62 protein-coding genes and 1 tRNA gene (1 of these 63 cut by a window edge) are annotated in these 56,137 nt (G+C 34.2%); 36 read left to right on the forward strand and 27 right to left on the reverse strand.

Annotated elements, in window-relative coordinates:
* Window positions 1–92: 92 nt before the first annotated feature.
* The 8 genes from dnaA (at window position 93) to queF (ending at window position 9,410) form a co-directional block, all read left to right on the forward strand.
* Entirely contained in the window at window positions 93–1,385 is a 1,293-nt protein-coding gene (gene dnaA, locus MKD52_RS00005) for a chromosomal replication initiator protein DnaA (RefSeq protein WP_112057629.1), read from the forward strand.
* A gap of 166 nt (window positions 1,386–1,551) precedes the next feature.
* Window positions 1,552–2,619 carry a DNA polymerase III subunit beta gene (gene dnaN / locus MKD52_RS00010; protein ID WP_112057628.1) on the forward strand — a complete coding sequence of 356 codons (1,068 nt, stop codon included), beginning with the start codon at window positions 1,552–1,554 and terminating at the stop codon, window positions 2,617–2,619.
* A 25-nt stretch (window positions 2,620–2,644) separates the two neighbouring features.
* A complete protein-coding gene (gyrB, locus tag MKD52_RS00015; protein ID WP_242098739.1) occupies window positions 2,645–4,963 on the forward strand; it encodes a DNA topoisomerase (ATP-hydrolyzing) subunit B in 2,319 nt (772 codons plus the stop codon).
* A gap of 8 nt (window positions 4,964–4,971) precedes the next feature.
* Window positions 4,972–5,619, forward strand: a complete 648-nt coding sequence (gene plsY, locus MKD52_RS00020) for a glycerol-3-phosphate 1-O-acyltransferase PlsY (RefSeq protein ID WP_242098741.1) — start codon at window positions 4,972–4,974, stop codon at window positions 5,617–5,619.
* A gap of 165 nt (window positions 5,620–5,784) precedes the next feature.
* Entirely contained in the window at window positions 5,785–6,186 is a 402-nt protein-coding gene (locus MKD52_RS00025; RefSeq protein ID WP_242098743.1) for a DUF5666 domain-containing protein, read from the forward strand.
* Between the two features lie 72 nt (window positions 6,187–6,258).
* Window positions 6,259–7,551: an adenosylmethionine--8-amino-7-oxononanoate transaminase gene (locus MKD52_RS00030; protein WP_242098745.1), complete on the forward strand. Its 1,293-nt coding sequence runs from the start codon at window positions 6,259–6,261 to the stop codon at window positions 7,549–7,551.
* Window positions 7,552–7,639: 88 nt separating this feature from the next.
* Window positions 7,640–8,848, forward strand: coding sequence for a sodium/glutamate symporter (gene gltS / locus MKD52_RS00035; RefSeq protein ID WP_242098747.1), 1,209 nt, complete (start codon window positions 7,640–7,642; stop codon window positions 8,846–8,848).
* 94 nt (window positions 8,849–8,942) lie between these two features.
* On the forward strand, window positions 8,943–9,410 hold the full coding sequence (gene queF, locus MKD52_RS00040) for a preQ(1) synthase (RefSeq protein WP_242098749.1): 468 nt from the start codon (window positions 8,943–8,945) through the stop codon (window positions 9,408–9,410).
* Here the strand turns inward: queF and MKD52_RS00045 are convergent.
* From MKD52_RS00045 to MKD52_RS00055, 3 genes are all read right to left on the reverse strand, one after another.
* Window positions 9,407–9,763, reverse strand: coding sequence for a YraN family protein (locus tag MKD52_RS00045; protein WP_242098751.1), 357 nt, complete (start codon window positions 9,761–9,763; stop codon window positions 9,407–9,409). The two genes, queF and MKD52_RS00045, sit on opposite strands and share 4 nt — an antisense overlap.
* Window positions 9,763–11,040 (reverse strand): homoserine dehydrogenase, encoded by a 1,278-nt coding sequence (locus MKD52_RS00050; RefSeq protein ID WP_242098752.1) that lies wholly within the window; start codon window positions 11,038–11,040, stop codon window positions 9,763–9,765. Before MKD52_RS00050 ends, MKD52_RS00045 begins: the two co-directional genes overlap by 1 nt.
* 95 nt (window positions 11,041–11,135) lie before the next feature.
* Window positions 11,136–11,453 (reverse strand): hypothetical protein, encoded by a 318-nt coding sequence (locus tag MKD52_RS00055; protein WP_112057616.1) that lies wholly within the window; start codon window positions 11,451–11,453, stop codon window positions 11,136–11,138.
* A 124-nt stretch (window positions 11,454–11,577) separates the two neighbouring features.
* Here MKD52_RS00055 and MKD52_RS00060 point away from each other — a divergent pair, with 124 nt between their 5' ends.
* Genes MKD52_RS00060 through MKD52_RS00075 form a run of 4 tightly spaced genes read left to right on the forward strand, consistent with a single transcriptional unit; the run spans window position 11,578 to window position 14,649 of the window.
* On the forward strand, window positions 11,578–12,429 hold the full coding sequence (locus MKD52_RS00060; RefSeq protein ID WP_242098754.1) for an ATP phosphoribosyltransferase regulatory subunit: 852 nt from the start codon (window positions 11,578–11,580) through the stop codon (window positions 12,427–12,429).
* Window positions 12,426–13,673, forward strand: coding sequence for an adenylosuccinate synthase (locus MKD52_RS00065; RefSeq protein ID WP_242098755.1), 1,248 nt, complete (start codon window positions 12,426–12,428; stop codon window positions 13,671–13,673). The genes MKD52_RS00060 and MKD52_RS00065 overlap by 4 nt, the downstream gene beginning before the upstream one ends.
* Window positions 13,670–14,095, forward strand: a complete 426-nt coding sequence (locus MKD52_RS00070) for a flagellar export protein FliJ (protein ID WP_112057613.1) — start codon at window positions 13,670–13,672, stop codon at window positions 14,093–14,095. The genes MKD52_RS00065 and MKD52_RS00070 overlap by 4 nt, the downstream gene beginning before the upstream one ends.
* Entirely contained in the window at window positions 14,092–14,649 is a 558-nt protein-coding gene (locus MKD52_RS00075) for a MotE family protein (RefSeq protein WP_242098757.1), read from the forward strand. The genes MKD52_RS00070 and MKD52_RS00075 overlap by 4 nt, the downstream gene beginning before the upstream one ends.
* Window positions 14,650–14,653: 4 nt before the next feature.
* Here MKD52_RS00075 and MKD52_RS00080 read toward each other — a convergent pair whose 3' ends face one another.
* From MKD52_RS00080 to MKD52_RS00095, 4 genes are all read right to left on the reverse strand, one after another.
* Window positions 14,654–14,968 (reverse strand): multidrug efflux SMR transporter, encoded by a 315-nt coding sequence (locus MKD52_RS00080; RefSeq protein WP_112057611.1) that lies wholly within the window; start codon window positions 14,966–14,968, stop codon window positions 14,654–14,656.
* The gene (locus MKD52_RS00085) at window positions 14,965–15,384 is read right to left on the reverse strand and encodes an SMR family transporter (protein ID WP_242098760.1); all 420 of its coding nucleotides are present in this window, start codon (window positions 15,382–15,384) and stop codon (window positions 14,965–14,967) included. Before MKD52_RS00085 ends, MKD52_RS00080 begins: the two co-directional genes overlap by 4 nt.
* 525 nt (window positions 15,385–15,909) lie before the next feature.
* On the reverse strand, window positions 15,910–17,865 hold the full coding sequence (locus MKD52_RS00090) for a heavy metal translocating P-type ATPase (RefSeq protein ID WP_242098762.1): 1,956 nt from the start codon (window positions 17,863–17,865) through the stop codon (window positions 15,910–15,912).
* A gap of 15 nt (window positions 17,866–17,880) precedes the next feature.
* Window positions 17,881–18,213, reverse strand: a complete 333-nt coding sequence (locus MKD52_RS00095) for a metalloregulator ArsR/SmtB family transcription factor (protein ID WP_242098763.1) — start codon at window positions 18,211–18,213, stop codon at window positions 17,881–17,883.
* A gap of 207 nt (window positions 18,214–18,420) precedes the next feature.
* Here MKD52_RS00095 and MKD52_RS00100 point away from each other — a divergent pair, with 207 nt between their 5' ends.
* Entirely contained in the window at window positions 18,421–19,203 is a 783-nt protein-coding gene (locus MKD52_RS00100; protein WP_242098765.1) for a HesA/MoeB/ThiF family protein, read from the forward strand.
* Between the two features lie 3 nt (window positions 19,204–19,206).
* Here MKD52_RS00100 and MKD52_RS00105 read toward each other — a convergent pair whose 3' ends face one another.
* Genes MKD52_RS00105 through rfaD form a run of 4 tightly spaced genes read right to left on the reverse strand, consistent with a single transcriptional unit; the run spans window position 19,207 to window position 22,745 of the window.
* The gene (locus tag MKD52_RS00105; protein ID WP_112057606.1) at window positions 19,207–19,647 is read right to left on the reverse strand and encodes a hypothetical protein; all 441 of its coding nucleotides are present in this window, start codon (window positions 19,645–19,647) and stop codon (window positions 19,207–19,209) included.
* Between the two features lie 3 nt (window positions 19,648–19,650).
* Window positions 19,651–20,220 (reverse strand): D-sedoheptulose 7-phosphate isomerase, encoded by a 570-nt coding sequence (gmhA, locus tag MKD52_RS00110; RefSeq protein WP_112057605.1) that lies wholly within the window; start codon window positions 20,218–20,220, stop codon window positions 19,651–19,653.
* Window positions 20,221–20,222: 2 nt separating this feature from the next.
* Complete coding sequence (gene rfaE1, locus MKD52_RS00115) at window positions 20,223–21,746, reverse strand: D-glycero-beta-D-manno-heptose-7-phosphate kinase (RefSeq protein ID WP_242098769.1); 1,524 nt, start codon at window positions 21,744–21,746, stop codon at window positions 20,223–20,225.
* Window positions 21,747–22,745: an ADP-glyceromanno-heptose 6-epimerase gene (gene rfaD / locus MKD52_RS00120; protein WP_242098771.1), complete on the reverse strand. Its 999-nt coding sequence runs from the start codon at window positions 22,743–22,745 to the stop codon at window positions 21,747–21,749.
* Between the two features lie 122 nt (window positions 22,746–22,867).
* Between rfaD and MKD52_RS00125 the strand changes: the two genes are divergently transcribed.
* From MKD52_RS00125 to MKD52_RS00165, 9 genes are all read left to right on the forward strand, one after another.
* The gene (locus MKD52_RS00125; protein WP_242098774.1) at window positions 22,868–23,686 is read left to right on the forward strand and encodes an HDOD domain-containing protein; all 819 of its coding nucleotides are present in this window, start codon (window positions 22,868–22,870) and stop codon (window positions 23,684–23,686) included.
* On the forward strand, window positions 23,683–25,833 hold the full coding sequence (locus tag MKD52_RS00130; protein WP_242098776.1) for a ribonuclease R family protein: 2,151 nt from the start codon (window positions 23,683–23,685) through the stop codon (window positions 25,831–25,833). The genes MKD52_RS00125 and MKD52_RS00130 overlap by 4 nt, the downstream gene beginning before the upstream one ends.
* Window positions 25,833–26,834: a DNA polymerase III subunit delta gene (locus tag MKD52_RS00135; protein ID WP_242098778.1), complete on the forward strand. Its 1,002-nt coding sequence runs from the start codon at window positions 25,833–25,835 to the stop codon at window positions 26,832–26,834. The genes MKD52_RS00130 and MKD52_RS00135 overlap by 1 nt, the downstream gene beginning before the upstream one ends.
* A gap of 78 nt (window positions 26,835–26,912) precedes the next feature.
* A complete protein-coding gene (rpsF, locus tag MKD52_RS00140) occupies window positions 26,913–27,341 on the forward strand; it encodes a 30S ribosomal protein S6 (RefSeq protein ID WP_112057599.1) in 429 nt (142 codons plus the stop codon).
* 9 nt (window positions 27,342–27,350) lie between these two features.
* A complete protein-coding gene (gene ssb / locus MKD52_RS00145; RefSeq protein ID WP_242098786.1) occupies window positions 27,351–27,833 on the forward strand; it encodes a single-stranded DNA-binding protein in 483 nt (160 codons plus the stop codon).
* An 11-nt stretch (window positions 27,834–27,844) separates the two neighbouring features.
* Window positions 27,845–28,102, forward strand: a complete 258-nt coding sequence (gene rpsR, locus MKD52_RS00150) for a 30S ribosomal protein S18 (protein ID WP_006656143.1) — start codon at window positions 27,845–27,847, stop codon at window positions 28,100–28,102.
* 287 nt (window positions 28,103–28,389) lie between these two features.
* Window positions 28,390–28,950: a queuosine precursor transporter gene (locus MKD52_RS00155; protein WP_242098788.1), complete on the forward strand. Its 561-nt coding sequence runs from the start codon at window positions 28,390–28,392 to the stop codon at window positions 28,948–28,950.
* Complete coding sequence (locus tag MKD52_RS00160) at window positions 28,947–29,522, forward strand: HAD-IIIA family hydrolase (RefSeq protein WP_242098790.1); 576 nt, start codon at window positions 28,947–28,949, stop codon at window positions 29,520–29,522. Before MKD52_RS00155 ends, MKD52_RS00160 begins: the two co-directional genes overlap by 4 nt.
* Window positions 29,523–29,647: 125 nt before the next feature.
* Window positions 29,648–29,932 (forward strand): 4Fe-4S binding protein, encoded by a 285-nt coding sequence (locus MKD52_RS00165; protein ID WP_242098792.1) that lies wholly within the window; start codon window positions 29,648–29,650, stop codon window positions 29,930–29,932.
* An 87-nt stretch (window positions 29,933–30,019) separates the two neighbouring features.
* Here MKD52_RS00165 and MKD52_RS00170 read toward each other — a convergent pair whose 3' ends face one another.
* The gene (locus tag MKD52_RS00170) at window positions 30,020–31,195 is read right to left on the reverse strand and encodes a replication-associated recombination protein A (protein ID WP_242098795.1); all 1,176 of its coding nucleotides are present in this window, start codon (window positions 31,193–31,195) and stop codon (window positions 30,020–30,022) included.
* Between the two features lie 145 nt (window positions 31,196–31,340).
* Complete coding sequence (locus tag MKD52_RS00175; protein WP_242098797.1) at window positions 31,341–32,093, reverse strand: MnmC family methyltransferase; 753 nt, start codon at window positions 32,091–32,093, stop codon at window positions 31,341–31,343.
* Between the two features lie 83 nt (window positions 32,094–32,176).
* Here MKD52_RS00175 and accD point away from each other — a divergent pair, with 83 nt between their 5' ends.
* Genes accD through MKD52_RS00195 form a run of 4 tightly spaced genes read left to right on the forward strand, consistent with a single transcriptional unit; the run spans window position 32,177 to window position 34,892 of the window.
* Window positions 32,177–33,031 (forward strand): acetyl-CoA carboxylase, carboxyltransferase subunit beta, encoded by an 855-nt coding sequence (gene accD / locus MKD52_RS00180; RefSeq protein WP_242099882.1) that lies wholly within the window; start codon window positions 32,177–32,179, stop codon window positions 33,029–33,031.
* Entirely contained in the window at window positions 33,024–33,488 is a 465-nt protein-coding gene (locus MKD52_RS00185; protein WP_242098799.1) for a 23S rRNA (pseudouridine(1915)-N(3))-methyltransferase RlmH, read from the forward strand. The genes accD and MKD52_RS00185 overlap by 8 nt, the downstream gene beginning before the upstream one ends.
* Window positions 33,489–33,522: 34 nt before the next feature.
* Window positions 33,523–33,873, forward strand: coding sequence for an RNA polymerase-binding protein DksA (gene dksA / locus MKD52_RS00190; protein WP_112057591.1), 351 nt, complete (start codon window positions 33,523–33,525; stop codon window positions 33,871–33,873).
* The gene (locus MKD52_RS00195; RefSeq protein WP_242098800.1) at window positions 33,870–34,892 is read left to right on the forward strand and encodes a hypothetical protein; all 1,023 of its coding nucleotides are present in this window, start codon (window positions 33,870–33,872) and stop codon (window positions 34,890–34,892) included. Before dksA ends, MKD52_RS00195 begins: the two co-directional genes overlap by 4 nt.
* Before the next feature lie 28 nt (window positions 34,893–34,920).
* Here MKD52_RS00195 and MKD52_RS00200 read toward each other — a convergent pair.
* A tRNA-Arg gene (locus tag MKD52_RS00200) sits at window positions 34,921–34,997 on the reverse strand.
* 58 nt (window positions 34,998–35,055) lie between these two features.
* On the opposite strand from MKD52_RS00200, the gene MKD52_RS00205 reads away from it, so the two are divergent.
* Window positions 35,056–35,916: a zinc ABC transporter substrate-binding protein gene (locus MKD52_RS00205; RefSeq protein WP_242098802.1), complete on the forward strand. Its 861-nt coding sequence runs from the start codon at window positions 35,056–35,058 to the stop codon at window positions 35,914–35,916.
* Between the two features lie 14 nt (window positions 35,917–35,930).
* On the opposite strand, the gene MKD52_RS00210 is transcribed toward MKD52_RS00205, so the two are convergent.
* From MKD52_RS00210 to folD, 6 genes are read right to left on the reverse strand one after another with little or no spacing between them, the layout of a single operon-like run.
* Window positions 35,931–36,485 carry an adenine phosphoribosyltransferase gene (locus MKD52_RS00210; RefSeq protein WP_242098804.1) on the reverse strand — a complete coding sequence of 185 codons (555 nt, stop codon included), beginning with the start codon at window positions 36,483–36,485 and terminating at the stop codon, window positions 35,931–35,933.
* A gap of 16 nt (window positions 36,486–36,501) precedes the next feature.
* The gene (locus tag MKD52_RS00215; RefSeq protein ID WP_112057587.1) at window positions 36,502–36,840 is read right to left on the reverse strand and encodes a hypothetical protein; all 339 of its coding nucleotides are present in this window, start codon (window positions 36,838–36,840) and stop codon (window positions 36,502–36,504) included.
* An 8-nt stretch (window positions 36,841–36,848) separates the two neighbouring features.
* A complete protein-coding gene (gene rpiB, locus MKD52_RS00220; RefSeq protein ID WP_242098807.1) occupies window positions 36,849–37,274 on the reverse strand; it encodes a ribose 5-phosphate isomerase B in 426 nt (141 codons plus the stop codon).
* Window positions 37,275–37,283: 9 nt separating this feature from the next.
* Window positions 37,284–37,967 carry a site-2 protease family protein gene (locus MKD52_RS00225; protein WP_242098809.1) on the reverse strand — a complete coding sequence of 228 codons (684 nt, stop codon included), beginning with the start codon at window positions 37,965–37,967 and terminating at the stop codon, window positions 37,284–37,286.
* A 2-nt stretch (window positions 37,968–37,969) separates the two neighbouring features.
* Window positions 37,970–38,761, reverse strand: a complete 792-nt coding sequence (gene lepB, locus MKD52_RS00230) for a signal peptidase I (RefSeq protein ID WP_242098811.1) — start codon at window positions 38,759–38,761, stop codon at window positions 37,970–37,972.
* Window positions 38,758–39,615, reverse strand: a complete 858-nt coding sequence (gene folD / locus MKD52_RS00235) for a bifunctional methylenetetrahydrofolate dehydrogenase/methenyltetrahydrofolate cyclohydrolase FolD (RefSeq protein ID WP_112057583.1) — start codon at window positions 39,613–39,615, stop codon at window positions 38,758–38,760. The genes lepB and folD overlap by 4 nt, the downstream gene beginning before the upstream one ends.
* A gap of 122 nt (window positions 39,616–39,737) precedes the next feature.
* On the opposite strand from folD, the gene MKD52_RS00240 reads away from it, so the two are divergent.
* From MKD52_RS00240 to nrfD, 7 genes are all read left to right on the forward strand, one after another.
* The gene (locus MKD52_RS00240) at window positions 39,738–40,064 is read left to right on the forward strand and encodes a c-type cytochrome (RefSeq protein ID WP_112057687.1); all 327 of its coding nucleotides are present in this window, start codon (window positions 39,738–39,740) and stop codon (window positions 40,062–40,064) included.
* A complete protein-coding gene (locus MKD52_RS00245) occupies window positions 40,064–40,708 on the forward strand; it encodes a TIGR00730 family Rossman fold protein (RefSeq protein ID WP_242098813.1) in 645 nt (214 codons plus the stop codon). Before MKD52_RS00240 ends, MKD52_RS00245 begins: the two co-directional genes overlap by 1 nt.
* A gap of 47 nt (window positions 40,709–40,755) precedes the next feature.
* Entirely contained in the window at window positions 40,756–42,027 is a 1,272-nt protein-coding gene (locus tag MKD52_RS00250; protein ID WP_242098822.1) for an MFS transporter, read from the forward strand.
* Between the two features lie 8 nt (window positions 42,028–42,035).
* The gene (locus MKD52_RS00255) at window positions 42,036–42,596 is read left to right on the forward strand and encodes a methylated-DNA--[protein]-cysteine S-methyltransferase (protein ID WP_242098823.1); all 561 of its coding nucleotides are present in this window, start codon (window positions 42,036–42,038) and stop codon (window positions 42,594–42,596) included.
* Window positions 42,597–42,792: 196 nt separating this feature from the next.
* Window positions 42,793–45,066: a thiosulfate reductase PhsA gene (gene phsA / locus MKD52_RS00260; RefSeq protein ID WP_242098825.1), complete on the forward strand. Its 2,274-nt coding sequence runs from the start codon at window positions 42,793–42,795 to the stop codon at window positions 45,064–45,066.
* A gap of 9 nt (window positions 45,067–45,075) precedes the next feature.
* The gene (locus MKD52_RS00265; RefSeq protein ID WP_242098827.1) at window positions 45,076–45,645 is read left to right on the forward strand and encodes a 4Fe-4S dicluster domain-containing protein; all 570 of its coding nucleotides are present in this window, start codon (window positions 45,076–45,078) and stop codon (window positions 45,643–45,645) included.
* Window positions 45,642–46,604, forward strand: coding sequence for an NrfD/PsrC family molybdoenzyme membrane anchor subunit (gene nrfD, locus MKD52_RS00270; RefSeq protein WP_242098829.1), 963 nt, complete (start codon window positions 45,642–45,644; stop codon window positions 46,602–46,604). The genes MKD52_RS00265 and nrfD overlap by 4 nt, the downstream gene beginning before the upstream one ends.
* 15 nt (window positions 46,605–46,619) lie before the next feature.
* Here nrfD and MKD52_RS00275 read toward each other — a convergent pair whose 3' ends face one another.
* The 7 genes from MKD52_RS00275 to glnA form a co-directional block, all read right to left on the reverse strand.
* A complete protein-coding gene (locus MKD52_RS00275) occupies window positions 46,620–47,849 on the reverse strand; it encodes an aminoacetone oxidase family FAD-binding enzyme (RefSeq protein WP_347340923.1) in 1,230 nt (409 codons plus the stop codon).
* A complete protein-coding gene (gene accA, locus MKD52_RS00280; RefSeq protein WP_242098831.1) occupies window positions 47,822–48,748 on the reverse strand; it encodes an acetyl-CoA carboxylase carboxyl transferase subunit alpha in 927 nt (308 codons plus the stop codon). The genes MKD52_RS00275 and accA overlap by 28 nt, the downstream gene beginning before the upstream one ends.
* Before the next feature lie 6 nt (window positions 48,749–48,754).
* Window positions 48,755–49,984: a beta-ketoacyl-ACP synthase II gene (locus MKD52_RS00285; protein WP_112057578.1), complete on the reverse strand. Its 1,230-nt coding sequence runs from the start codon at window positions 49,982–49,984 to the stop codon at window positions 48,755–48,757.
* Window positions 49,985–50,033: 49 nt separating this feature from the next.
* Window positions 50,034–50,267 carry an acyl carrier protein gene (gene acpP / locus MKD52_RS00290; protein WP_006656108.1) on the reverse strand — a complete coding sequence of 78 codons (234 nt, stop codon included), beginning with the start codon at window positions 50,265–50,267 and terminating at the stop codon, window positions 50,034–50,036.
* A 65-nt stretch (window positions 50,268–50,332) separates the two neighbouring features.
* Window positions 50,333–51,076, reverse strand: a complete 744-nt coding sequence (gene fabG, locus MKD52_RS00295; RefSeq protein WP_242098833.1) for a 3-oxoacyl-ACP reductase FabG — start codon at window positions 51,074–51,076, stop codon at window positions 50,333–50,335.
* 52 nt (window positions 51,077–51,128) lie between these two features.
* Window positions 51,129–51,893, reverse strand: a complete 765-nt coding sequence (locus MKD52_RS00300; protein ID WP_242098835.1) for a YaaA family protein — start codon at window positions 51,891–51,893, stop codon at window positions 51,129–51,131.
* A gap of 36 nt (window positions 51,894–51,929) precedes the next feature.
* Window positions 51,930–53,366, reverse strand: coding sequence for a type I glutamate--ammonia ligase (gene glnA / locus MKD52_RS00305; RefSeq protein ID WP_112057575.1), 1,437 nt, complete (start codon window positions 53,364–53,366; stop codon window positions 51,930–51,932).
* A 121-nt stretch (window positions 53,367–53,487) separates the two neighbouring features.
* Here glnA and MKD52_RS00310 point away from each other — a divergent pair, with 121 nt between their 5' ends.
* Together MKD52_RS00310 and MKD52_RS00315 are read left to right on the forward strand one after the other, a co-directional pair.
* Window positions 53,488–54,918, forward strand: a complete 1,431-nt coding sequence (locus tag MKD52_RS00310; protein WP_242098837.1) for a TolC family protein — start codon at window positions 53,488–53,490, stop codon at window positions 54,916–54,918.
* Window positions 54,915–56,137 carry the 5' portion of an efflux RND transporter periplasmic adaptor subunit gene (locus MKD52_RS00315; protein ID WP_112057573.1) on the forward strand. It continues 73 nt past the right edge of the window, so the window shows 1,223 of its 1,296 coding nt (coding positions 1–1,223); its start codon is at window positions 54,915–54,917; its stop codon lies beyond the right edge, outside the window. The genes MKD52_RS00310 and MKD52_RS00315 overlap by 4 nt, the downstream gene beginning before the upstream one ends.

Here is a 56,137-nt window from a genome sequence, read left to right on the forward strand (position 1 = left end):
TTTAGTAATTCTTGGATAAAATTAATCAAAATTTATTATTCACATACTATTCACATAATGTGAATAATTAAAAAATAAAAAGTGAGGTTAGTTTGCATCCTGTTTTATTACAACTAAAAAAAGAAATTACACCTTTTGAATTTGATAATTATATTACTCAACTTAATTTCAATGAAAAATATTCTCGCGATGATAGAATCATCTTTAATGCTCCAAATAATATCATTGCAAGCTGGATTAAGACAAAATATTCTAGTAAAATTGCCCAACTTTTTGAAAAACAAAGTGGTTATAAACCCGAAATTATTATTGAAGTTTTTAATCCTAATAAAAGAAAAGAAAGTAAAAATAATATAAAAAAAATCCAAAATGCCACTAATCTCAATCCTTCTTTAACTTTTAATTCTTTTATTGTTGGAAATTCTAATAGTTTTGCTTTTAATGTCGCAAAAGCTGTGGCACAAAATCAAAGCACAATTTATAATCCCTTAGTGATCTATGGTAACACTGGACTAGGTAAAACGCATTTACTCAATGCCATTGGAAATGCAAATGCTAATGTTGGAAAATCTGTAATTTATACTACTAGTGAACAATTTTTAAATGATTATTTACTTCACATACGCAACAATACTATGGATAGATTCCGAGAAAAATATCGCGCCTGTGATTATTTACTTATTGATGATATACAATTTTTAAGTGGTAAAAACCAAATCCAAGAAGAATTTTTTCACACCTTTAATGAACTCAAAAAAAATGACAAACAAATTGTGCTAACTTCTGATAGACCACCAAAAGATATGAATGGATTAGAAGAGAGATTAAAAACGCGATTCACTTCAGGGCTTTTAGCAGACATTCAACCTCCAGAGTTAGAAACAAAAATCAATATTATTAATGCCAAATGTGAATTAGATGGGATTCACCTAAGCCCAAAAATCATTGACTTTATTGCTGCAAATATTAATGATAATATCCGTGAAATTGAAGGGGTTTTGGTTAAACTTAACTTTTCAATTAATGTAACAAATATTCAAGAAATAACCATTGATTTTGTAAGAGATATTCTCAAAGAATATATTAAAGAATCAAAAGAAAATATTAATATGGATAGAATCATAGAAAATGTCGCAAAATACTACAATATCAAACCTTCAGAAATTCGTAGTAAAAGTCGCTCCAAAAATATCGTAACAGCTAGAAAAATCGTTATTTATTTAGCACGCACACTTACTCCAAATTCTATGCTTTCTTTAGCAGATTATTTTGATATGAAAGATCACAGCACTGTTAGTAAAGCAATGAAAAGTATCCAAGAAGAAATCAACAAGAATCCAAACTTCAAAACTATCATTGAAGAGCTAAAAAACAAAATCAAATAATCTATTTTAAAACAAAGTTTTGATAAAATTGTGAAATTATGTGAAAATAAATGCACTCAATATTCACATCAAAAACAACGATAATTTAGGAATTTTTAGTAGTTATTCAACTTTTCAATCTCTCTACTAATACTTCTAAATTTTATTTATATTAAAAGGAGATTTTATGAACATCATCATTCAAAATAGTGTCTTAGATAATATCTTTACTGCTCTACAACCTTTCTTAGATAAAAAAGATTCTAGTCAAATCACTTCTCATATCTATTTAGAAACAAAAGAAAATCAATTAATCTGCAAAGCAACTGATTTTGAAATGGGATTATGTTCAACTACAAATTCTCTAACAATTAATGAACAAGGAATCGCCACAGTCAATGGAAAACAAATTTTAGACATTATTAAAAGATTAAAAGAAGGCGAGATTAATCTTTACACAAATAATGAAAATCTCCATATTAAACAAAATAAGAGCTCTTTTAAACTTCCAATGTTTAATGCACAAGAATTTCCTAGTTTTCCAGAATATGAAACTCTGCCTAAACTAGAAATTAATTCCTTAGAACTCATTAATTCAATGAAAAAAATATTTCCTGTTATTGATACAAATAATCAAAAACGAGAACTTAATGGTGCATTATTAGATATTAAAGAATATTCTTATAACTTTGTTGCAACAGATACTAAACGCCTTGCAATGGTTAAATTTGAGAATCCATCAGGAAATAATCTTGCCCTAATTTTTCCCAAAAAAGCAATTACGGAAATTCAAAGATTGTTTTTTGATCATATTGAACTTTTCTATAATGAAAAAAATGTTGTCATTAAATCTCAAAATTATGTCTTTTTCTCTCATCTTATTAATGGAAAATTTCCAGATTATGAGAAAATTTTACCAAAAGAGATTCAAACTAAACTAACTATTCCAAAAACAAAAATCATTGAGGGAATCAAAGTTATCAATTCTGTTACTAATGATGTTAAAATTACTTTTAGACCTAGTGAGATTCTATTTGAATCTTTAAGTCAAGATAATTCTGAAGCACAAACACAAATTGAAATAGACTTACCTATCACAGAGGAAATTGAAATAGGAATCAATTCACGACATGTTTTAGACTTTTTAAGTCAAATTGAAACAACAGATTTTATCTGGGGATTAAATGGAAAAAATGCACCTTTTATTTTAAAAAGTGAAAATTTCTCCACAGTCGTGATGCCAATTATTCTTTAAATTTTTATAAATATCAAGGAAAAGAATGGAAAACAAACAATATTCAGGTAGCAGTATTAAAGTTTTAAAAGGCTTAGAAGCCGTTAGAAAACGCCCAGGAATGTATATTGGCGACACTAATACAAATGGTTTGCATCATTTAATTTATGAAGTAGTTGATAACTCTATTGATGAGGCTATGGCTGGGTATTGTAATGAAATTTCTATTATTTTAACAAAACAAGGCAGTGCGATTATTAAAGATAATGGTCGTGGAATCCCAGTAGATATTCACCCTACAGAAAATATTCCTGCTGCAACTGTTGTTTTAACTGTGCTTCACGCTGGTGGAAAGTTTGATCAAGATTCTTATAAAGTTTCAGGTGGTTTGCATGGAGTTGGTATTTCTGTTGTTAATGCTCTCTCTAAATCCCTTCAAATGACAATTCATAAAAATGGAAAAATTTATCGCCAAAACTTCGCTCAAGGAATTCCTCAAGATGAATTAAATATCATTGGAGAATGCAAAGATAATGGAACAATTATTGAATTTATTCCAGATGATAGCATTTTTGAAATCACAGAATTTCAAAGAGAAATCTTATCAAAACGCTTTAAAGAACTTGCCTATTTAAACAAACAAGTTACGATTCACTTTAAAGATGAGCGCGATGGGTTTAATGAAATTTATCATTTTGAAGGTGGTTTAAATCAATTTGTGAGTGATTTAAATAAAAAACCATTAATCTCAACAATTATTAATTTTGAAGGCACTGAAAACGATGTAGAAATACAAATTGCCCTAGCCTATAATGAAGGTTTTGAAGAAAAGGTTTTAAGCTTTGTTAATAATATTCGGACTATTGATGGGGGAACTCACGAATCAGGCTTTAGAATGGGATTAACTAGGGTAATTACTAATTATATTGAAGCTAATGCTAATGCAAGAGAAAAAGATTCTAAAATCACAGGAGAAGATATTAGGGAAGGCTTAGTAGCCATTGTTTCTGTTAAAGTTATTGATCCACAATTTGAAGGACAAACAAAAGGTAAATTAGGAAGTGCTTTTGTTCGTCCAGTTGTCCAAAAACTCACTTATGAAAAACTTGCTAAATTTTTTGAAGAAAATCCTAATGAAGCTAAAGCAATTATGCAAAAAGCTCTATTAGCAGCAAGAGGAAGAGAAGCAGCTAAAAAGGCACGAGAATTAACACGCAAGAAAGAAACCTTTAGCGTTGGAACATTACCTGGTAAGCTTGCTGATTGTCAAAGCAAAGATCCAAGCATTTCAGAAATTTACCTTGTGGAGGGTGATTCAGCTGGAGGTAGTGCTAAACAAGGGCGTGATAGGGTTTATCAAGCGATTTTACCTTTAAGGGGTAAAATTTTAAATGTTGAAAAAAGCCGTTTGGATAAGATTTTAAAAAGTGAAGAAATTAAGAATCTTATCACTGCTCTTGGCTGTGGAATTGGAGAAGATTTTGATATTACTAAAATTCGTTATAACAAAATTATTATTATGACAGATGCGGATGTAGATGGTAGTCATATTCAAACTCTCTTAATGACTTTTTTCTTTCGTTATTTGCGTGGCATTATTGAATCAGGTTATTTATATATTGCACAACCTCCACTTTATCGCTTTAAAAAAGGAAAAAAAGAAATTTATCTTAAAGATGAAAAGGCTTTAAGTGAATATTTAATTGAAAATGGGATTGAAAATTTTGAATTTCAAGGCATTGGAACAAAAGATTTAATGGAATTTTTTAAAATTGTGGCTCATTATCGTTCTACTTTAAATGAATTAGAAAAGCGATTCCAACTTATTGAAATTGTGCGTTATTTGATTGAAAATCCTGATTTAATTGGTATGCAAAATCAAGATTTATATGCAAAAATTAAGGAGAAAATTCAAAGCTTAAATTTTAATATTTTAAATGAAGTGATTGAAGAGCAAAGGATTCACCTTTATGTGCAAACGGATTCTGGATTAGTGGATATTAAGATTGATGAAGATTTATTTACTCATCCACTCTTTGAAGAAGCTCATTTTGTATTCAGTAAATTAAAAGAAAGAGATTTAGGATTTTTAAATGGTAGCGATCCTTTAGAAATACTAGAAAAAATAGAAGAAAGTAGCAAAAAAGGTGCGGATATCCAAAGATATAAAGGTTTAGGAGAAATGAATCCAGAACAACTTTGGGAAACAACAATGACACCAGAAAATCGTCGTTTGATTCGTGTAGAAATTAAAGATATTGAAGAAGCAAGTGAAGTTTTTTCTCTCTTTATGGGTGATGAGGTAGAACCAAGGCGTGAATATATCCAAGCACACGCAAAAGATGTTAAGCATTTAGATGTTTAAGGTTTAAAATGGTGATAATAGCAGGAATAATTGATTTTTTTACAAGTCTTAATGGATTTTTTTATTTGTTAGCTTATTTAGTCGGTGGAATCCCCTTTGGATTGATTTATGGTAAAATTTTTGGTGGTGTTAATATCCGAGAAACTGGAAGTGGCAGTATTGGTGCGACAAATGTCTTAAGAACTTTAAAAGAAATAAATCCAAAAATTGCAAAAAAAGTAGCGATTTTAACAATGATAAGTGATGCTCTAAAAGGAGCTTTAGTTATTTTAATAGCAAAGTTTTTTAACCTTACTTATGAAGCTCAATGGATGATAGCCTTTTTGGCAGTAGTTGGGCATTGTTTTAGTCCTTTTTTAAAGTTTGAAGGAGGTAAGGGAGTAGCTACAGGAGTGGGCGTTGTTGCAGTATTTTTACCCATTGAAGCGATTTTAGGTTTAATTATTTGGGGATTAGTTGGAAAGATTCTAAAAATCTCTTCTTTAGCCTCTTTAATTGGTGTTTTATTTGTTGGAATAATGTCTTTTGTTTTGCATCCAGAAATTCCACATATTCATACACATGCACCTCTTCTTTTGATTATGTTTATTATTTTTTATAAACATATACCTAATATTATTCGTTTATTTCAAAGAAAAGAGCAAAAAATTCTTTAATTTTTTGTTTTTCTTTGATAATTAGATTTATTTTTTAATTTTAACTCTTCATATAAATTTGGCAATATCTTCACATTTTCTTGATAAATGAATTTTATAATTTCACTTACAGATGAAAGGAAACTTGAATCTAAAATTTAAAACTTATTTTTAAAAGGAGCAAAAATGAAAACTTTAAAATTATTTGGAACTTTAGCTTTAGCAGCGTTATTTTCAACTTCAGCAATGGCAGATTTTGACTTTGATGTGCAAGGACAAATTTCAGCTGTAGATGATAAAAATAAAACTATTACTTTAGTAGGACCAGGTGGACAATTAGTGATTAAAGTTTTACCTTACACAGAAATTAAGGGTGATGATTGCGGTCCATTTGGACAAGATATCTATGGAAGTTTTAAGGATTTAACTCCAGGTAAATATGTTAAAGTAGAAGCAGTGCCTTATGGTGGATATAATGCTTATAGTGCTAATAATGCTCAAGCAATCAATCCTGCAACAGGGTTACCAAAAGATGGGCAACTCACTGCAAAAGAGATTGAATGGAATTGTATGCCTAGGGCGTATTAATTTTTAATAACTTCAAATTTTTTATACCTTTAAAATTTGCGGTAAAATACCAAAAATTTTTAAAGGTATTTTATGGATTCTCAAACACTCATACAACAAGATTTAAAACACATTTGGCATCCTTGCACACAAATGCAAGATCATGAAAAAAACATTCCCCTAATCCCTATTCAATCTGCAAAAGGCGTATATTTATATGATTTTGATGGTAATCAATATTTAGATTGCATTTCAAGTTGGTGGGTTAATCTTTTTGGACATTGCAATCCTTATATTAATCAAAAATTAAAAGAACAATTAGAAAAATTAGAACATATTATTTTTGCTGGATTTACGCATAAGCCTATTATAGATTTATCAAATCGTTTGGTTAAACTTTTAGATTCTAAATTAAATAAATGCTTTTATGCAGATAATGGTTCTAGTGCGATTGAAGTAGCCTTAAAAATGGCATTTCACGCTCAAGCGATTAAAGGTAAAACAAAAAATAAATTTTTATGTTTGCAAAATGCCTATCACGGCGAAACTATTGGTGCTTTAAGCATAGGAGATGTTGGGATTTATACAGAAGTTTATCAGCCAATTTTACTTCAAACTCTAAAGATTAAAGCTCCTGTTGGAGAAGATTATGAAGAATCTTTAAAAGAATTAAAAGAAGTTTTAACAGATAAAAAAGATGAAATTGTAGCTTTTGTGTTAGAACCTTTGATTCAATGTGCAGGGAATATGAATATGTATTCTAGTAAATTTATCAAAGAAGCAGTTGCATTATGTCAAGAAAATGGTATTTATGTGATTTTTGATGAGATTGCAGTTGGTTTTGGACGAAGTGGAAGTATGTTTGCTTATGAACAATGTGATGTGGTACCAGATTTTTTATGTTTAAGTAAAGGCATTACTGGAGGATATTTACCATTATCAGTGGTAGTAACAACAAATGAAATTTATGAGCTTTTTTATGCTCCTTATGAAGAAAATAAGTCTTTTTTGCATTCCCATTCTTATACGGGTAATCCCCTTGCTTGTGCTTGCGCGAATGCTGTATTGGATCTTTTTGAAAAAGAAAATGTCATCGCAGAAAATAAGATTCTCTCACAATTTATTTGGGAAAAAATGCAAATTTTAGAATCCTTTGCTTTTGTAAAAAAATTAAGGCATTGTGGTATGGTTTTTGCCTTTGATTTAGTAGGCTTTGAGGGACAAAGAAAGGGTTTGGAAATTTTTAATTTGGCATTGAAAAAAGGCTTATTATTACGACCTTTAGGGAATACAATTTATTTTATGCCTCCTTATATTATTACAAAAGAACAAGTTTGTTATGTTATAGATTGTTTGGAAAATATTTTTAAAAATCTAAAAAATTAATTTTAAAAATATTATTTTTTAAATTTATAAAAGCATAATATTATTTTAATTAAAATGTTTAACTAATTTTATACAAATAAGGTTTATCATGGAAATTTCATTGAATTTTTATGCGACTTTGGTGGCATTAGTAGCAGTATTGTTACTTGGAAGATGGATTATTTCGCGGAGTAAATTTTTGCAAGATTATAATATTCCTGAACCTGTTGTAGGGGGAATTATCGTTGCAATTGCTATTTTCTTTCTTTTAAAATATGGTGGAATTAAATTTCAATTTGATAATTCTCTAAAAGATCCTTTAATGTTAGCTTTTTATGCAAGTATTGGATTAAGTGCAGATTTTGCTTCTTTTAAAAAGGGTGGAAAGATTCTTTTTGGATTTTTATTTATCGTAGCAGGACTTTTGATTTTACAAAACATTACTGGAATTGTAGTGGCTAAAATTATGGGTGTTAATCCACTTATAGGACTTTTAGGCGGTTCTATTACAATGAGTGGTGGGCATGGGACAGGTGCTGCTTGGGCAGAGGTATTTAAAAATTCACCTTATAATTTCACAGCTGCTTTAGAAGTAGCGATGGCTTGTGCGACTTTTGGATTAATTGCAGGTGGAATTATCGGTGGTCCTGTGGCACATTATTTGGTAAAAAGATACAATTTAAAACTTCCTAATGAACATTCACAAGATGAAATAGAAATTGCTTTTGAAAAGCCTGGAAAAGAACGCTTAATCACAGCGACTTCCTTTGTTGAATCACTAGCATTGATTGCAATTTCATTGTTTATAGGAACAATGGTGGCAAAATTCTTTCAAGGAAGTTCTTTTACTTTACCAACTTTTGTTTGGTGTTTGCTTGTAGGGGCAGTTTTGCGAAATGTTTTACAAGCTACTAAGATTCATCAAGTTTTTGATAGAGAAGTAGCAGTGCTTGGAAATGTTTCACTTTCTTTATTCCTTGCATTTGCTTTAATGACAATTAATCTTATGGAACTTGTTTCTTTGGCATTGCCAATGTTAGTAATTTTACTTATTCAAGTAGTCATTATGGTATTTTATGCGGTTTTTATTACTTTTAGATATTGTGGTAAAGATTATGATGCAGCTGTTTTAGCAGCTGGACATTGTGGCTTTGGATTAGGTGCAACTCCAACAGCAATGGTAAATATGCAAACAGTTACTCAACACTATGGACCAAGCCATATGGCATTTATCATCGTTCCTTTAGTAGGAGCATTTTTTATTGATTTGATTAATGCATTTGTAATTAGTGGAACACTAAAATTTCCATTTTTTTAATTTTTAGAAGTTATCCATTTTTTGGGTAGCTTTGTAAAGTTAAATTAAAATGTATGAAATAAATAAAGATTGTGTAAAATTTGGAAGGTTGCATATGGAATTAAAACAATTAGGAAAACAAACAGATTATGTTTTTCAATACAATAAAGAAGTGTTAGAGACTTTTGAAAATAAACATTCTAAACGCGATTATTTTGTAAAATTTAATTGCCCTGAATTTACAAGTCTTTGCCCTATTACAGGACAGCCAGATTTTGCTACGATTTATATTTCTTATATTCCTAATCTTAAAATGGTGGAATCAAAATCATTAAAACTTTATCTTTTTAGTTTTAGGAATCACGGAGGTTTTCACGAGGATTGTGTGAATCTGATTTTAGATGATTTAGTAGAGCTTATGGAGCCAAAATATATTGAGGTTTGGGGAAAATTCACACCAAGAGGAGGGATTAGCATAGATCCTTATGTAAATTATGGAATCCCTAATACCAAATATGCAGAAATGGCAGAATTTAGGCTTTTAAACCACGATTTATATCCAGAAAAAATTGATAATCGCTAGAGAAAAAGTGTTAAATTTTCAATCCATTGGATTTTAAAAGCAGAATCTTTTGCAGTTTCCTTAGAGAGAATAATTGCACTAAGGCAATAAGAATCTTTATTTTTTTCTGCTTTTAAATACACTTCAATACTTTTAATTAAACGCGTTAGTTTAGTTTTGGTGATATTAAATACAGGTTCAAAACCAATTCCACTTTTAACTTCAATAAAGTATAAAACCCCCTCTTTTTTAGCAATAATGTCAATTTCTCCAAAGGGTGTGAAAAAGTTTTGTTTTAGAATTTCAAAGTTCTGATTTTTGAGATACTCACAGGCAAAAGATTCGGCTTCTTTTCCCTTTTGAGTGGTATTCATTAGTTTTTCTCAATCCGTATCATTACAGGTTTTTCCTGTGTGATTTCTAGGTTATTGATTTTTTCTATGGCAATTTGAATCTTTGATTCAAGACAAGTGTGAGTAGAAAGCAATAAGGTAGAATGATTCTTATTTTTAGCCTTGCGTTGTAAGAAAGTATCAATAGAGATTTCTTGTTGCCCTAGAATCGTTGTAATTTGAGCCAAAACTCCAGGTTTATCAAGGACAATAATTCGTAAATAATAGGCACTTTGAATCTCTGCTATGGGCTTGAGTGTGAGATTTTTTTCAATGGAGGATTTAAAACCAAGCATTGGAGAGCTTTTGGTGCGAGCAATTTCAATAATATCTGAAATAACAGCGCTTGCAGTCGCATTTCCCCCTGCACCTGCGCCATAAAAGAGTGTTTCGCCTACATTATCACCTACCACACTAATAGCATTCATCACTCCATCAACTTTACCAATCATCGCATTTTGTGGCAATAAAGTAGGGTGGATTCTAAGTTCCACACTTTCTTTGTCCTTTTTAGCGATTCCTAAAAGCTTAAGGTTGTATCCAAATTCTTTTGCAAAATCTATGTCTTCTTGTGTGATTTGTGTGATTCCTTCAATTAAAATATCTTCAGGCTTAGCATCAATTCCATAAGCAATACTTGCTAGAATCAAAAGTTTGTGTGCGGCATCATAACCACCAATATCAAAACTAGGATCACTCTCTGCATAGCCAAGCTCTTGGGCTTCTTTTAAAGCTTCTTCAAAACTAAGATTCTGTTCTTTCATCTGTGTTAAAATATAATTACAAGTCCCATTGATGATTCCACAAATACTTAAGATATGATTAGCACCAAGTCCATCGCGCAAGGCTTTGATAATAGGAATCCCACCTGCTACGCTTGCTTCAAAACCAATTGGTAAGTCTCCGGCAATTTTTTGTAAATCATAGCGGTGATAGGCAAGCATTGCTTTATTGGCAGTGATAAAGGCTTTGGAGTGGTAAAGCGCTTTTTTAGCAATTTCAAAAGGCTCTTGAACACCTCCTGCTAACTCCACAATAATATCAATTTCAGGATCTTCTAAAATGCTTTCTACTTCATTTGTGATGGGAAAATCAAAGATTTCTCGACTTTTTGAGAGATTTTTCACCACACCCTTTTTAATGATAATTTGGCAACCTGCTCTTGCTGCAATGAGATCTTGATTTTCTTTTAAAATTTTTGCAACACTGCTTCCAACGACGCCTAGCCCAATGATTCCGATATTTAATTGTTTTTTCATAAAAGTGCCTTTTTTAGATAAAGTTGAATTATAGCATTTTAAAAATAAGATTTTTTTAAGTTTCAAGGAAATTTTGTAGAGTTTGGTGTGTTATTTTAGAGTTTTTGAAATTTCCACAAAAAATCAGAAATATAGTCTTGCTCTTGGCTTTCTTTTAGTAAATCTTTGATTGTTTCATCGGTGATTCCAAATTCTTTTTGTAGCCAATCTTTTTGGGAGAGAAAAAGTGAGCTAAAAGCACTATTAGAGCTTTGTGGAAGAGTAGAATCTAAATTTCCAAGAGGTTTTTTAATAGGATTAGAATTTTGTGTTGAGGTTTGTTGATTCTCCTGTGGTTTTTGGGGCTTTGTGGTTTGTGGTTTGTGTGGTTCTTTTGGAGTTAGAGAAACTAGAGTATTGATTTTAAAAGCCATTTTTCACCTCCATTTATGGTAATGTGAATTTTATCATAAGTGTTTGGTTTTTGCCCTTTAATCAAATAAATATAAAAAACTATGTTATAATGCAACTTTTAGAGAGAATTTTTAAGGATAATGTTTGATTTTAAGCCACGAAATACCGCAAGATTCGAAGCTTTATTTTGGCAAAAGTGCAAAAGTTAAAAGGGATTTTGAAAATCTTGTCAGCGAGATACTTTATCAAAATGATTATGAAGAGATTCTAACCCCGACTTTTTCTTATTTACAATATCAAAGAGATATGCAAAGCAGGGAGTTTGTAAGAATCAGCAATCCCTTTAACCATCAAATCACACTAAGAAGCGATTCTACTATTGATACTATTAGACTTTTAGCGCCCCATTTAAAAGAAAATAACACAAAAAAGAAGTGGTTTTATATCCAGCCTATTTTTACTTACCCTACAAAAGAAATTCACCAAATAGGTGTAGAAAATTTAGAAGAATGCGATATTTTACCCTTTATACAAATGTCACTTAAGATTCTAAAAAATATAAATATTAAGCCTTTTTTACAATTATCAAATGTGAAGATTCCAGAGATTTGTGCAAAGGAATTTGGGCTATCTTTAGAAGTTTTTGAAAAAAATGATGTGGGCGCTATCCAAGGCACTAATGAATTTTTAGCAGAACTTTTGGAAGTGCAGGATAAAGATTCACTTAAAACTCTTTTGATAAAAGCTCCAGAATCTTTAAAAAAAGAATTAGAAAGTTTATTAAATTTAACACAAAACATTGATTATGAAAATATGATTCTTGCACCACTTTTTTATTCACCTATGTCTTATTATAAAGGAATGCTTTTTCGTTTTTTCTTGGAGAATCAAACAATGATTTTAGGCGGAGATTATGAGATTTTAGAACAAAGGGCTTGTGGTTTTGGTATTTATACAGATTGTGTAATTTTGCATTTAATTAAGGAGAAGAAATGAGGACAAAGGCAGATTTGATTGTAGGGATTCAATGGGGTGATGAGGGTAAAGGTAAAATGGTGGATTTACTTGCCCAAAATTATGATTATGTTGTGCGCTATCAAGGAGGACATAATGCGGGGCATACCATTGTTGTAAATGGTAAAAAATACGCCTTACACCTAATTCCATCAGGAATTCTCTATTCTCAATGTAAAAATATTATTGGTAATGGAGTTGTGATTAGCCCAAGTGCATTGCTAGAAGAGATGCAACAATTCCAAAATTTAGAGGATAGATTATTTATTAGCAACAAAGCTCATTTGATTCTATCTTATCACGAGTTTTTAGATAAATTAAATGAAAAAAAAGCCAAAAAGGCTATCGGCACTACAGGCAAGGGAATAGGACCTGCTTATACCGATAAAGTCGCGCGTAAAGGCTTTAGAATCGGAGAGTTAAGAGACACACAAGCTTTGTGTGAAAAAATCTTAGAATTAATGGAAGAAAAGGATATTATTAATTTAGGTGGAGAGATTCCTAGCAAAGAATTTCTTAAAGCAAAACTTGATTCTTATGCAGAAGCGCTACTCCCTTTTGTAGTAGATACAACTAGTTTATTATGGGCGGCTATGGATAGGGGAGAAAAAATTCTCTGTGAGGGTGCGCAAGGAAGTATGCTTGATATTGATCATGGAACTTATCCTTTTGTTACAAGCTCTACAACAACAGCTTCAGGTGCGTGTAGTGGGAGTGGAATCTCTCCTAGAGAATTAGGCAATGTCATTGGAATCACTAAGGCTTATTGCACAAGAGTGGGAAATGGACCTTTTGTAACAGAAGAAAAAGGAGAGATTGGAGAGCTTTTGCGCCAAAAAGGAGGAGAATTTGGCGTTACCACAGGACGAGCTAGAAGATGCGGTTGGCTTGATGCAGTGGCTGTAAAATATGCTTGTCGTTTAAATGGTGTAAGTGAGTTAGCTATGATGAAGCTTGATGTATTAGATGGTTTTGATGAAGTGAAAGTCTGCACTCAATACCAAGATAAAAATGGCACGATTCTAGAAACTTTTCCTTTTGATTTTGAAGGTATAAAACCTATTTATAAAAGTTTCAAAGGTTGGGATAAAACTGCTGGAATTAGAGAGTTTGATAAGTTACCACAAGCAGCGCAGGAATATATTTTGGAATTAGAGAAATTAATTGGAGTGAAATTTAGTATGATTTCTACTAGCCCTGATAGGAATGATACAATTTTTAGATGAAAACAAAATTCACTCAGCTTGTGATTTTGCGCAAAAAAAAAGTAGATGAAGCTGAATTAATGCTACAAAAAAATACGCAACAAATCCAAGCCAAACAAGCTGAAATTGATGCTTTAGTGAGAGAATTTGCGACATTAGAAGAACCAAAAAGTGGGGTTTATCAAGCTTTTTTAACTTTTGTGCATCACAAAAATGAATATCGCCAAACTATTGATTTTAAAATGGGAGAATTAGCCTTACTTAAAAGGCAAAAGCAAGAATTGCAAGATTATTTTAAAGTCCAAAATATAGAATACGAAAAAGCAAAATATTTAGATGGATTAGAAATTAAGAAAAATTTAGAAAGATTAAAAAAGCAAGAAAGCAAGGATTTAGATGAAATTTCTGTAATGCTTTATGCTAATCATAAGGAGCAAAAATGAAAAAAGCAGTGTTTTTTGGCTTTTGTCTGACAAGTTTTTTGTGGAGTGTGGAAGGGAGTGGGATTGTTGATTGCAATATTATTTTTGAACAGAGAAAAGCAGAAATTTTGCGAGAGATTGAAAAGATTGATGAACAACAACAAGCCTTGCAAGCTTTGCAAAGTGCCACTCAAAATGTTTTAGACCAAAAAGATGCGGATTTAAAAAAACGAGAAGCGGCTTTGGCGGCTGAAAAAAAGGAATTAGAACAAAGAGAAGAGGCAATTAAAAGGCTTTTAGAAAAAAATGAAAAGATTCTAGCAGAAATAAAAAATACCACACAGAGCAAAATTGGCACAACTTATGCAGGTATGAAAGATTCTAAATCTGCTGCAATTTTGGAAAATCTCCCAGAATCTGAAGCAGCGATGATATTGTTTGCACTAGATACAAAAGTGGTGGGCAAGATTCTAGCTAAAATGGACCCACAAAAAGCAGCGAATCTAACGCAAATAATCCAAAAAGGACCCCCTTTTGAAACCCAAGAAACAAAAGTAAATTCACAAAATAATTAAAATTTTATGAAAAAGCCTTAAGTCCAACGCTACAAACCACAATACTAGTAACAAAGAAAAGCTTGGAGAAGCTTTTTGATTCATTATATAAAAAAATCCCCACAAGCACTCCACCAGCTGTCCCGATGCCTGTCCAAATAGCATAAGCAATACTCATTGGAATCTCTCTTAATCCCAAAGATAAAAGACTTAAGCTAAGGACAAACAAAAGAAAAATGCCTAATAGATAGATTTTCTTGTTATCAAGCGCAAATTTTTTTATGCAAATCACTCCAAAAATCTCTGTAATCCCAGCTAAAATCAAAAATACCCAACTCATCTTAAATCCTTTGAATTAAGCGTTTCAAGCCGATTATCTAATTCATTAATCCCTAAATCTTTAGAAATTTCTTCAATGGCTTTTATATCTTGTTTATCACTCTCTTTGCTTACAAGCTTTAAGCCTATAATACTTAAAATCAAAAGGACAATTAAAGTAAGTTGCAAAGGATTGGTTGGAGCATTAAAAACAAGAATCTCACTAAGCGCTACTCCAGCAGCACCAATTCCCACAAACACAGCATAAGCAATACTTACCTCAATTTTTTTTGTCGCTAGAATCATTAGCACAAATGAACAGCAAATTCCAAAAGCAGTAAAAAAATATTCTAAAAAACTTGTTGAATACTTTAATCCACTCACCCAAAAAATTTCGATGATTCCACCAAGAATAACACAAAACCAGCCCAATTTCATAAGCTTCCCCCAAATAATAATTATAAATATTTTTAAGATTGTAAAAATAAAACAAAAAGATGAAGTTGATTAATAAAGAGTTTGTAGTGCCATAATGTTAAAAATAGTTTTTAAGGCTTTTAGTGTTGGTTTGACAGAAAACTTACAATACATTTTCCCTCCTTTTATAAACAAGCCTTGGTGTGAAATTCTAGCAAAAAATTTTGATACAAAACTTAATTAAAACTCTTGTAATTAGTAAGGATTAAATCATGATGATGATTAAAATTTTTGGATTCAAGAGAGATTTTTTGTTTAATTTCTGTTTTACTCATACCTTATTGATATAAAACCTTAATGTAGCCTTTTATGCTAAGAATAAATATATTTTTTAAATTGACATTTTTATCATTTTTTTCAAAGATTATTTTCATAGCAATTCCTTTAAAATGTTTTATGGAATTCTTACAAAAAAGTATGAAGAAATTTTACTAAAAAATGTTAAGTTTTAATGAATTTTTTTAAGCTTGTAAGGCAGAACCTTACTTAGCGAATGGCTCTAATGGCATTTAGTAAAGCTAAAAGCGCAACTCCCACATCGCCAAAAAGGGCTATCCATAGGTTTGTTGCTCCAAAGGCACCAAGAATCATAATTCCTATTTTAACACCCAAAGCCAAGAAAATATTTTGCCACAAGATTTGCCTTGTTTTTTTGGCAATTTGCAAGACTTTTGGAATTTTTCTTAAGTCATCATTCATAATAACAATATCTGCTCCCTCTAGCGCGACATCACTCCCTGTTTTTCCCATTGCAATACCAATATCACAAAGTGCAAGAGAAGGTGCATCGTTGATTCCATCTCCTACAAAAATCACTTTTTTATTTTTTTGATTTTGGGTTTGGAGGATCGTTTTTAGATGATTGACTTTGTCATTTGGCAAAAGTGAGGCAAAAAAGTGCTTGATTCCTAGACTTTGAGCGACTTCTTGAACGACACTTTCCTTATCACCACTTAGGATATAAATTTCTTCTAAATGCTCTCTTTTTAGCTTCTCTATAGCTTCTTTAGCTTCATTTTTTATGGCATCTTCTAAGATAATATCTCCAATGGTTTCTCCATCATAGGCAATGAAAATTTGGCATTTTAAACTAGAATCTTTTGGGAGATTTTGTTTTGTTAGGGATTGAATAAAACGAGCATTCCCCAAAGCAATGGCTTTATTTTCAAACATCGCACTCACTCCGCCTCCAGAGCTTTCTTTGAGGTTACTAAGTTTTTTTAAATCTTCTTGTAAGTTTATTTCATTGTTGCAGTTCATAATGGCTTTTGCAATGGGGTGGTTAGAGTGAGATTCGAGCAATTGAGCAATTTTTAATATAAATTTTTCATCATAATTTTTATAAGAATTAATTTTTTTAATGATTAATTTGCCCTTTGTTAGAGTTCCTGTTTTGTCAAAAATAATGGCATTAGCATCTTTTAGGGCTTCAATATAGCTAGAGCCTTTGATTAAAATTCCTTCTTTTGAAGCTTTTCCAAGTGAAGCAAAAAAGGTTAGTGGAATAGAGATTACCAAAGCGCAAGGACAAGAGACGACTAAAAAGATAATTCCACGATAAAGCCAAATTTTAAGTGCTTCTATTAATTCCATTTGACCAAAAGCCCAAAAATAAAGCGTAGGGAAAAGAATAATGCCAAAGGCTAAAAGCGTTACAATGGGGGTGTAGTAACGCGCAAATTTTGTGATAAACTCTTCACTTCTGCTTTTTTGCGCACTACCCTCTTCAATTAGCTTGATAATTTTGCTAAAGGTTGAATTTTCATAGCTTTTAGTGGCTTTTAAATGTAAAATAGAATCAAGATTAATGCTACCAGAAAAAAGAGAATCTCCCACTTTTACATTTTGTGGCAAGGATTCTCCATTGAGAGCAGAGTTATCAATACTGCCCTCGCCTTTTATAATGATTCCATCAGCAGGGATTCTTTCCCCAGCAAAAATTACTAAAATATCGCCTTCTTGAATATTTTTTGGATCAATATTTTCAATTTTTTCATTTTTAAATAAATGGGCTTGTTCTATTTTTATAGAGGCAAGGGTGCGAATAGATTTTTTAGATTTTTCGACAACTAAATCTTCTAGGGCTTCTCCAATGCGATAAAAAAGCAAGATTGCTACGGCTTCGGCTCCTTGAGCGATTGCCCAAGCACCAATGCTTGCAAGTGCCATAAGGCTATTTTCGTTAAAAAATTCGCGTTTATAAAACCCAATCAATGCCTTTTTTAAAATTTCATAGCCTAAAGTAAAATAGCAGAAAAGATAAAAACCATAAAGTATGGGGGCATTAAGATGAAAATTAAAGATTCCAAAATCTCCACTAAGTGCAATAAGATAAAGGATAATGCTAAAATAAAAAAGACTTTGGGCTAGTTTATTTTTAAAATCACTCTTTATATGAATTGTATTTTGGGTATTTGTGCAAGTGTTGCAGCAATTTGCCATTGTTTTCTCCTTATATTACATTTCTTGAATATGTTCTAAACCTTGTTCAAAGATTTTTTCAATATGGTCATCATCGAGTTCATAAAACACTTCTTTGCCGATTTTTTTATACCGCACAAGTCTTGCTTGGCGTAGGATTCTAAGTTGGTGAGAAACAGCGGAGGGAGAGAGGTTTAAAAGTTCTGAAATTTCTCCCACACAAAGTTTTTCTTGCTGAAGTAAAGAAAGGATGCGAATGCGCGAAGAATCACCAAAAATTTTAAAAAATTCTGCTAACTCATAAAGCAATTCTTCTTTGGGGAGTTTTTTTAAAATATTTAAAAGTCGTTCTGAATCAGGCTCTTGCATCTATTTCCCTTAATATTGTTTAAAATATAAAATTAATAAAAGTATGAATATATGAATATTTATTCATATATAGAAATATAACTTTTTATTCTTTATAAAAAAATTAAAACATAAGGATATTAAGCTTAAAACGATACAATTTCGTGCGTAAATTTTAGGCAACAAAGATGATTTGATAAAATTGGGTTTTTAGAGAAAAGGATTATTATGTCATTTACTCAAGAAGAATTAGAAAGATACAATCGTAATATTTTATTAAGTGGAGTTGGGGAAGAAGGGCAACAAAAGCTAAAAAACGCTAAAGTGCTTGTAGTAGGTGCTGGTGGGCTTGGTTCTCCAGTTTTATTTTATTTAGCTGCTGCTGGGATTGGCGAGATTGGAATCTGCGATGGCGATAATGTGGATTTGAGCAATCTTCAAAGACAAATTTTGCACACAACAAAGGATTTAGAAAAAAACAAAGCACTCTCAGCTAAAGAAAAGCTAGAATCACTCAATCCCAAAATTAAAATTAACATTTACAAAGAGCGGTTAAATGTGAGTAATATTTTAGGGATTATTAAGGATTATGATCTTGTCATAGAGGCTACAGATGCCTTTGCTTCAAAGTTTTTGCTTAATGATGCTTGTGTGCTTGGGGGCAAGATTCTAGTTAGAGCGAGTGCCTTGCATTTTTGCGGACAGGCAATGAGTATAAAGCCAAAGGAAAGTGCTTGTTATGCGTGTTTATTTGATTCTCCACCACAAGGAGAAGTTCCAACAGGCGCAAGTGTAGGAATCTTGGGTGCAGTTGCTGGGCTTTTTGGCTGTATTGAAGCCAATGAAGCGATAAAAATCATTACAGGAGTTGGTAAGCCACTTTTTGATCAATTTTTAACTTGTGATGTACGGGATATGGAATTTCGTAAAATTAACATTAAGCGCAACTTAAAATGTCGCGTATGTGGTGAAAATGGTATAAAAAGTTTAGATTTAGATAGGTATCAATGAAGTCTATTTTTCAAAGAAAAGTTGTAAATTGCCTTGATAGGAGCGATGAAGTAGATTGTGGCAGTGTGGGCAGAGATTAAGAGGCTTTTGATTGAAGATTTTAGTTTGAATTTTGTGAGAGTAAATACCTAAAAAAAACTGCATATCAGTGCGGATAATAGCTAGAAAATCGGCATTTTTGTAGTTTTTTAGGCTTTCACCACAGGCGCTTAGATGCACGAGTGGTTCTCCTTGAGTGCGAAAAAGTGATTCTTGAATCTTGGCTTGGTAGAGCATCACTTTTGTGGTGGTTTGATTGGGAAGTGGTAAATAGATTCCATTTTCATCTAATGTCAAATCAGCAAGATTTGCAGCAATCCCACTTGTTTGGAGAATTTTTAGTATTTCACTAGTAAGATTAATCTGCTTTGTATGGCAGGATTCTATGGTTTTTTGAAAAAACAAAACCTAAGCCTTCATTGTCGCTTTTTCAATCAAATCACAAATAATATGAGCCATTAAAAGATGCATTTCTTGAATCCTTGGTGTATCATCACTAGGAGAAAGAAGTAGGAGATCGCACCATTTTTTCATTTCTCCGCCATCTTTGCCACTAAATCCTAGAATCTTACATTCCATTTCTTTGGCGCATCGCATAGCGTTTAAAACATTGGTGCTATTACCGCTTGTAGAGATTCCCCATAGCAAGTCACCTTTTTTAGCAAGTGCTTCAAATTGCCTAGAAAAAACAAAATCATAACCATAGTCATTTCCAATAGCAGTTAAAGCACTTGTGTCTGTTGTTAGGGCTATGGCGCTTAAGCCTTTTCGCTCTCTTTTGTAGCGTCCTGTAAGTTCAGCTGCAATATGTTGAGAATCAGCTGCACTTCCACCATTACCACAAATGAGAATCTTGCCTCCATTTTGAAGTGTTGTAATAGCAAGATTAGCAGCTTCTTGAATAGAATCAACAAGACTTGACATTTTTTGAGTGGTTTGCAAGTGAGATTGGATTTCATTTAAAATATGTGCTTGCATTTTTATTCCTTTTTGATTTTTTTTATTGTTGCACTAGTGCTTTTGCCTTCTATAAATTCAATTAAACGCACTTCTTTAACAAGGTCGCTTCCAACTATTTTTTTATTGGCATAATCTGCGCCTTTAACTAAAATATCAGGTTTAATTTGGCTAATGAGATTAAGCGGTGTATCTTCATCAAAGATAATAACAAAATCTACACATTCTAATGCACACAGCAGTGCGGCTCTATCCTCTTGAGAGTTGATTGGGCGCTCATCACCTTTAAGCCGCTTGATAGAAGAATCGCTATTTAATCCAATAATAAGCAAATCTCCTAATTCACGAGCTTTATTGAGATAGCTAATGTGTCCAAAATGCAAAATATCAAAACAGCCATTGGTAAAAATAGTTTTAAAATCTTGCGACTTTAAGGTTTGTAAAAACTCTAAAAATAAGGCAAAATCATTAGATTTTATAAATTTAGAGTCAAGAGCCATTGGCTTTTGTTTTTGTGAGATTCTCTGCAAATGTGGCAAAAATTTGGAATCAGCAAGATTAGTATTAAGAATCTTTGGAATTTCTTTGGAGAGAGAATCTAAGAGATGATTGTCTCTAAGGTAATTTAAAATTTCTTGCTTATTAGCCGTTGCTGATCCGACTTTGCCTACCACCACAGCTGCTGCGGCATTAGCAAAGTGAAGACTAGAGAGAATATCTTCTTCTTTTGCAAGCATAAAAGCTAAAGCTGCAATAACGGTGTCTCCAGCGCCCGTTACATCAAAAACTTCTTTGGCGATAGTTGGGATTTTGTGTAATCCGTCTTTTAAGATTCCAATTCCATCTTCACTTAAGGTGATGAGTGAATATTCAAGATGGCAAATCTCTTTTAGTTTTTGGAGAGCTAGGAGCAGTGAAGAATCATCTTTTATTTGGATTCCTGTAGCCTCAGTGGCTTCTTTTTTGTTTGGGGTTAGAAGAGTAGCACCTTGATATTTGGAATAATCTTTGCCCTTTGGATCAATGAGAATCTTAAGTTTAGAATCACAAGCAAGTTGAATGAGGCTTTGAGTGAGATTTTGACTTAAAACACCTTTTTGATAATCAGATAAAACGATACAATGAATTTTGGAATGCTTGATTAATTTTTTGGCAGATTCTAAAATAAATTGTTCTGCTTCTTTGTCAATTAGGCTTTTATCTTCTCTATCTACACGCACAACTTGTTGATGTGAAGCGATGATGCGGGATTTTTGCGTGGTGGGTCGATTCTTGCTAAAGTGGATTCCTTGAGTGTTGATGTGAAGTGATTCTAGCTTGTTTTTGAGATCCTCACCTGCCTTATCAGCACCTGCCATTCCACAAATAAACACATTGCAATCTAGGGCGATGAGGTTGCTTGCGACATTACAAGCGCCTCCTAGGTTGAGTGTTTCTTTGGTAACTTCAATCACCTGCACGGGAGCTTCTGGGGAGATTCTTTCGCATTTGCCCCAAATATAATGATCTAAAATCAAATCCCCAATGACTAAAATATTGGGTTTCAATTAATAGCCTTTAGCGTGAATAGCTTTGATTTGATCAAGATAGTTTTTGATACCAATTTCTAAAGAGAATCTAGGCTCATAACCTAAAAATTCTTTTGTTAGCACGATATTAGCCTCAGTGTGTGTTTGAAAAAAAGAATAAGGATTGTCAAAATATTCTACTTCAAATTCCCCTAGCTCTTTTTTCAAACAAGCCACAATATCATTATAGCTTCTTGATTTTCCACTGCCTACATTATAAACGCCACTTTTTTTAGCATTGATAGCTTTTACATTGGCTTGAATAACATCTTGAATATAAACAAAATCGCGTTTTTGCTCTCCCATCTTGAAGAGTCTTACTTTTTTGTTTTGGAGTGCTTGTAAGCCAAGTTGCAGAATCATTGAAGCTGTTTTGCCTTTGTAAAATTCATTTTCGCCATAGACATTAAAATATCGCAATCCAACGATATGCAAACTAGGATTTTCTTGTAAATATTTGGAAGCTAGATGATCCATCATTAATTTAGAAAATCCATAAGCATTCTCTGGAATCTCGCCACTACCAATGCTATTTGGTGCAGGAGTGTTGCCATAAACTCCTGCGCTTGAAGCATAAATCATTTTTGCTTCGCTTCTTATGCTCAAATCTAGTAAATCTTTAAAGGCATTAAGGTTGCTGCGCAAAATAAGCTCTTGATTAAGCACGGTAGTATCTGAAATGGCTGCTTGATGAAAGATATAATCAAAATTCATATTTTCTAATCTTTGCAAATCGGCTTTGTTGTTTATATCTCCTGCGATGACCTCACCCTTAAATTCTAAAAGATTCTTAAAATGTCCTAGTGATTTTGGATTTCCATTTTCAAAAGCTTCCCCATTTCTAAAACAATCAAAAACTACCACTTGAGACTTGGGGTGATATTTTTGAAAATAAAGCGCGAGATTAGATCCAATAAATCCAGCGCCACCTGTGATTAAAATACGTTTTCCTGCAAGGGTGTCATCAATGTATTGCATTTAGATTCCTTGTGATAATTTATAAATGCTACATTATAACAAAATACCTTTAAAAGATTTGTTTGGTTTAGGGAGTTTATGCTATTATTTTGCAAAGATTATTTTAATGCAAGATAACGATAATGAAAGACTTGATAATTTCTGAAATTGATTCTTTGCCACCCTTGCCTCAGACAATATCGGAGTTACAAAAAGCTTGTTTGCGAGAAGATGTTAGCATAAGAGAGATAGCAAATATTATTGAAAGCGATCCTCTTTTGACTGCTAATATTATTAAAACTGCAAATTCTCCGTTATTTGGTTATTCAAGAACCATTAATTCAGTCTCACAAGCGGTGATGCTTTTTGGTGTTTATACGGCTAAGGGACTAGCAATTGCAAGTGCAATAAAGTCGCAATTAGAGATGGATTTAAGTCCTTATGGATTGAGTGTAGCTGATTTTATAAAAGCTTCTAACTTAAAGGGAATATTTTTGGCAAAATGGCATCAATCTAAAAATCCCATATTGCATTCCTTAATTTCTTGTGCGCTGATTATCCATGTTGGAATGGTTATTTTAGCTAATGTTTTAAGAAGCACAAATAAAGAAAAAGACTTTGAAAAAAAGCTTAAGAGTATGTCCCTTATTGAAGCAGAAAGATCGGTTTTGCAGATGGATCAAATTGAAATTTTAGAAATGCTTTTTGAGCATTGGCATTTTGAAGAAACAATGGTGCAAATTGTGCATTATTTGGGCAAACCAGAGTTGCCAAAAGAATTAGAATGTTATATTTATCCCTTGCGTGTGGTAAATTTTTTAATTAATCCTTATAGCATTGCAAGCAAGGAACAGATTCAAGAGGCACTTAAGTATGTTTCTCTTTATGGTTTAGATGAAGAGGGTTTTAAAAGGGCTTTGTTGGAAATGGGGTTTGTAGAAAATTTGAGTGAGATTGAATGACTGAATTTGTCCGACTTATAGAAGTAGGAATCCCACTAAATTTGGAGATAGCACCTGAATTTAAAAAAATAATAAGCCTATTGCAACAATATGGAGCAATAGAGAAAAAACAAGCACGTTATTTTTTAGGTAAAAAATTCCAAATTGGTAGATTTGAACCCACTAAAAAAGGATATGGCTTTGTGTGTAGCCTTTTTAATTCTCACCAAAAAGATTGGCTTATAGAGAAGAATCACACACAAAGAGCACAAAAAGGTGATATTGTCCTTGCAAAAAATATTACTAAGGCTAGATTGGGCAAGACTAAAGCCAAAATTTTACAAGTTTTGCAACATAGAACACAAAATGTAGTGTGCTATTTGGAAAAATACAAACTTGATTGTATTGCGATTTCTATCCCTAATGAAGTAGCATATAAAATCAAAGCTTCTCAAAAATCCCTAAAGGCACTCCCCAGTCAAACTATTTTGAAATTAAATCCACAAAATGGAGAGGTTTTGGAGATTTTAGGCACTTTGGATGATCCCAAAATTGATGAGATTATTGCCCTTAATCTCTACAACAAACGAGAAGCCTTTAGTCTCCAAGCCGAACTCCAAGCGCAAAGCTTTAAAGAAGTGCAAATTAGCCACTTTAAAGAGCGTGAGAATCTTACACATTTGCCTTTTTGTGCGATCGATCCAGTTGGCGCTAAGGATCACGACGATGCAATTTTTTATGATCAAGATAATGCGATGCTTTATGTCGGGATTGCGGATGTTAGCCATTATGTAACGCCTAATTCCCCTTTAGATGGGGAAGCAAAAAGTCGTGGATTTAGTATTTATTTTCCACATAAATCTATCCCAATGTTACCGCGCACTTTGAGTGAAAATCTTTGTTCTCTAAAAGAGGGCAAAAATCGCTTAGCAATGGTATGGAAGATTCGGCTTCATAAACGCACTAAGGTGGTATTAAATAGTGAGCTTTTTGCAGCAATTATCAAAGTCAAGCAAAAATTAAATTATGAAGAAGTGGATGCCTTTTTTGAAACTCAAAAAAGCGCTACTATTAAAAAGCCTTTGCAAACAATGCTTTTATCCTTGAAAGAATTAACTCAAAAATTGCGCAAGAATCGTTTGAAATATGGGTTTGATTTCACAGGAGATGGGGTGGAGCTAGAGCTAGATAAAAATTTAGAACTTAGGGCGCTGTCTTTTGAATCTCAAACACTTTCTCATCAATTAATTGAAGAGTGTATGTTGCTTGCTAATGTGGAGAGCGCTAAGCTATTAGAGCAAAAAAATGCTCAAAATGACAATCATTTAAAGCTAGGAATCTATCGAATCCATCCTCAACCTAAAATGGAAAAATTAAATGAGTTATTTGGAGAATTGCGGCTTTTAGGAATTTGGAGAGACAAGGCAATCCCTAAAACAAAAATGGCTTTGCATAAGGCGATTTTGGAGATTCAAAGCATTGCTAAAAGAGCAAAAATACAAAGGGAAGTGGATAAGCTTATTGTTAAATCTATGCAACAAGCTAGTTATGCTAGTCATAATGTAGGGCATTTTGGGTTAGGATTTGAGGCTTATAGCCATTTTACTTCTCCGATTCGAAGATATAGCGATTTGATTTTGCACCGAATCTTAAAAGACAAAGTTGCACTCAATGAAAATAAGCAATACAAAGATTCTTTGCCTATTTTATGCGATCAATTAAGTTTGCAAGAGCGTGAAGTGGCACAAATAGAGCTGGATTTTCAAGATAGAAAATTTGCGCGTTATCTCTCCAAGCATTTGGGACAAATCTATGATGGAATCATTGTGAGTGAAAAATCACCTTTGATTGTAGCTTTGAGCGATTTTCCTTTAATGGGTGCTAGGGTGATAACTCTAAATGGTCAAGGCGTGAAATACCAAAAAGCACGGATTCAGATTTTGGAAGTGAATCTTGCCACGGCAAAGGTTTATGGTAGAATGGTAAAAATTTTTGCAGAGGGATTTGGGGGTGAAAATTTAAGGATTTCAGAATACATTTCCCAAAAGCGACAAAAACAAGCCATAAAAAATAAAGAATTAGCTAGAAGAGAAGCTTTGAGAATTGCCAAGAAAAATAAGCAAAGAAAACAAAATAAAATCCCAAGAAAAAGAAAGAAAAACAGATAATGTATAAAAGAGAACTTGATTCTAAGCTTGCAAGTAATACCGAGATTCGTGCGATTTTACTCTATGGTGAAGATTCATTTTTGGTTGGGTATTATGGAGAGAAAATAGCCCAAGAGATTCTCAAAAAAGATTGTGAAAAAAACAGCTTTTATTTTAGTGAATTTGATTTTAATAGTGCTATGGTTTGTTTTTCTCAAGGCTCTCTTTTTGGAGGGGAATCGCTTGTTTGGATTAAAGCAGACAAAAAGATTCCCAAAAAACAGCTTGATTTGCTTATTGCAGCTTTGGAAAAAAATGGCAGTGGTTATTTAATTTTAGAGTTTTATCAAGCAGAAAATAAAAGTGCTGCGGAATATTCGCTAGATTGCAAGGCATTAGCGGGAAGTTTTAAGGGTAAAAATATCTATGAAGCACGATTTTTTAGTCTTAATGCAGGCGAATCTTTTGGGATTTTGCGTGAATACGCCAATGGTTTTGGGCTAAAAATTTCGGATTTTTCTTTGAGAAAGATTTTGGAGCAGCAAAATTATGATTTGGGGCTTAGCGTTGCAGAATTGAGAAAATACACCATTTTTGATTCAGAGATTAATGCAGAAAATATTGAGAATCTAGGTTATAGCTTGGGCAGTGTTGATTATGAAGAAATTTTGGAATTGATTTTTGATAGGAAACCTTATAATAATCTATTAGAAAAGTTTTTGGAGCAGGGATTTGAAGAGATTCCGCTCATTGCAGAAATACAGAAATATTTCTTTCAACTTTTTTTATTTTCAAGTCATATTAAGCTTTATGGAAATGCAACTTCTGAAGAGGTTTTGGGCTATAAACTTCCTGTAAATCTACTAGAAAAGAAAAAAAGAAGAGCCATACAAATAGGACAAGAAAGGTTTTTAAAAATATTTTGTGTGTTAAATCGGTGGCATGAAGATTCAATAGGGGGAATTACAAAGGGAAATGGATTTTTACGCACTTTAATTAAAATTCAAGCTATTTTAGAATAAAATTTTAGGCTTTACATTTTACTTGTAAAAAATCCTTGCTCTTTTTAGCAAAAAGGGCAGAATCCATAAGGAGAAAAAATGCGTTTTTATGAAACTATGTTTGTGGTAAAACCCACTTTGACACAAGAAGAAATCACACAAAAAATTGATTTTTATAAAGCAGCGATTCTTAACAATGGCGGAGAAATTAGCGCTACATTGGATATGGGAATGCGAAATCTTGCTTATGAAATCAAGAAAAATAAACGAGGGTATTACTTTGTAATTTATTTCAAAGCTGAACCAAAACTCGTTTTAGAATTAGAGCGTTTGTATCGCATTAATGAAGACATTTTGCGTTTTATCGTGATTAAATACGATAGCAAAAAAGAACAAAAAGCATGGGAAGTCTTGGTAGATAGAGCTATTCACAATAAAAAAGCGACACCATTAAAAGAAGCACGCGAAGCTAAGGAAACAGCCCCAAAAGAAGAGGCAAAGAGCGAGGAAGCTTCTCAAGAATCTTAAGGAATTGCAATGTTTAACAAAGTCATTTTAGTAGGAAATCTTACGCGTGATGTAGAGTTGCGTTATCTGCCAAGTGGTGCAGCATTAGCAAGGTTGGGTTTGGCAACAAACCGCCGATACAAAAAGCAAGATGGCACTCAAGCAGAGGAGGTTTGTTATATTGATGCAAATCTCTTTGGTAGGACAGCTGAAGTGGCTAATCAATACCTTAAGAAAGGATCTCAAGTTCTAATTGAAGGTCGTTTGGTGCTTGAGAGTTGGACTGATAATACAGGCACAAAGCGTAGTAAGCATTCTATTGCCGCAGAAAGTATGCAAATGCTAGGGCAAAGACAAAATGCTAATGAGAATGTTGGCTATGGAGAGGGTGGGTATGCTAGTGGTTATGAACAGCAAGAGGCTTATCAAAAACCATCGCCACAAGTTCAAAGACCACAAAAAGAGCCCGATCTCCCAGTGATTGATATTAATGACGATGAAATACCATTTTAAAAGGATAAATTATGGCAGAGAAAAAGAGATACTCTAAAAGATACTGCAGATACACTGAATCAAAAATTGAATTTATTGACTACAAAGATATTGATATGCTTAAGCATTCTTTATCAGAGCGCTACAAAATTATGCCACGCCGTTTAACTGGAAACTCTAAAAAATGGCAAGAGCGCGTAGAAGTTGCTATCAAAAGAGCAAGACAAATGGCGCTTATTCCTTACATTGTAGATAGAAAAAGAGTGGTTGAAAACCCTTTTAAAATTTGAAGCAATCTTTTGGATTCCACCTTGGAATCCTTGCTTAATCTTAGCAAATTTTATAGGTTTTTGGGTGTTTGCGAGTGTTTGTCTAAATGCTTTGAATACTGATTAATTGCGTTGCAAAAATAGATTTTTAAGAATTATTTTTAGGATTGTTATTTTAATTTAGCTAGAATCTTGATTCTTAAAAATATGAGTTTGCAATAAAATGATGTAAGTCTTTTACTATCAATTTAATAATATTAAATGCCTAGACTTTGTGTGTTTGGGAAATTAAGTTTGGAGTTTGGCAGATGTTTAAAAAAACAATGTCTTTTTCAGTTATATTGGTATCAGTGGTGATTTTTACTGCATTGATTGTGGCTTCAAATTATCTTGTGCAATTCCCTGTCAATAACTTTTTTACTTATGGCGCTATAACTTATCCTTTTACTTTTTTGTTGGCAGATATTTTAGCAGAAAGATACCATAGAGATGAGGTTTTAAAGGTGGTTAGAATCGGTATTTTTTGTGCCTTTATCCCTTCAATGTTTTTGGCTGAATTCCGGATTGCCCTTGCAAGTGTGAGTGCTTTTTTCTTTTCGCAACAAGCAGATGTTTATGTCTTTTATTGGTTAAAATCAAAGTTTCCTCGTTTGTGGTGGCTAAGAAGTGTCGGAAGCACTGCATTCTCGCAGTTTGTTGATACGATGATTTTTTTTCACATTGCCTTTTTATTTGTTATGCCTTGGCAAAATGTCCTTATGCTAGTCTTTGGAGATTATTTGATTAAATTCTGTCTTGGGCTTTTAAATACGCCATTTTTCTATCTCTTTGCCATTAGATTGCAAAAGTTCCTAGGGGTATTTAGATGAAACAAAAGGTTGTGTTTTTTGATCGAGATGATGTCGTAAATCTTGAAGATGCTCCTTATGGCTATGAGATTGAAAAGTTTTATTTCGCTCCCTTTTTTATGGAGCTTTTTTTGGAGCTAAAAAAACAAGATTCCTTGTGTTTTTTGGTAACTAATCAATCAGGTATTCATCGTGGAATATTCACACAAAAAGACTTTGAAACTTTAAGCGCTTTTATGCAAAACTGCATTGTTTCTTGCCTTATGATTCCACTGCGTCAAAGCGGTTTTGTGCCTAAAAATATTGGTTTTGATGGCATTTATTTTTGTCCGCATACCAAGGAAGAAAATTGTATTTGTCGCAAGCCTAAGCCTCAAATGTTGCTTCAAGCTTGTGCGGATTTTGGATTGGATTTATCACAATATGATAGCTATATTTTGGGCGACAAAGATACAGATATGATAGCAGGGCTTGAAGCTGGAGTGCAAACGCGAATTTTGGTTGGGGAAAACCAAGCTTTACATGCGACACATAGGGTTTCAAATCTTAAAGAAGCTTTGAAACTATTTCAAGCAATCAATAAACATAATTAAATAACTATGCTCTACAATTTAAGCATTTTTAAAACAAAAATTGCCAAGAAGAGTTGATTAAAGATTCCTTTTAGTAGCTTTTTTATATACTTTAAAGTTTAATTTTAAACATTAAAGGAGATAATATGGCTGTTAAGATTACTGATATTTGTATCGCCTGTGGTGCTTGTATTGATGAATGTCCAGTAGAAGCAATTGTAGATGATGATGATAGCCCAAATAACGATGGTTGCTATTTTGTTTATAATAATAAATGTGTAGAGTGTGTAGGACACAATGATGAGCCTGCCTGTGCTTCTGCCTGTCCAACAGAAGGCTGTATCGTTTGGGATGCGGTGGTAGATTCTCAACCACACAGAGATGATATTGGTGAGGATAAAAGAACTGCCCATATCCCAGTAGTGGAATAACTAGCCCTTGGCTAGTGCCACTCTCTTTTTATTTGATTCTTTTTGGTTTTTGAACTCTTTTTTGATGAGTGTTTTTTAAGCTTATTTTTATTCTTTGGTTTTGATAGTGCGTATTTTATCAAGCCATTCTTTTAGTGTTTTCTCAAAGCCTTTGGGTTGCCATTTAACAAACTCTAAATTTTTAAGTAGGTATTTTTGTTTCACCCAGCCCCCAAAATTATGCGGATATAAATAATTTTTGTGTAATTGTTGTATATGTTCTGGAATAGGCTCATTGGGGTTTTTGCGGACATATTCTAAGGCAGCATTAATGGCTTCATAAGAAGTGTTGGATTTGGGTGAAGCACAGAGATAAATTGCGCATTGACTTAAAATGATTCTTGCTTCTGGATAACCAATCTTGGCAACGCTTTGTAGGGTTGAATTGGCAAGATTTAAGGCATTTGGGTTAGCATTGCCAATATCTTCACTGGCTAAAATTACAAGTCGTCTTGCGATAAATTCAGGATTTTCGCCCCCTTCAATTAGTCTTGCTAGGTAATAAATAGCAGCATTTTCATCACTTCCACGAATGCTTTTTATCATAGCTGAAATAAGATTGTAATGTGTATCAGAATCGCTAGCGCTACTATTTAGTGAATGAGGACGAATGGATTTTAAAAGCTCAAGAGTGAGTGGCATTTTAGTGCTTAAGGCACAATCAAGTAGATTTAGCATTGCCCTTGCATCGCCACCGCTAGTGCCAATTAAAAAGTCTTTAATAGAATCTTCTAGGGAGTATTCTTCTAGAATCTGCGCTAATTCCTCTTTACTTAGGCGATAAAATTCAAATACAAAAGATCGCGATCGAATCGCATTAATCAGCGAAAAAAAGGGATTTTCCATAGAAGCCCCTAAGATTAAAGCTTGGTGATTTTCCATAATGGGCAAAAGCAGTTCTTGTTGGGCTTTGTTTAATCTATGGACTTCGTCAATAAAAATAAGAGGTTTTTGCAGAGTATTTTGGTGCTGTTTTAGAATATTACGCAAATCTTCACTTTTAAAACTTGTGGCATTAAGACTATAAAAGGGATAATCAAGTTCATTGGCAATCAGTCTTGCAGCAGTTGTTTTGCCACTTCCTGGGGGACCAAAAAAGAAGCTGTGTGGAATCTCGCCACTTTTTAATAATCGCATAAAAGGAGAGTTTTCTCCAAAAATATGCTTTTGTCCAATAAATTGTTGGAAGTTTTTAGGTCTTTTATTGTATGCTAACTCTTTCATTATCTTCTCTTTAAGGCTTTATGATGGCAAGATTTGCACCTATTATTTTAGCATTATTTGCAGCTTTTATGGTTTTGTTTATGATGTATGGAGTAGGAAATCCAGTTTTTTGAGTTTTTGGCACCTTTATAAGGTGTTGAATGAATTAAAAAGAATCATATAAGCCCTTGAGATTGTGATTGGTGGTGATTTTGTGGGTAAGATTAATGGGCTTGATTGTGAGCACATTTTCAAGTTTTAAGGGTGGAGTGGATTCTAGTTTGGTAAAGATTATGGAATCCCGTGTGTGTTTTTGGGTAAGTTTGAAAGGTTTGAATCCTGCTAAAAAGGCACTATAAAGCATAGCCGAGTTTTGACTATAAGTTGTTAGAATACAATCTTTTTGGGTGAGCAAAAAAAGAGTTTTAAAATATTCATAAGTCCATAAAAGAGGATTTTTAACGGGACTAAAAGCATCTTGGAAGACTATATCAAAAAAAGATTTTTGAAAGCTTTTTAAAATCTCTCTTGCATCGCCTAAATGCAAAAAAACTTCCAAATTTTTACTTTTATAAAAATGGTTTTGTGTGAGGCTATTAAGAATCTCTAAGTCAAGCTCTTGTGGATAAGTAAGGCTTGAGAGTGATTTTAATAGGCAAGAATCCATTTCGGGGGAGTGGATTTCTAGGGATTGGATACCATAGCTACTAGCATATTTTATTGCACAAAGCGTGTTGTAACCAAGCCCAAAGCAAATATCAAGGATTCTTAGTTTTTGTTTGTTTTTAAAATAGGCAAAACTAGGAAAAATATGCTTGTGTAAGGTTTCTTTTAAAGCACCATCTTTGGTAGAATGATAGTGTTCTTGGAAGGTTTGATTAAAAAGCGTAAAGCTTTTATCGTTAGTTTGAATATTCATTTTGAAATCTTTAGTATAAATTAACACAGAATTTTATACAATTTTGTTATTTTTTGAAACTTTTCAAGCTTAAGGAATAAATGGTGGGATTTGTAGATTTTTTTAAAACTTTTAAAAAGGAAAATCAAGAAAGAGCAACACCTAAAGAAGCTCCAAGTCATTGGATAAAATGTCCTAGTTGTAATGCTTTGATGTATTATAAAGAAGTAATCGCACAATATTATACTTGTCCTAAATGTAATTTTCATATGCGTATTGGATTACAAGATAGAATTGCTTTGATGTGCGATGATGGAAGTTTTGTTGAATATGATAAAGATTTAGCCCCTACAGATCCTTTAGATTTTGTTGATAAAAAAAGCTATAAAAAGCGCATAGAAGAATACCAAAAAAAATGTGGTCGCCCTAGTTCAATTATCAGCGGTGAATGTAGAATTGAAGGGATACCTGCCCAGCTTGTTTTGTTTGATTTTAACTTTATGGGTGGATCTTTGGCTTCTGTGGAGGGAGAAAAGATTGTTAGGGCTATTAATCGCAGTGTGGAAAAAAAGCAGGGGTTGATTATTGTTAGTGCAAGTGGTGGTGCAAGAATGCAAGAATCAACTTATTCTTTAATGCAAATGGCAAAGACTTCGGCGGCTTTAAATATTTTAAGTGAGGCAAAATTGCCTTTTATCTCAATTTTGACAGATCCTACAATGGGTGGAGTTAGTGCGTCTTTTGCCTTTTTGGGCGATATTATTATGGCTGAACCAGGTGCGATGATCGGATTTGCAGGAGCTAGAGTGATTAAACAGACAATTGGTGCGGATTTGCCACAAGGATTCCAAACAGCAGAATTTTTGCTAGAGCATGGACTAATTGATATGATTGTTCAAAGAAGAGAAATGAAACAAAGTATTGCACGAATTTTGAGGTATCTTAACGCAAATGATTAAAGTTTTTGTGTATTATATTGCCAAAACCAAAGATTTAAGTGATAGTTTGTGTGAAGAATTTATTGCCTTGAGTGCAGGGGTTGGCGTAAAAATGGAATTTGTTAATTTGTTTTCAAAGTCTATCAAAGAAGGACAAAAGCAAGACGCAAAAGAAGCACAAAAGTCTTACACTAAAGAGTTTCTTAAAGTCTCAAAAAATCAAGCCTATAAAATCGCACTTTCACCCAATGGGAAAAGCATTGATTCCATAGAGTTTGCTAAGAATCTTGAAAATAAAGGGGAAATAGCATTTTTCATTGGAGGAGCTTATGGGCTAGAGGAGGCTTTTTTGAATCAATGTCAATGTGTGCTTTCGCTCTCGCCATTAACCTTTAGCCATAAGGTTGCAAAGGTTGTTTTAAGTGAGCAGGTTTTTAGAGCTTTTTGTTTAATAAATAATCACCCATATCACAAGTAAAATTGAAGTAAATTTGGAGGATTGAGTGCAGAAAATGGAGTTAGATGCTTTTAGAAAAATTTTAGAAGAAAAAAAGCAGGCGATTTTAGATAACAATTTTGTTCATCAAAAGAGTATGGAAAATTTACGTGGAGTTTCTTTGGATGAGGCAGATGAAGCAGCAATGAGTATGAAAAATACCCTAGATGGCTTGATATTTGAGCGCCACAACGAAGAGCTAGAATATATAGAGAGGGCATTAGAAAAGATAGAAGAAGGTGTATATGGGATTTGTGAAATGTGTGATGAACCGATTGGGATTCAAAGACTTAGGGCAAAGCCACATGCAAGGTATTGTATCGTGTGTCGTGAAATTATAGAAAAAGACTTAAAGGGTAAAAAATGAAATTTAAATATTATATTGGTGTTTTGTTTGTTTTTATTGTTTTGCTTGGATTGTATGTCTATACGCTAACTGGGGAAAGTTACACCTATCAAATACCTTTTAGTATTCATAGCATAGCGCTTCCTGTTGCAGTTTGGATTATTATTCCCGTGGTGATATTTTTCATTGTGGTAGCATTTTTAGAAGTTGGCGGTGCTTATCGCATGTGGAGAAAAAGAACAAAGTATAAAAATGATTACAAGATTCTTTTGGCACAAATTGAAAATCAGCTTTTAAGCAGAGAGGTTCCTTTCAAACAGCCCACAATGAATCGTTATAAAAAACTTGCTATTTTGTTGAATAATCTAACTTTTGATATTAAAGAGGGTGCTCCTATTAAAAGCGGAGAGGTAAAGTTGGATGAAATTATTGAGACTTTGGGAGATTTAAAAAGGGGCGAATATGTTAATCTTAAGAAATTCTCTCCTGGGGAGAAATGCCCCTTTTTGAAGCAAAATATTCTTAATGAGATACGCAGTGATGAGAAATTTGCTATGGAAGTTTTAAGGAGACAAAGCTACAGCAATGAGTTTAAGCAAGAGGCTTTGAGAAAGCTTTTAGAGACAGGTGAATTTAAAGATGTTCGGAGATTTGTAGGGGAGGTAAAATTCAATAAAGATTTGGCGGGTGTTGTGCTTGGAATGTGTTATGCGCAAAAAATGAATTTCAGCGATGAGGAAGTTTCAAAGCTTTGTATAGATGTGGGTTATTCTAAAGAGGATTATTTGCATTTAGCACAAAAAATGAAAGAATGCTATGAACCTGCTAAATGGTTAGAACTATTTGAGTTTTTGGCTAACAAAGATGAAAATGCAGAATTGGCTTATTTTTATGTTTTATTAGAACTTGAAATGATTGATGAAGCCAAGGAGCGATTAAATTCTCATCCGCAAAATGAGCTTTTGAAGATTCGTGCTTATTTGGATTTGAAAGATTTGGGTAAAAAATATCCACTAGAGCTATTTTTGTTAGATAAGTAATGATTATAATGGGGAGTGATTAAGGGAGTGGTACGCCCAGAGGGAGTCGAACCCCCAACCCTCAGATCCGAAGTCTGATGCTCTATCCAATTGAGCTATGGACGCTAAAGAGAATTATAATCTTACCTTATCTATTTTTAATAAAAACTAAAAAGGATTGAAAATGAAAAAAGTTTTAGTATTTTTATGTTTTATTGCTAGTAGTTTGATGGCAAAGCCAATTATAGCAGTGAGCATTCCGATGCAAGCAGAATTTATAGAAAAGATTGCTGGGGAGGAGTATGATATTAGTGTGCTAGTAGAAAAAGGCACAAATCCACATGATTTTGAACCTAAATTCTCTAGCATTAAAGAGGTGAATGAAGCCATAGCGTATTTTCCTATTGGTGTTGAATTTGAAGATGCTTGGTTAAAGCGATTTTTAGATCAAAATCCAGATATGAAAATTTTCCCTTCCAACGCAGGAATTAAAACGATTAATTTTGCTCACCACCCTAAAGATGAGCACGAACACCACGATTATCACGACCACGGAGAAGATGGTGATACACATATTTGGCTTTCACTCTCTAATGCCAAACAAATTGCTTCAAATATCTATCAAGCCCTAGTGAAGCTTAATCCTAGGGGAGATTATTCTAAAGCTTATGAGGCATTACTAGCACAGATTCAAGGAGCTGATATAAAAATAAAAGCAGCATTGCAAGATGTTCCTAAGCACCAAAAATTTGTTGTTTTTCACCCTATGCTTGGGTATTTTGCAAGAGAATATGATTTAGAGGAAATTTCTATTGAAGTGGAAGGAAAAAGCCCAAAAATGAAAGAGATGGTGCAAGTTATTGATACCATTAAAAAAGAAAAATTACAAATCATCTTTGCTCAACCAGAGTTCTCTACCAAAGCAGCAGAGTTTATTGCTGAAGAATCGGGGGCAAAACTAGGTTACTTCTCGCCCTTAGAAACTCCTTGGGCGGAGAATCTTATCAGATTTGCAGAAACATTAAAAGAGGCTAATAAAAATTAGCCTTAGCTTTGAAATTATAAATCTAAAACATTAAAAACAGGGATAATCTTCTCTAGCTCTTTGGAACCATTTAGGCTTTCTAGATTGATGATAAAGCAGGCTTCTACGCAAGTAGCACCCCCCTTTTGAATGAGATTAGTAGCCGCATAAGCTGTCCCTCCTGTTGCAATGAGATCATCAATGAGTAAAACTTTTGGTGTGCGTTCTAAATTTTCATTTTTGAAAGCATCAATGTGAATTTCTATTTCACTAAAACCATATTCTAGCGAATGTTTTTCAGAAATCGTGGTGTAGGGCAGTTTGCCTTTTTTGCGAATAGGCACAAAGCCAATACCTAGAGAATGTGCCAGTGCCGCCCCAAAGATAAATCCGCGACTTTCAATTCCTGCAATGTAGTCTAAATTGTATTTTTGATAGCGTTTTGTTAAAAAGTCTATTAATAGATTAAAGGCTTCTTTGCTGTTTAATAATGTAGTGATGTCGCGAAAGATGATTCCACGTTGTGGAAAGTTCTTTATTTCGCGAATAGAATCTAAAAGTATATTTTTTTCTTGTTGGGTGAGTTCCACTTTTTCTCCTTATTTATTAGAGTAGAGCTTCAATTTTTTGTTCTAAGTCTTTAATTTTACTTTTGTATTTTTCAGTTTCAACGCGGTATTGAGAGTTGCGCTGCTTGAGCGTTTTAACTTCATTTCTTAAGGCAGTGATTTCATCTGTTAGAATATCAATATTGCCTAAAGCTCTTTGAAGTTGCAATTGGTGTTTGCGTATAAGAATCTCTGCTTCTTGCAAGGTAAGTTTCATTACTGCGCTATTTTTTTCTTCTTTTTGTGCAACACTTTTGTAAAAAAAGGTCTTAACAACCATAAACAAAATAAAAAGAATAAAAGCAGTTAAAAAAAGCCATTGCGCAAATTGTGCCATTATTTTCCTTATTGTAATTTCTCTACTCTTTGGGTGTGTCTGCCACCTTCAAATTCTCCTTTGATGAAGCTTTGCAAGATGCACTCTGCCATACCTAATCCAACCACTCTAGCTCCTAAACAAAGGACATTAGCGTCATTATGTGCTCTAGCCATTGTTGCTCCATAGGGTTCATTGCAAAGTGCGGCACGAATCCCTCTGTGTCTATTAGCAGCAATACTCATTCCAATTCCACTGCCACATATTAAAATCCCAAGACTTTGGGGAGTGGCTAAAACTTCTTGACAAAGCAAATTAGCAAAATCAGGATAATCCACGCGATCATTATTGGCAGGTCCAAGATTGATAATCTCATGCCCCATTTTTTCTAAGAATGGAATGAGTGATTCTTTGAGTTCAAATCCTGCATGATCACTAGCGATAAAAAACTTCATTTTCTCTCCTTATAAAAGCCATTGTAAGATAAGATTAACGGGTGCTGAAATTACTGCAGAAAGCGGAGTGCTTAGAATAAGAATCAAAACAATCATACCCACTATGGGGTGGATTTTATTAAAGATTCTTGAAAAAAAATCACTTTTAAAAATTAAGCCGAGATATGCTAGAGCATTAGAGCCATCTAGGGGTGGAATGGGCAAGAGATTAAAGATAGCCAGAATGATATTATAAATAATGAGCTGCAAAAAGAAAAAGAGAATTAAAGCATAAGGCAATTGAGGATTTGAAAAGTATTCAAAAAATCCACTTAAGATTCCGCCATTAAAAGCATAAAAGAGAAAAGTAGCTAAAAGCGCAAGAGCTAGATTGTATAAGATTCCTGCTAATGAAACTAATAAAGCCGCAAAATATCCGCCTTGATAAATTACCCTATCCATTCTAACAGGCACAGGTTTTGCCCAGCCAAACAAAAAGGGCGCATTAGACAAAAATAGCACGGCAGGAATCAAAATAGAGCCTACCAAATCAACATGCACGATAGGATTTAAGCTTAGTCTTCCAGCTATTTTTGCGGTATTATCGCCGTATTTATAAGCCACATATCCGTGCATAATCTCATGTCCGATGATAGCTAATAAAAGTGCTGCTATCATCAAAGGGATAGTGTAAAGAGAGGGTAGATTAAGCATAATTATTGATTTTCCAGCATTTTCTTTTCTAGCGATTCGATGCTTTTGCCAATTCTATCCCAACGGACATTAAAATTATCATCCCAACTAAAATAAATAAACCAAGGTTTGCCAATCACATAGCTATAAGCCACACTTCCCCAGAATCTAGAATCACTTGAGTTATTGCGATTATCTCCCATCATAAAAAACTCATCTTCGGCAATTTTGGTATAAAAGCCTAATTCATCACTTTCTAAAAATATAGGTTCCATAGCAATTCCTTGCGTATTTTGCAATAGCACAAAAGAATCAACTCCACTTTTGTCATAATGCACTCCGGGGTGCTTTTGGAGATAGGGATCATAAATGAAAGTTTTGCCATTATATTGTAGAGTTTTTGTTGGATTTTGGCTATAAGGATTCTCTTCTTTAAAATGCACCCACAAGCCATCTTTGGTGTAAATTACCTCATCGCCACCTATTGCAACATTTCGTTTTACAAAGTGAATCTTTGGGTCTAAAGGATAGCGGAATATCACAATATCTCCCCTTTTGGGGCGTTCTCCTTCAAATAAATGCCCATTGTTATTAAAATCAGGTAGAATCTTAAATTCAATCCAAGGAATGGTTGGAGTTGGAATACCATAAGCGTATTTTTTGACAAATAAATTATCTCCAATTAGCATTGTATTTAGCATACTTCCACTGGGGATAACAAAAGCTTGTGCAACAAAGAAAATAACAGATAAAACAATAATAATTGTCCCTGTCCAACTATTTACAAAACGATAAATTTTATCGAAAAACTTCATTTTGTCTCTTTTTTCGCTCTAAGTTTGGCCGCTTTGATGGTATTTTGCAAGAGTGAAGCGATTGTCATAGGTCCCACGCCACCTGGGACAGGCGTAATGTAGCTACATTTTGGAGCGACATTGTCATAATCTACATCCCCTACAATTTTGCCATTTTCAAGTCTTGTGATTCCTATATCCACTACAATAGCACCTTCTTTTACCATATCTTGTGTGATGAGATTTGGCTTTCCGACACCTACACATATAATGTCGGCATTTTTGGTATGATTTGCAAGATTTTGTGTGTAAATATGACAAAGAGTGATAGTGGCATTTTTGTTTAAAAAGAGTGCGCCAAGGGGTTTTCCTACGATATTGCTCGCCCCAACAATAACGACATTTTTGCCTTCTATGGGAATCTTGTAATGTTCAAGCAGAGTAATCACTCCCATAGGCGTTGCAGGAATAAAGCCATCAAGATTAGTAAAAACTCTTCCCATATTAAAAGGGTGGAATCCATCAACATCTTTTTTAGGAGAAATGGCTTCTAAAATCGCGGTAGTATTGATATGTTTTGGAAGAGGGAGTTGAACTAAGATTCCATCAATATTTGGATTTTCATTCATCATTGAGATAGTTTGTAGTAGTGCTTCTTCAGTAATGCTCTCTGGCATTTTGTGAGTAGTAGAGTAGATTCCTGTTTGGCTACAAGCTTTGGCTTTCATATTGACGTAGCTTTGTGATGCAGGATCATCTCCAACCAAAATCACGGCTAATCCTGGTGTGATTTGTTGTTTGCTAAGCTCTTGAACTTCTTGCTTGATAGTTTGTTGAATCTCTAAGGCAAGTGCCTTCCCATCTAAAATTTGCATTAATGCCCTTTAAAAAGTTATTTTGATATTATAACAAAAAAGTTTTGATACAAAAGAGTTTTTGTGTTTTTGAGCGAGGTTTGTCAAATTTGAGGCGGTTTGAATTAGGATTGATAATTTGTATTGGTTTAGGCAAAGCGTGTTTATTGGCTGAAGATAGCTTTATTACACAAATTGAATATGGCAAAATGCTTTATGAAAATCCGCGCGGGATTGGCTGTGTGAATTGTCATGGAGAAAGAGGTGAGGGGAGATTGATTGCGTATTATTCCCATAAAAATAAAGACAAAGAACTTAAGGGAGTTAGGATTAATCACCTTGGATTCCAAGAGTTTTTAAGAAGTTTGCAAGAATCAAAAAAGGTAATGCCAAAGTATTATCTAACAAAAAGCGAGATTCAAGCTATTTATAAGTATTTGCAATCAAAAAAAGGAAACAAGGGAAGCTAATGGAAGAAATTTTAGAAAACTATCAAGAGATTTCAAAAAGCTTTGAAGTCTTAAAAAAGCATGACAATGTCGTAACAATTTTTGGGAGCGCTAGAATCAATTCAAGCCATAAAGATTATAAAAAAGTCCAAAAACTTGCTTGCAAGCTTGGAGAAATGGGATATTCAATCATGACAGGGGGTGGTCCTGGCATGATGGAGGCGGCAAATCGCGGATTATTACAAGCTAAGGAGAAAAATCCGCAAGTGGTTTCTATTGGGCTAAATATTCAGCTTCCCCACGAGCAGCATATGAATCCCTATGTGGAAGTGCCTTTGATTTTTGAAAATTTCTTTAGTCGAAAGCTTGTTTTTAGTCATAATTCCACAGCTTTTATTGTCGCAATGGGTGGCTTTGGAACATTAGATGAGTTGAGTGAGGTTTTGGTTCAAATTTCAACCGGAAAGCACAAAAAAATCCCCATTATTTTATATGGTAGAGATTATTGGAAGGGTTTGATTAAGTGGTTTAAGAATCGGCTTTTAAAAGAGGGAATGATTTCTAAAGAAGAGTTGGCGCTTTTGAGTTTTGCTGATTCTCCCAAAGAGGTTTTAAGGATTTTCAAAAAACAAAAAAATGAGTGTCAAGATTCAAGATTGGTATGATTTTGTAAATTGCGTATTTAAATTCCATAAAGGAGAAAATAAGAGAAATGGCAAAAATGCAACTTAAAAAGTCCGAAGTTAAGATTCTAGGGTTAAGCTCACTTGGAGGAATGTTAGAGTTTTATGATTTTATTATTTTTGTTTTTTTCACCAATGTGATTTCTAGTCTCTTTTTTCCTAGCACTTTTAGCCCTTTTTGGGCGGCGATGAATACTTATGGTGCTTTTGCAGCAGGGTATTTTGCAAGACCATTGGGTGGGATTATTATGGCACATTTTGGAGATAAAAGTGGGCGTAAAAAGATGTTTATGCTCTCCATTTTGCTTATGGTGATTCCAACTTTTGTGCTTGGGCTTATGCCAACTTTTGAGAGTATTGGTTATGTGGCTCCTATTGTTTTGTTGATTGTAAGAATTTTACAGGGAATTGCTATTGGTGGCGAACTCCCTGGTGCATGGGTTTTTGTCTATGAGCATAGTAATCAGCATTCTTTGGGATTTCATTTGGGTATTTTTACTAGTGCGGTTGTTTCTGGTATCTTGCTTGGTAGCATTGTTACTTTAGCAGTTAATATGAGTTTTACTCAAGAAGAGATTAAAGAATATGCGTGGCGGATACCTTTTGTCCTTGGAGGAATTTTTGGGATTATTTCGTTATTTTTACGCAAATTTTTAAATGAAACTCCGGTATTTCAAGAAATTTTGGCTTTAAAGCAAACACAAAATTTTCCCATTAAAGAAGTTTTTAAAACTTCGCAATTGGGAGCTGTAAAATCTTTTTTTAGCACTTGGATTTTAACAGGATGTGTTGTTATATCCGTGCTTTTAACGCCAAATCTTTTAAGTAAGGTGTTTGAGCTCTCTCCTATTTCAAAGGTAGTGTATCAAGTTATTGCCATATTTTTTCTAGCTTCAGGCAATGTTTTTGCAGGAGTGTTAAGTGATAGGATTGGAATTAAAAATGCAAGTGCGATATTTGGTGTGGCGCTAGTGGGATTTGCTTTGTGTTTTTATTATATGCTTGGCTATGGAAAGGGGTTGGCGCAATATTTTGATGTGATATTGCTTGTGTATTATCTTATGGCTTTTAGTGCTGGATTAATGGTTTTTACGCCTATTGTTATGGTGCAGAGCTTTCCTGCGATGATTCGGTATAGTGGCATTTCTTTTGCCTATAATCTCTCTTACGCGCTTTTTGGCGGTTTAACGCCTATCTTTTTTGCTTGGGCTATGGAAAGCGATTGGATTATAATGCTTGGTGTTTATATGTCGATTTTGGGAATTTTGGCAATTGTAATTGGAAGAGTCCATAGAGGATAGAATTCTAATTGACTCTTTTGGCAAAAAGATTGTATCAAAGAGAAAAAAGTGTGGTTTGTGTGGCTTTTTATCAAAGTCCTGTGGGCAAAATTAAACTTATAAGCAAAGAAGATAAGCTTATTAAATTGGAATTTTTAAATCAAGATGCAAATTTGTTATCCGCAAAGGAAATTTGTGAAAAATGCGATGAGGTTGTTTTGAAGCAAACAAGGGAGTGGCTTGATGAGTATTTTAATGGCAAAAATCCGAGTTTTAAAGCAATTTCACTAAATCCAAATGGAAGTGAGTTTGCTAAAGTGGTGTGGGAGTTGCTTTTAAAGATTCCTTATGGAAAGGTTTGCACTTATGGTGAGTTAGCAAAAGAGATTGCAAGAATTACGCATAAGAATAAAATGTCAGCTCAAGCAATAGGCGGTGCGCTTAAACGGAATCCCATTCCTATTATTATTCCTTGTCATAGAGTGATTGGGGCTAATGGAAAGCTCACAGGTTATGCTGGAGGAATCAAGAAAAAGATTGCATTATTGGAGTGTGAAAAAGCAGATCTAGTGAATTTATATCATTTTTGAGAAAGATTGAAGAGTTGTTGTATTTATTTTATTGGTGCTATAGAATGGATTTACTAGAATCAGTGTAAGTCAATAAAGATTGCGCTTTATATAAAAATTTGTATAGAAAGATAAAATATTTTTATTATTTTTTTATATTTATTTATAGGTGTATGGCTGTATAATATCTTCGTAAGTTTATAAAAAGGAGGATGATTTGAGCATACATCGTAGAGACTTTTTAAAGGGTGTTGGAATAAGCTCTGTTGCATTAAGCATACCCGGAACTCTTGGGGCTTTTAGCGGCAAGATTGAGGGGGAATCAGAATTTGTGCCAAGTATTTGTGAAATGTGTAGCACACGCTGTCCTATTGAAGCAAGGGTAGATGATGGGAGTAAAGTCTTTATTCAAGGCAATCCTTATTCCATCGCAACAGGTGGCGCAGTTTGTGCTAGGGGCGGTTCTGGTGTAAGTCAGCTTTATGATCCAAATCGCCTTGTTAATCCTATTATGCGTGTAGGAGAGCGTGGAGAGGGTAAATGGAAAGAAGTGAGTTGGGAGGAGGCGTATGATTATATTGCTAAAAAACTTAATGAAATTAAAGAAAAATATGGCGCACATACAGTCGCTTTTGCTTCTAAAACTGGTCCAGAACAAACTTTTTTAAATCAGTTTGCTTATTCCTATGGTAGCCCTAATATTTTTGATCATGGTAACACCTGTCCATCAGGCTATACTACAGCATTAATGAGTGTGTATGGCAATGGTGGAGTAAGCAGGGATTTTGCAAATTGTAAGTTTATGCTAAACTTTGGGCATAATGTTTATGAGGGTATGGTGATTAGCTATGCTAGGGGCATTACAGAAGCTTTAGAAAATGGCTGTAAGTTAGTTTCATTAGATCCTAGATTTTCTATTTTATCTTCCAAAGCAAGCGAGTGGATTCCAATTCGCCCTGGTGGAGATGCAGCCTTTATGATGGCATTTTTGCATACTTTGATTTTTGAGGGGCTCTATGATAAGAAATTTGTAGAAAAATACACTACGGGCTTTGATAAACTAAAAGAAAGCATTAAAGACTACACTCCCGAAAAAATGGCAAAAGAATGTGATATTCCAGCTGATAAAATTATTGCTCTTGCTAGAGAATGCGCTAGTTATGCGCCTCATTGTATGGTGGATTTTGGTCATAGAGCAACTTTCACGCCTGAAGAAATTGAGTTTAGGCGATCTATTGCTATTGCAAATGCTTTGCTTGGCAATATGGAAGTTAAGGGTGGATTGTATTTTCCTAAAGGAGCGGCTTTGTATAATAAGGTCGCAGGAGAGAAAGTAGCACCTATTATCAAAGGCTCGATTCTGCCCAAAATTCCAGAACCAAATCATCCACGAATCGATTTTGTTGATGTTAAAGAGGGAGAATTTAGTAAGATTCCTAAAAATCGTGGTGTTTATAGCAAGATTTATGAATGTATTTTAAGCGAGAATCCTTATGCGCTAAAAGGGGTTTTCATTACGCGTTCTAATCCTGTAATGACGGTTGCAGGAGCAGATTCTGTGGTGGAGGCTATTAAGAAGCTTGATTTGTTTGTGTGTGTGGATGTATATCTTTCAGATGCAGCACAATATGCAGATATTATTCTACCTGAATCAACTTATTTAGAGAGAGATGAGCAATTCTTGGCAAATAATGGAAAGAATCCAGGCTATCAAGTGCGACAAAAAGTTGTCAAAACTATAGGTAATACAAAGCCATCTTGGCAGATTTATTTAGAATTAGCACAAAAAATGGGCTATGGTGAGGCATTCCCTTATAAAGATATTGAAGATTTTAGAATGAAGCAGGGCTATGAGTATCCAGAAGCTATGTTTGAGTTAAAGCAAAAAGGGCTTGTAAGTTATGGGATTCCATTATTAGCAAGAGATCAAGAGAGTATTAAGAAATTTGTAGAGAAATATCCTAATTCTAAAGAATTTTTGGATTCTGATAATGAGTTTGCAGAGTTTTTGAAATGTAAAACTAAAAGCGGAAAAATTGAGCTTTTTGATGAAACACTAGAGAAAGCTTGTAATCGTGGTGGTTTGACTTATAGGAATCCAAATTTAAAAGGCGAAGGTGATTTTTATTTTATACAAGGAAAGACTGCGGTGCATACCAACGGACATACTGCAAATGTCCCTTGGCTTAATACACTAATGAATGACAATGCTGTGTGGATTAACCAAAAAGTGGCTAAAAAAATGAATCTCAAAAAAGGCGATAAGATTAGAATTACTAGCCCATATGGTTCACAAATTGGAAGTGTATTGCCCACCATTGGGATAAGAGAAGACACTATTTTTGCGTATTTTGGATTTGGGCATACAAGCAAACACAATGAAATCTCTTATGGTAAGGGTTTGAGTGCTGGGCATTTGTTAAAAAATACTATTTCGCCAGTAACTGGAAATAATGTGCATACTGTTGGCGTAAAAATTGAAAAAGTTTAGGGGGTAAAAATGGCTAAATATGCAATGATTCACGATTCAGTTAAGTGCATTGGTTGTCAGGGTTGCACCATTGCATGTAGGAGTGAAAATGCAGTTCCTGATGGGTTTTTTAGGCTTAAAGTAAAGATGGATGGACCTCATGGGGTTTTCCCAAACCTTTCTTTTAATTATGTGCGACATTCTTGTGAAATGTGTGAGCATACGCCTTGTGTTACGGTATGTCCAACACATGCTTCATTTATGGATGAAGATGGGATTGTGGATATTGATGCTAATAAATGCGTGGGCTGCTTGTATTGTGTAGTAGCCTGTCCATATAATGCGCGTTATGTTAATCCTAAAACCAATGTGCCTGATAAATGTAATTTTTGCAAACATACGCATTTAAAGCAATATGGAGAGCCTGCTTGTGTGGCAGTTTGTCCGACTGATGCGTTGATTTTTGGAGATTTAGATGATCCAAGTAGTCCAATTTTTAATATTTTATCCACTAAGCCTTTTGTTACAAGCAAACCGCATTTGGGGACAAAGCCAAAATTATTTGTGATTCCTAATAACAAAGGAGGTATTGAGCTATGAATGAGATTTGGGGACCGGAAAATCCGGCTATTGTATGGCATTGGTTGATTGCAGTTTATTTGTTTTTGGCTGGGTTATCAAGTGGAGCAATGATCACAGCTTTAAGTGTTGAGTGGATGAATCCACAAAAAAAGGCTCCTTGGGATGCATTTGAGAGAGCAGGAGTTCTTATTGCTCCTTTGAGTATTATTTTGGGCTTAGGGCTTTTAATTTTTGATTTAACTAAGCCTTTAAATTTTTATCAATTACTGATAACTTATAATTTAAGCTCAGTTATGTCTTTGGGTGTTTTATTGCTTTTATTTTACACTCCACTTTCTGCCATTTATGCTATTATGCGATATAGAGGAACTTTGGAGAGAAGTTTTGTGGGTGGATTAATAAGGGCGTTTAGTGGAATCTTAGATTGGCTTGAATCACATTCGCTTTGGTTTGGGCGCTTGGTGTTTGCTCTAGCTGGTGGAGTAGGTGTTTATACTGGATTCTTGCTTTCTGCAGTGCAGACATTTCCACTTTATAATAGCCCAATTTTGCCAATTTTGTTTCTTGCAAGTGGTTTGTCAAGTGGGATTGCTGCTTGTATTTGCGTGGGATTATTGTTTTTTGAAAAAGAAGTTTCACAAAGCACAACAAAATATCTGCTCACAATGGATTTGCGTGTAATTCCTATTGAATCTTTATTGATTTTTGCGCTTTTTGTGGGATTGTATTTCCAAGGCGGAGAAAAAGCAATAGCAGCAGTTACTGCATTAAGCCTAGGGACTTGGGCGTGGGTATTTTGGGTTGGAGTGATTGGATTTAGTGTTGTGATTCCTAGTGTGATTGCCCTAACGGCGCTCAAAAATCACGCTTATAAAGTGAATTTTATTTTGCTTAATGCTTTTTCAATTATGATTGGTGTTTTTGCTTTGAGAATGTATATTTTATATGCAGGGCAATTGCATTTAGGGGTATTCTAATTCCCCGCGTTTAGCTTAAGTTTTAAGGGTGCTTTGGATTGCCTTGGCGCAATTCCAAGCACTTGCCCAAGCAAAAGCAAGATTATAGCCACCTCTATTTCCTACAATATCTAGCATTTCTCCGATGATATAAAGATTCTTAAATTTTTGGCATTCAAAGCTTGTCGTATTAATTTCTCTAGCACTAACCCCACCGCCACTAACTTCAGCACTATCAAATCCATATAAGCTAGGAGAATCTAAGGTTAAATTTTTTAGTGCATAGAGCGTTTGTTTGATAGTTTTGGTGTTAGTGAGTTGAAGTTTGAGATTTTTAACTAAATGCAAGGCAAGTTTAGGGTGGAGCAAACCGCTTAGTATTTCAGTTGTGTTTTTATTGGGATAAGATTTAATGAGATTTAAAAAAATGTTTTCTAATGATTTTGCGGAAAATGTAGGAAGTAAATCAAGTAAGATTTTTGGATTCTTAGCTTGGTAGAGATAAGATGAAGTATCTAAAACCCCAAAGCCAGAAATACCATAGTTAGTAAAGAGTAAATCATCATAGGTTTGATAAATACTCCTGTTGGCTTCCATTAAAGTAATATTAGCTTTTAGTTTTATTCCGCTTAGGTTTTGGAGTTTGGGTGAATTAATTTTGAGCGGGACTAAGGAGGGATAGGTTGGTAGAATCTCTAAATTAAGGGATTTGACTAACTTCAAACCTTTATCGCTCCCACCAAGTTTAGGCATAGCCTCACTGCCACAAGCTAGAATCACATGTGTAAAAGTATAAGTGTCTTTAGGGCTTTGAAGGCAGTAAGCATCAGCAGTCTGACTGATACTTAGAATCTCTTCTTCTAGTTTTAGAGTAACAGATTCTAAGAGGGGCATAAAAATTTCTAAAACCGATTTAGCGCTACTTGAAATGGGATAAGCTTTACCATTTTCTTTGATTTCTAGAAATAAGCCTATTTTCTCGCAAAAGCGCTTAAAGGCATTAAAGTCAAAGTTTTTAAGAATAGTATGGATTTCTTTTGGAGAGAAGCTGGAGCTTTGGTAGCAAGATGGACTTAAAGATTGATTGTGAATGTTGCAGTGACCATTTCCTGTTGCTAGGAGTTTTTTGCCAATTATTTTATTTTTATCAAAAAGATAAATGGGGATTTTAAGCGGGGCAAGTTGAATTGCACTAAAGATTCCGCTTGCGCCTGCCCCAATGATAGCGATTTTTGGGGTTATTGGAAGCTCCCATAAGACATTAATTTTTGATAGCGAGTTTGAATATAGTCTGTGTCATTTGTGATTTCTTTAAGAGTATTTAAAAAATATTCTTTTATGGCATTAGCAGCACCTTCTTTGTCTCTGTGTGCGCCAATTAGGGGCTCTTTAATAACAGAATCAATAAGCCCTGCACTTTTTAAATCTTCGGGGGTGATTTTAAGCGCTTGTGTGGCATTTTCTATTTTGCTTGGATCATTCCATAAAATTGCCGCACAGCCCTCTGGAGAGATTACGCTAAAGACAGAGTATTCCATCATTGCCAACCTATCGGCTACTCCTATGGCTAAAGCGCCACCACTCCCTCCCTCACCAATAACAATGGCGATGGTTGGGGTTTTAAGTTGGCTAAATTCTTGTAAGTTTTTTGCAATTGCCTCGCTTTGCCCTCTCTCTTCTGCACCGATTCCAGGGTAGGCTCCAGGAGTGTCAATAAACATTAAAAGAGGAATTTGGAATTTTTCTGCCATTTTTGCTGCACGCAATGCCTTTCTGTATCCTTCTGGATTTGGCATTCCAAAGTTTCTTTGGATTTTATTTTTAGTTCCTCTCCCCTTTTCTTCGCCAATGATCATAACTTTTTGTTCTTCGATTTTTCCCAGAAAACAAACAATGGCATTATCATCGCTAAAATGTCTATCGCCATGAATCTCCATGTAATCTTTCAGAATCAAATGGATATAATCCATCGCATAGGGTCTATCAGGATGCCTTGCAAGTTGGAGTTTTTGGTAATCTGAAAGATGAGAATAGACTTTATCGACTTCTTTTTCCAAGTCTTTTTTGAGAATCTCTATGGCGTGCATATCATTTTTCAGTTGAGCAGTTGCAATGTTTTCTTGTAAAGTTTTGATTTTTACTTCAAAGTCTAAATAGGTAGCCACTTGCTTTTACACTCTCTTAAAAATAACAACACCATTAGTTCCGCCAAAACCAAAGGAATTGCTCATAATGACATCTATTTTTACTTCTCTTGCTGTGTTTGGTATATAATCTAGGTCGCAATCAGGATCTTTTGTGGTTTGGTTAATCGTTGGCGGTAAGATACCTTTTTGCATTGCCATAATTGAAATAACTGCTTCTAATCCGCCAGCTGCACCTAAGCAATGCCCAATTTGTCCTTTTGTAGAGCTAACAGGTGGAACAGAGCCATTAAAGACTTTTTTGAGTGCTAGGGTTTCATAATAATCATTGTATTTGGTGCTAGTTCCATGAGCATTGATATAACCAATTTCTGTATTTGCCATTTTGAGTGCTGCTTTCATAGCGCGATAGGCTCCCTCTCCTTCAGGAGCGGGTGTAGTGATGTGATTTGCATCTCCACTTTCACCAAAGCCAACTAATTCGGCATAGATTTTTGCCCCTCTAGCTTTGGCGCTTTCGTAGTCTTCTAGCACAAGCGCAGCCGCTCCCTCTCCCATTACAAAACCACTTCTTTCTGCATCAAAAGGGCGTGAAGCCAATTGAGGCTCATCGTTTCTATCGCATAGAGCCTTCATTGCTGCAAACCCTCCAATTCCAACTCCGCAAATAGCAGATTCAGCGGCAACTACAAGCATTCTATCGGCTTCATTGAGCATAATAGTCTTTCCTGCCTCTATGATTCCGTGCGTTCCAGCAGCACAAGCCGTTACACTTGCTAAGTTTGGACCTTTGAGAGAAAAATCAATTGAAATAAAACCGCCTAGCATATTTACAAGGGCTGAGGGAATAAAGAAAGGAGAGATTCTTTTAGGTCCGCGTTCAAAATTAATTACAGAGTTTTTTTCAATATTACCCAATCCCCCAATTCCAGATGCAGAACTAATTCCAAATCTCTCTCCATCTACTAATAGATTGTTTTGAGAATCAACTAAGCCACTATCTTCCATTGCTTCTTTAGAAGCTTTGATTCCGAGTTGGATAAATCTATCAGCCTTTTTGACTTCTTTTGCATCCATTACGCTATTTGGATCAAAATCTGTGATTTCTGCAGCAATCTTTACAGGAAATTCAGATACATCAAAAGAGGAGATTGTTTTAATTCCACATTTTCCTTCAACAATAGCTCTAAAAGAATCCTCTCTGTTTAAACCCAAAGAATTAATCATTCCTATACCTGTAACCACTACTCTTCGCATTTTTGATCCTTAACAATAAAATTTTGTATGCCAAAAGGCATACTTTAGATTATGCTTTTGCTTTTTCGATATAAGCGACAATATCACCCACAGTTGAGATTTTTTCTGCATCTTCATCAGGCACATTAATATCAAATTTTTCTTCTAATGCCATAACAAGCTCAACAACATCCAAAGAATCAGCACCTAAATCATCTACGAATTTTGATTCTGGCTTTACTTCTCCCTCATTTACATTAAGTTGCTCTACTACAACTGCCTTTACTTCATCGAATAATGCCATCGTATTCTCCTTAAAAAAATCATAAATCGCTATTCTAGCTAAGTTTTTCTTAAAAAAAGCAATTTTTACATATATAATCCGCCATTTACCTTTAAAACTTCGCCTGTAACATAGCTAGAATATTCAGAAAGCAAGAAAGCAACGGCACCAGCAACTTCTTTTCCGCTTCCAAATCTGCCAAGTGGAATATTAGCAGCATAAGCTTGTTTGATTTCTTCTTTTAATCCCTCTGTCATATCACTTTGGATAAATCCTGGAGTAATGCAGTTAAAGCGAATAGCCTTGCTTCCACCTTCTTTGGCAAAAGATTTTGTCATTGCAATCATTCCACCTTTGCTTGCAGCGTAGTTGCATTGCCCGATGTTGCCGATTTCTCCGATGATTGAAGAGATATTGACCACACTTCCATAGCCCTGCTTTCGCATAATCTTTAGGGCTTCCCTGCAACCAATGAAGCTTGAAGTGAGATTGGCTTCTAAAACCCCATTAAATTCTTCTATTTTCATTCGCATAGAGAGCTTATCATTGGTGATACCAGCATTATTCACAAGGTAGCTTAATTCACCATCACTGCTTAAAATAGCTTCAATGCCTGTGATAAATTCTTCCTCTTTGGTTGCATCAAATCCAATCACAGCAGCCTTGCCACCACTTGATTCAATTTGGCTTTTAAGCAAATCAGCAAGTTCAGGTTTGGAGCGATAATTAATCCATACCTTTAAGCCCATTTGTGCTAAAAGCTTTGCAATTTCTGCGCCAATGCCTTTACTTGCACCTGTAATTAAAACATTTTTTCCACGAAATTCCATTTATATTCCTTAGTTGATTGATAATTTGTTAATTCTAGAATTATACATAAAATCAAGCATTTTTTACTTCATAGGTTAAAAAGATTTTTTGACTTTTTTTGTAAGGTTTTGTTTGAATCTCTAGCAATTTTAGTCCTTGAATCTCCATATTTTCCAAATCTTCAAGAGAAGCAAGGGTGTTTTTAGCACACTCTCTTAGCAAGATTCCGCGATAATGTTTAGCATAGTGGCTAATTACTTTACCATTTTTAATAAAAAGTGGCTCATAAATTAAGAAATCTTTGGGCAATTCTAAGCATTTTTGATAAAATCCGGCGCGTAAATCTAACACTTCTTTGTCTTTTTTGAGAAAATGTAAGAAAATTTCTTGATTATCGTGATAGAATTTTTTAGTTTCAAATCCCAAAAATCCTTCGCCCTGTTTTAAATCATAGTATGGAATCTTATCATTAGCCCTTAAAATCCCAAAAAGATTAGAAAAAATTAAAACTTTCTCATTGAGATAATTTTGGGATTTTTTATTCAAAGTTTTGAAATCTAAGGCATTGTAGGCAACGCCATTATAGCGCAGGATAGAATCAACAAGTGGTGATGTAAAAAGATTCTGTGCTAGAGCAAGTTCATCTAGGTTAATTTGTTTGGTGCCAAAAAGCTTTTGCAGTGAGGATTCATTACTAGTCTTAAGATAGTGGGTATATTGCTGTAAAATTTCTTGGAGATTTTGTGCTAAAAAATTTTTATAAAATCCCTCTATGCTGGGGATTTCAGTGGTATGATGAAGGTGTTTTTTTTCACTAGGAGAAAATAAAAACCACATTCTATAACTTTTTAGAAGCTAAGAAATTGGAGTTTCTTAGCAACTATAAGTTGTTAGAAATTCAAATGGGTGCGGTCGTCCTTCCCATGGCCAAATTTCTGTTTCAAATTTGTATTTTTTATAGGTTTGGATAAACTCTTCACTAAAGACTCCGCCCTCTTTTAGATAATTTCTATCTAGCAACATTTCTTCAACAGCGTGGCGTAAAGTGTGTGGAAGTTGTTTGATACCTTTTTCGCGGATTTCATCAAGTGTGAGTTCAAAAAGATTTACTTCCATAGGTTTTCCTGGATCACTTTGCTTTTGGATTCCATCGATTCCTGCCATAAGTAGGGAAGCAAAAGCGAGGTAAGGATTGCTAGAGCTATCAGGGAATCTAAATTCCATTCGCTTTGCTTTTTCTCCACTATTGTAAGGGATTCTTATGCTTGCACTGCGGTTTTGTGCAGAATAAGTAAGAATTGATGGTGCTTCAAAACCGGGTATTAAGCGTTTATAAGAGTTAGTGCTTGCGTTGGTAAAAGCAGCTAATCCGCGTGCGTGGTTTAATACTCCACCTAAGAAATGTAGTGCCATTTCGCTCAAACCTTCATAAGCATTCCCCGCAAAGAGATTTCTGCCTTCTTTCCAAATGCTAATGTGTGTGTGCATTCCGCTACCATTGTCATTATAAAGTGGTTTTGGCATAAAGGTTGCTGTTTTGCCATTTAGGTGAGCGACCATTTTGACAACATATTTAAGCTTTTGGACATTATCAGCAGCTTCAAGCATATCACCAAATTTAACTCCAATTTCACCTTGTCCTTGGGCAACTTCGTGATGCACTACAAAAGTTTCTAAGCCCACTTGATTGAGCACTTTTACCATTTCAGCGCGAATATCTACCATAGTATCTACAGGTGCTACAGGGAAGTATCCTCCTTTAGTCCCAGGGCGATGTCCCATATTAACACCCTCGAATTCCTTATCTCGATTCCACTCGCCCTCTTCTGTGTCAATTTCATAATATTGACAATTTACAGAATCTTTTATCTTAATGGAATCAAAAACAAAAAACTCATTTTCTGGTCCATAATAAGCCACATCACCAATTCCGGTTTCTTTGAGGTATTGCATCGCTCGTTTTACAATGCTTCTGGGGCATTTTTCATAGGGTTGATTTTTGTAAATGTCCCATACATCACAAAATACTACCATTGTAGTATCAGCGGTAAATGGATCGATAAAATATCGCACAGGATCAGGGATAAGAATCATATCGGATTTATCTACAGGTTGCCATGCTGGGATAGAACTGCCATCAAAAGGAATACCCTCAAAGCTACTCTCATCAATTGTGCTTGCACTAAATGAGAGATGGTGCCAAATTCCCTTAATATCGGTAAAACGGAAATCAATAAATTCAACTTCATTTTCTTTGCATTCTTTAAAGAACTGCGCTATGGCTTGCTTGTCGATTTGTGGTCGTTGCATAGTATTCCCTTCTTAAAATTTTTGTGTAATCTTAGCATTTTGAAGTTAAAGATTTTGTAAAATTTCACACTTTATTCACTTTTATTTGATAAGATTTTGCTAAAACTTCTAAGGAAAATTTTTGTCTAGGATTGTTACTATCATTTTTAGTTTTATTGTTTTTTGTGGATGTGCAACCCAAGTGCCAAATCATCAAGAACTCACGCAAAAGATTCCTCAAAATTTTGCTAATCAAAAAATTATCGAGCAAATTGCATTTGCTATGCCAAGTAGCACGATTCTATCGCCCAAAGAACAAATGCAAATTTTATTTGCAGATGAAGTTTTATGGGGGTTAATAGAAATTGCAATTAAGCAAAATATGGATTTACAGATCGCACAAACAAGAATACTACAAGCTAGAAGTCAGCTAAAGAGTGCGTGGGGCGAAATGTTTCCACAAGTGAATGCAAATTTGAAAGTGAATGATAGCCATACGCGAGGAAGTTCTGTGAAAAATGGTGCAGTGGTAGAGACTTCAAATCAAAACACACAGATTCAAGCTACACTTTCTTGGGAAGTGGATTTGTTTGGACGTTTGAGTGCTACTAAAAATGCCAAAGAATCATTGTATTATAAGAGTTTGGAGGATTTGTCTAATGCACAAATTATCTTGTTAGGCGATGTGGCAAATCTTTATTTTACGCTAAGGGAAATGTCTTTAAATATTCTGCTAACGCAAGAAAATATTTTGTATTATCAAGATATATTGGAACTCACACGTCTTAAAGTTGAAAATGGTTTGCTTGACACCACAGAGCTATTTGATGCGCAAGATATGCTTACAAATGAACAAAATATCCTTGAGCAACTCAAAAGCAAACAAGAGGAAACCAAAAATGCACTTTTAGTGTTATTAGATGTCAAGAATCTTGGTTTTAATTTGCTTGGAGATTATGTTTTTGTTTTGCCCAGCGCTTTTGCTCTAAATACGATTCCAGCGGATGTTTTACTCTTTCGTCCTGATATTAAAGCTGCTATTCAAAGCCTTTATGCGCAAGTTTATAATAAAGAAAATGCCAAGGCAAGTTTATTTCCCATTTTATCTTTGAGCGCAAATTTGAGCGATGTTTTAGGATCTTCACAGGGTGAAGCAGGGAATTTGGCTTGGAGCTTGGCAGCAGGGCTTACAGCTCCGATTCTAAACCGCACACAATTAACGCAAAATTATTTTTTGCAAGATGCAATACTTCAAGAATCTTACCTAACCTTGCAGAAAACTCTCAATACCGCACTTGCCGAAGTTGAAAATGCGATTTTTAACACCCAAAGTTCTCAATTACAAGTTCAAAATAACACCCAAAGACTCCAAAATGCAAAAAGCTATTATGAGTTTTCTGCTAATAGGCGTTCTATAGGCTTGATTGATGAGCTAGAATATTTGACTAACAAGACTTCTTTAAATAATTCTCAAAAAAATCTTAATACTTCTAAAAATACGCACTTGCAGGCTTTGGTTACTCTCTTTAAAGCATTTGGCGGGAATCTCTATTTAACAAAGGAAGCGCAATGACAAGCACACAAAGCATTTTAAACACCATTAACCCTAAAAAAAATTATAAAAAAATCTTTTTAGTTTGGGGGATTATTAGCGTCGTAGTGGCAATTTTAATAGCACTAATTTATTGGTGGAATACAAGGGAGCCAAGTATAAGCTATCAAACGCAAAAGGCTTTTATAGGCGATATTTCAAGCACTATTAGTGCTAATGGCACACTCTCGCCAACTAATGAAATCTCTATTGGTTCGGTTATTTCAGGAATTGTGCTTGAAGTGTTGGTTGATGTGAATGATAAAGTAAAAAAGGGTCAGATTCTAGCTAAGATTGATTCAGAGAGCATTGAGCAAGATCTTTATCGCTATCAAGCGCAGCTAGAGAGCGCTAAAGCTCAACTAAAAAGTGCGCAAGTAACGCTACAAGAGAAACAATGGCAATATAAGCAGTATCGAAATTTATACCAAAAAACCAAAGGCAAAACCCCTTCAATTTTGGAGTTAGAAACAGCAAAAACTGCTTACAATGAAGCTTTAAGCAATGTAGAGATTAGGAAAGCAAGTATTAAGGAGATTGAGACTTCTATTCGTTCTACCCAAGTGGATTTGCGAAATTCAAAAATTACAAGCCCCATAGATGGAGTAGTTTTGCAGCGTTCCATTGAGGTAGGACAGAGTGTGGCAGCTAGTTTTCAAGCACCAGAGTTTTTTATCATTGCAGAGAGTTTGGAAGAAATGGAGCTTAATGCAAGTATTTCTGAAGCAGATATTGGCAAAGTGAAAGTGGGGCAAAGTGTTGAGTTTAGTGTGGATTCCTACCCTGCTAAAACTTTTAAGGCAAAAGTAGATAGAGTGAATTATGGGGCTTCAAATACTTCAAGCTCCACTGCTTCGAGTTCAACTACTACGACAAGTAGTGGGATTGTAAGCTATGAAGCAAGAATCTATGTAAGTAATAAGGATTTGCTTTTGCGCCCAGGAATGAGTGCTACAGCTGATATTGAAGTAGCAAGTGCGAAAAATGCGCTTTTAGTTCCCTCTAGCGCATTGTATTTTACTCCCAAAATACAAGAAGTTACTCCTAAAAAATCCCCCTTTAATCCATTTGTTCAAATGCGTCCTAAGCACCAAAGACAAGTTGCAGCTAATAATGAAAGAAAAACAATAGGTTCTGTATGGATTTTAGAAAATGGAACACCTAAAAAAATAGAAGTAGAAACAGGGATTAGTGATGGACA

This window comes from Helicobacter sp. CaF467b, assembly GCF_022664765.1.
Taxonomy (GTDB): domain Bacteria; phylum Campylobacterota; class Campylobacteria; order Campylobacterales; family Helicobacteraceae; genus Helicobacter_D; species Helicobacter_D colisuis.

What these genes read in the sequence shown, in the direction of transcription:
- dnaN (WP_112057628.1), top strand. Translation starts at nt 1,552, where the DNA reads ATGAACATCATCATTCAAAATAGTGTCTTAGATAATATCTTTACTGCT.
- gyrB (WP_242098739.1), top strand. Translation starts at nt 2,645, where the DNA reads ATGGAAAACAAACAATATTCAGGTAGCAGTATTAAAGTTTTAAAAGGC.
- plsY (WP_242098741.1), top strand. Translation starts at nt 4,972, where the DNA reads ATGGTGATAATAGCAGGAATAATTGATTTTTTTACAAGTCTTAATGGA.
- MKD52_RS00025 (WP_242098743.1), top strand. Translation starts at nt 5,785, where the DNA reads ATGAAAACTTTAAAATTATTTGGAACTTTAGCTTTAGCAGCGTTATTT.
- MKD52_RS00030 (WP_242098745.1), top strand. Translation starts at nt 6,259, where the DNA reads ATGGATTCTCAAACACTCATACAACAAGATTTAAAACACATTTGGCAT.
- gltS (WP_242098747.1), top strand. Translation starts at nt 7,640, where the DNA reads ATGGAAATTTCATTGAATTTTTATGCGACTTTGGTGGCATTAGTAGCA.
- queF (WP_242098749.1), top strand. Translation starts at nt 8,943, where the DNA reads ATGGAATTAAAACAATTAGGAAAACAAACAGATTATGTTTTTCAATAC.
- MKD52_RS00045 (WP_242098751.1), bottom strand. Translation starts at nt 9,763, where the DNA reads ATGAATACCACTCAAAAGGGAAAAGAAGCCGAATCTTTTGCCTGTGAG.
- MKD52_RS00050 (WP_242098752.1), bottom strand. Translation starts at nt 11,040, where the DNA reads ATGAAAAAACAATTAAATATCGGAATCATTGGGCTAGGCGTCGTTGGA.
- MKD52_RS00055 (WP_112057616.1), bottom strand. Translation starts at nt 11,453, where the DNA reads ATGGCTTTTAAAATCAATACTCTAGTTTCTCTAACTCCAAAAGAACCA.
- MKD52_RS00065 (WP_242098755.1), top strand. Translation starts at nt 12,426, where the DNA reads ATGAGGACAAAGGCAGATTTGATTGTAGGGATTCAATGGGGTGATGAG.
- MKD52_RS00070 (WP_112057613.1), top strand. Translation starts at nt 13,670, where the DNA reads ATGAAAACAAAATTCACTCAGCTTGTGATTTTGCGCAAAAAAAAAGTA.
- MKD52_RS00075 (WP_242098757.1), top strand. Translation starts at nt 14,092, where the DNA reads ATGAAAAAAGCAGTGTTTTTTGGCTTTTGTCTGACAAGTTTTTTGTGG.
- MKD52_RS00080 (WP_112057611.1), bottom strand. Translation starts at nt 14,968, where the DNA reads ATGAGTTGGGTATTTTTGATTTTAGCTGGGATTACAGAGATTTTTGGA.
- MKD52_RS00085 (WP_242098760.1), bottom strand. Translation starts at nt 15,384, where the DNA reads ATGAAATTGGGCTGGTTTTGTGTTATTCTTGGTGGAATCATCGAAATT.
- MKD52_RS00090 (WP_242098762.1), bottom strand. Translation starts at nt 17,865, where the DNA reads ATGGCAAATTGCTGCAACACTTGCACAAATACCCAAAATACAATTCAT.
- MKD52_RS00095 (WP_242098763.1), bottom strand. Translation starts at nt 18,213, where the DNA reads ATGCAAGAGCCTGATTCAGAACGACTTTTAAATATTTTAAAAAAACTC.
- MKD52_RS00100 (WP_242098765.1), top strand. Translation starts at nt 18,421, where the DNA reads ATGTCATTTACTCAAGAAGAATTAGAAAGATACAATCGTAATATTTTA.
- gmhA (WP_112057605.1), bottom strand. Translation starts at nt 20,220, where the DNA reads ATGCAAGCACATATTTTAAATGAAATCCAATCTCACTTGCAAACCACT.
- rfaD (WP_242098771.1), bottom strand. Translation starts at nt 22,745, where the DNA reads ATGCAATACATTGATGACACCCTTGCAGGAAAACGTATTTTAATCACA.
- MKD52_RS00125 (WP_242098774.1), top strand. Translation starts at nt 22,868, where the DNA reads ATGAAAGACTTGATAATTTCTGAAATTGATTCTTTGCCACCCTTGCCT.
- MKD52_RS00130 (WP_242098776.1), top strand. Translation starts at nt 23,683, where the DNA reads ATGACTGAATTTGTCCGACTTATAGAAGTAGGAATCCCACTAAATTTG.
- MKD52_RS00135 (WP_242098778.1), top strand. Translation starts at nt 25,833, where the DNA reads ATGTATAAAAGAGAACTTGATTCTAAGCTTGCAAGTAATACCGAGATT.
- rpsF (WP_112057599.1), top strand. Translation starts at nt 26,913, where the DNA reads ATGCGTTTTTATGAAACTATGTTTGTGGTAAAACCCACTTTGACACAA.
- ssb (WP_242098786.1), top strand. Translation starts at nt 27,351, where the DNA reads ATGTTTAACAAAGTCATTTTAGTAGGAAATCTTACGCGTGATGTAGAG.
- rpsR (WP_006656143.1), top strand. Translation starts at nt 27,845, where the DNA reads ATGGCAGAGAAAAAGAGATACTCTAAAAGATACTGCAGATACACTGAA.
- MKD52_RS00155 (WP_242098788.1), top strand. Translation starts at nt 28,390, where the DNA reads ATGTTTAAAAAAACAATGTCTTTTTCAGTTATATTGGTATCAGTGGTG.
- MKD52_RS00160 (WP_242098790.1), top strand. Translation starts at nt 28,947, where the DNA reads ATGAAACAAAAGGTTGTGTTTTTTGATCGAGATGATGTCGTAAATCTT.
- MKD52_RS00165 (WP_242098792.1), top strand. Translation starts at nt 29,648, where the DNA reads ATGGCTGTTAAGATTACTGATATTTGTATCGCCTGTGGTGCTTGTATT.
- MKD52_RS00170 (WP_242098795.1), bottom strand. Translation starts at nt 31,195, where the DNA reads ATGAAAGAGTTAGCATACAATAAAAGACCTAAAAACTTCCAACAATTT.
- MKD52_RS00175 (WP_242098797.1), bottom strand. Translation starts at nt 32,093, where the DNA reads ATGAATATTCAAACTAACGATAAAAGCTTTACGCTTTTTAATCAAACC.
- MKD52_RS00185 (WP_242098799.1), top strand. Translation starts at nt 33,024, where the DNA reads ATGATTAAAGTTTTTGTGTATTATATTGCCAAAACCAAAGATTTAAGT.
- dksA (WP_112057591.1), top strand. Translation starts at nt 33,523, where the DNA reads ATGGAGTTAGATGCTTTTAGAAAAATTTTAGAAGAAAAAAAGCAGGCG.
- MKD52_RS00195 (WP_242098800.1), top strand. Translation starts at nt 33,870, where the DNA reads ATGAAATTTAAATATTATATTGGTGTTTTGTTTGTTTTTATTGTTTTG.
- MKD52_RS00205 (WP_242098802.1), top strand. Translation starts at nt 35,056, where the DNA reads ATGAAAAAAGTTTTAGTATTTTTATGTTTTATTGCTAGTAGTTTGATG.
- MKD52_RS00215 (WP_112057587.1), bottom strand. Translation starts at nt 36,840, where the DNA reads ATGGCACAATTTGCGCAATGGCTTTTTTTAACTGCTTTTATTCTTTTT.
- rpiB (WP_242098807.1), bottom strand. Translation starts at nt 37,274, where the DNA reads ATGAAGTTTTTTATCGCTAGTGATCATGCAGGATTTGAACTCAAAGAA.
- MKD52_RS00225 (WP_242098809.1), bottom strand. Translation starts at nt 37,967, where the DNA reads ATGCTTAATCTACCCTCTCTTTACACTATCCCTTTGATGATAGCAGCA.
- lepB (WP_242098811.1), bottom strand. Translation starts at nt 38,761, where the DNA reads ATGAAGTTTTTCGATAAAATTTATCGTTTTGTAAATAGTTGGACAGGG.
- folD (WP_112057583.1), bottom strand. Translation starts at nt 39,615, where the DNA reads ATGCAAATTTTAGATGGGAAGGCACTTGCCTTAGAGATTCAACAAACT.
- MKD52_RS00245 (WP_242098813.1), top strand. Translation starts at nt 40,064, where the DNA reads ATGGAAGAAATTTTAGAAAACTATCAAGAGATTTCAAAAAGCTTTGAA.
- MKD52_RS00250 (WP_242098822.1), top strand. Translation starts at nt 40,756, where the DNA reads ATGGCAAAAATGCAACTTAAAAAGTCCGAAGTTAAGATTCTAGGGTTA.
- MKD52_RS00265 (WP_242098827.1), top strand. Translation starts at nt 45,076, where the DNA reads ATGGCTAAATATGCAATGATTCACGATTCAGTTAAGTGCATTGGTTGT.
- nrfD (WP_242098829.1), top strand. Translation starts at nt 45,642, where the DNA reads ATGAATGAGATTTGGGGACCGGAAAATCCGGCTATTGTATGGCATTGG.
- MKD52_RS00285 (WP_112057578.1), bottom strand. Translation starts at nt 49,984, where the DNA reads ATGCGAAGAGTAGTGGTTACAGGTATAGGAATGATTAATTCTTTGGGT.
- acpP (WP_006656108.1), bottom strand. Translation starts at nt 50,267, where the DNA reads ATGGCATTATTCGATGAAGTAAAGGCAGTTGTAGTAGAGCAACTTAAT.
- fabG (WP_242098833.1), bottom strand. Translation starts at nt 51,076, where the DNA reads ATGGAATTTCGTGGAAAAAATGTTTTAATTACAGGTGCAAGTAAAGGC.
- MKD52_RS00300 (WP_242098835.1), bottom strand. Translation starts at nt 51,893, where the DNA reads ATGTGGTTTTTATTTTCTCCTAGTGAAAAAAAACACCTTCATCATACC.
- glnA (WP_112057575.1), bottom strand. Translation starts at nt 53,366, where the DNA reads ATGCAACGACCACAAATCGACAAGCAAGCCATAGCGCAGTTCTTTAAA.